Source organism: Streptomyces sp. NPDC053076 (assembly GCF_044546845.1).
In the GTDB taxonomy this organism is placed as follows: domain Bacteria; phylum Actinomycetota; class Actinomycetes; order Streptomycetales; family Streptomycetaceae; genus Streptomyces.
Window position 1 is genome coordinate 1 of the sequence record NZ_JBITZL010000011.1, and the last position, 55,860, is coordinate 55,860.

Genomic DNA, 55,860 nt, shown 5'->3' on the forward strand with positions numbered 1-55,860 from the left:
ACTCTTCCGGATAGGGCTTGGGCACAGCGACATCCTTCCCACCCGCCCCTCAGGGCAAGCCAGTTCAGATGTCACCCGATCGTGCAGCAGACCCGTCTGTGGTCGGTGATGGCTGGCTACGGTCGCGGCGGCTGCTGTACTTCGCTGCTGTACAGCCGAGCCGCCGCTTCATGCCAGTTCTCCGGGCTTAGGCATGGCTCTACCAGTGTCGCAGATCCAATTGGGTGACCTGGGGCTGTCGGCTGCTACGACTGTCGGTAGTGGTCATCACCGGTCGCCGTTGAGCGACCTCGGACGGCCCAGAGACGGCCGAGGACTCGGCCCATGCAGACGCAGCGACCAGGCGACAGCGCCGCTTCCCCTCATTCGAGCGGCATGGGAGCGACCGGGAGCTGTTCCCTGTAAGGCCACGTGAAAGTGCGGTCCGGTTCGAGGTGGGCCTCTCCCCAGTGGATGACGTGGATGCCGTTCTCGGCGTCCGCAGTAAAGAACACGCACACGAGTCTCGTGGAGGCCCCCAGCTCCTCGAAGGCTTCGTGCAGTCCGAGGTACTCGTCCGTCGCCAGGGCTCCGTCGATCTCGAACAGACCGTCCGTGGACTGCGGCCCGTGCGCTCGGAGCAACCGACGGCGGGTAGGCGACACGTTGGCGGGCAAACGGGCTTGGTCCAGAGGCCGGGGCCTGTCTGCGTACCGGAACGGGAACAGCGCGTGATCGTTGATCACCGCGTACTCGTACCCGCGTACGTCCCGTACGGACTCCCCCAGCTCTCGCGCTGTCTCCGCCAGGTTTTCCCGCACCAGCCCTGCCAAGGCGACGCCGTAGGGGCTCCGCTTCTTCAGACCTGCTGCCAGGTGCGCGGCGTGAGCCCTCGCGTGCGCCTTGGCCAATTGCAGCGGAACACCCGCGGCGACCTCGCCGGCATGCCGCCCGAACCGCTCGACGGCCCAGGCCGACGGCCCCCCTACATGATCACCTAACACAGCCATGAACCCCCCTGCCAACCGCCCGACTTCCAACTGTCTGACACGGACATGAAGGGGACACAAGGGGGCGATTCGGCCACGGGGTGGATTCGGCTCCTCGCTCCTCAGTACAGCCACAACTGATCACCGGCGGCCGTGACCTGCGGCTGCCGAATCGATCAACGACCTGACCTGCTGCTGAGCTGTCGGCACCTGTCGACGTTGGTCACCATTGAGCGCCCTTCCACGGCCCGAGGACGGCCCGGGAGGGCGCTCGTGCGTGAGTACCGCTTTACAAGTTCGATCTCCCTCGGCATGGTCGGGCCCCGCCTCCTGCACCGGTGCCGCACGTGGCTGCTGTGTGTCGCCGCCGTCCGGGGTCGTTGATGTCAGCGTTGGATGTCAACGGAACAGCTCCGGCGCCGGGCAGGCCTCCCAGGACTCGTCTTGCCGATCGGCCCACCTCCACCAGACATGCCCACCAGTGCACCTCCACAGCGACCGGCACGCCCGTTGGTCGTCGTCCCGTCGCGAGAGCACGAGGCCACCAGACTTCATGGGCTGGCTGCACTCGGGACAGGTCTCGACGGTTGTCGTCCACTCGTCGAGCCTGACCTTCACCTGGTGATTGTGCTCGGCATGCCAGACGACCTCCCCCTCGACGCGGGCCCCGAGGGCGGGCAGCTCCATTCCGTGCGGCATCGCCGTGATCTCGGCCAGCGCTACGCGTTCGGGACTCCGTTGAGGAGGATGAAGACCCCGAAGCGCTGGCGCCCGATGACCTCTCCGGCGACTCGGGCCCCGATGGGCAGAGCTGCGGCGGTTGCCGCCCAGCTCCGCAGAACGGCGTTCGCCGCCGGCACTCTGGGACCCGTGGGCCACGCGTACTCATCCATAGACAGATCATGACTGCACCGGAGAGCGCGATCACTGCCTTGTAGGTTCGATCGCAGCGCGTTGCCGCGTGCCGGAACGGGGCCCGCTGGCCGCTCGCTGATCCGGCTGTGGCCGCTTCGGTGCACCACCGTTCGCCGCCGTTGATGTCACTTGGTGATGTCAGCCCGACGGGCTATGCGCTGACAACAAACTCCCGTGCTCGCTGACGGGCTTCGGATCTCAGGCCCTTGAGGCGACCGTGGCACGGGTTGTGGCGGTTCTGGTCGAGACCGGGCTGGGACGCACCAAGACCTCGTGCGCTGACCACAGCCGATCCGGTCCGGCTCCGCACCACGGTCGCCCGAGGCGCCGGCAGTGTGGCCGCCGAACTCGCCATGGTCTTCAAGCTCGTCAAGTCCGCCCCTTGTCGCCAGAGCTACGCTTTTCGTGATGCGGCCCGTCAACGGGCGCACCATCGACGGCTCAGACGGGTACCGGATCCGGCCGATGGGGATCTGCGCCTGCGCGGCTCCCGTTCGCGGCTTAAAGACGCCATTTCAGTTGGCGTGATCTTGCGGCAGTCTGAGGTGATGACTGCTGCGCTTGTCGAACGGATGGCGCCGGAAGATCTGTGGGAGCTCTTCCCGGGATGCACCTGGAACCAGCTGCCACCGGGCTTCGGGCTGTCGGGAGTGACTGCCTTCCGCCGGTTCACCGAATGGACCGAGACCAAGCGGCTACGAAGATCGATTCACCCGTTCAGCCGTAGAACCAGAGCAATTGTTTCCGGTTTCAGGTGTACTGGATTACATGGGTGCCCTAATCGATCGATACCGAAAACGCATAAAGCGCAGCACGGGAGGCGATAAAGAAAAGTCATCCAGGCGCGATTGGCCAGCCGCAGTCACTGCAATGACTGCGATTTTTGCCGTGATTTTCACCGGCATATCAGTGCGGCAAGCAATTAGACAAACTTCCCTTTCTGAGCAAAAACAGATAACCGATCGGTACACTGCCGCTACCAGTCAACTCGGCTCCTCCGATGCGGATGCTCGCCTAGGCGCAATCTACGCACTAGAACGCCTCATGCGTGACTCTCCACCCGACCGGTCGACAATCATCCAAGTCTTGTCGGCTTACGTGCGAGATCACGCCGCTCCAGCACCAGCGACGTGCCCAACACCTCGCTCTCAATTCACCGAAAAAACTCCCCCGGCCCTTGACGTGCAGGCCGCCCTCTCGGTCCTGGGCCGCCGTTACAACGCATCTGAGGGAAAGGTCGATATCGGTCGGGTCAGCTTCGTGAATGTCGACCTGCGTGATGCAAAGCTTATCGGAGTAGACTTAAGTCGTTCCTGCATGACTGACGCCTGGCTGCTTGGCGCAGACATGCATGGATCTGTCATTAATCTCTCCTCCCTGGATGGGGCCAATTTGTCAGAGGCGAACCTCTCGGGGGATGAAATTACTGGATCCTCCATCAAAAATGCCGATCTTGCTTGCGTGAACCTGCAGGGTGCAGACTTGTCAGCATCCGACCTCAGTGGGTCACGGATGCTCGGGGCGGACCTACGGGGCGCAGATTTGAATTCGGCCAGCCTCGACGGCGTGGCCCTCTTTGATGTCAAGGTGGACTCGAAAACTCGCCTGCCGCGTGGGACTCGCCTACAGAAACACGGCTACAAATGCTAAGCGTGCACAGGGCAAGCGTGTCCCTTGGTCATGACCCCGCCCTTTCGCATCTGCATCCCGGCTCCAAGACGGCGGTTGGCAATCGACGCCGATCAAGAACATTGTGCCTTGCATCACACGGCGGTGTCCGCGTGGATCAGTGCTGGGATGGACCCTAGACCTCATTTCAGTCGGTGAGTTTGCGGTGACATATGAGTGTCGCGGCGATGGCAGTGAAGGCGAGGAAGTGTTCCGGCTTGCGCTCGTAGCGGCGGTGGAGGCGTCGGCAGCCGGACAACCAGGACACGGTTCGTTCCACGACCCAGCGGTGCCGGCCCAGCCGTTGGGAGGATTCGATGCCTTTGAGCTCGTAACACGATCATGGGTGGGCCTTCTTGAGGCGTCTCCAGCAGATGAGGCTGCAGGCCAACGCGACGAAGGCGTTGTGGAGTTCGGTTCGGCGTTCCCAACGGACGGCAAGGCGTTTGAACTGGTGGAGCAGGGCGAGGGTCTGCTCCACGACGTAACGGAGTTTGCCCAGGCCCTTGATGTTCGGGGCGCCCTTGCGGGAGATGACCGGCAGGATCCGCCGCTTGCGCAACTTTCGGCGGACGGGGTTGGAGTCGTAGCCCTTGTCACCGAGGAGCGAGTCGGGGCGGCGGCGTGGCCGCCCGGGCCGTCCGGCCACGGGCGGGATGCCATCGACCAGGGCGAGGGTCTGGGTGACGTCGTTGACGTTGGCCGCGGTGGTGATGACCTAGAGCGGGGTGCCGCGTCCGTCGCAGATCAGGTGGTGTTTGCTGCCCGTCTTGCGGCGGTCGACCGGCGACGGACCGGTGTCGGCGCCCCCTTTTTCGCGCGGATGTGGGAGCCGTCCACGCACGCGCGGGACCAGTCGAGTTCGCCGGCCGCGTTCAGCTCGGCGAGCAGGATGCGGTGCAGTTGGTCGAAGACTCCGGCCTGCTGCCAGCGGTCCAGGCGCCGCCAGCAGGTCTGTCCCGAGCCGAATCCCAGCTCCAGCGGGAGGAGTTGCCAGGCTATGTCGTTGTAGAGGACGTACAGGATGCCCTGCAGACACAGCCGGTCCGGTACCGGCCGTGGGCCCGGCGACTTCTCTGGCCAGGGCGGCAGCAGCGGCTCGATCAGCGCCCACAAGTCATCGTCCACGATCCATGGCCGGGTGCTCACATCCTCCCGAACGGCGGAATCGTCACATCGGTCACGCCGGACCAGGGCACTACAACAAGATCAAGTTACGAGCTCGTAGGACACGGTCTGATACCGCAACGGTCTTCGGCGTGACTGGTTGCCAGGCTGTTCGCCGGCCTGGGCATGGATGGGGGTCTTGGTGATGTCAGGGCGTAACGGGGAGGCTAGTGAGGTGCCGCGAGTACGTCCCGGAGTACGTTCGCGAGCGTGACGCGGGCCAGCTCGTGTCTCAGGGTCTTCTCGATGCCCTCGTAGATGCTCTGCATCGCCGGCTGGATGCCGTGACCCACCACGCATCCCTGATCCGGGGTGGTGCGGTGCATTGCGAACAGCGGGCCGGGTTCCACTGCCTCGTACACGTCGAGCAGGGTCATCGACTCCAGTTCGCGTGCCAGCGACCAGCCCGCGCCCACGCCCCGCCGGGACTCCACGAGCCCGGCCCTGCGTAGCTCGCCGAGCAGCCGTCTGATCACCACTGGGTTGGTGTTCGCGCTGGTCGCGATCTGCTCGGAGGTGGCGACCTCATGGCCCTGGCGCTGGTAGAGGCCGATCCAGGCCAGCGCGTGGGCGGCGATGGTCAGCCTGCTGTTGGCGCTCATGGACTCCTCCTCTCGGCCGCAACGCTTCATGTTACGGCAGTCGTAACAGTGAAGGTTGCAACAGCCTGTCGTAACAATTAACGTTGCGACTGCCGGGAAGGGTCAATCAACGAGGTGAGAAGAATGAGCAAGCCACTCACGGGCAAGATCGCCCTGGTCACCGGGGGGTCGCGCGGACTGGGAGCCGCGACCGTACGACTGCTGGCCGAGCAGGGCGCCGACGTCGCCTTCACCTACGTCAGCTCCGAGAAACAGGCGCAGGCCGTCGTCGACGAGGTGCACGGCAAGGGAGCCAAGGCCGTCGCCTTCCAGTCCGACCAGGCGGACACGAGCCGGGCGCCGGCGCTGATCGACGACGTGGTCGCGCACTTCGGCGGCCTGGACATCCTCGTCAACAACGCGGCGATCTCCGTGGCTGGCACGGTGGACGACCCGGATGCCGACACCGCCGCACTGGACCGGATGCACGCCACCAACTACCTCGGCGTGATCGCCGTCATCCGGGCCGCCTCCCGAGTGCTGCGCGCGGGCGGCCGCATCATCACAGTGAGTTCCGGACTAGGCTCCCGGGTCGGCGCCCCCGGCCTTGCCGACTACTCGGCGACCAAGTCCGGGATCGAGAGGTACACCATGGGCGTCGCACGCGACCTCGGGCCCCGGAACATCACGGCCAACGTCGTGGAGGCCGGACTGATGGAGGGCGGCATGCAACCGCCGGACCCCGAGACCCTCAAGGCCCTGGTCAGCTCGCTGTCCCTGCAACGCATGGGGCACCCCGACGAAATCGCCGCGGCGATCGCCTTCCTGGCGAGCCCCGCCGCGTCGTACGTCACGGGCGCAGTGCTGGACGCCCACGGCGGCTACAACGCCTGAACCCGAACCCCTGCCGCGCGCTCCGAAGGACATCGCGCCTTCGGGGCGCGCACCGCCAACGACCCGCGTGTGCGTGAACACACCTCAAGAAGCCCGGATCGTGATCGTGTTATGAGCTCTTTGCGGGCGATGCGGTGCCGAATGCCGCGGGAGGACAGTCACCGTCGTAGGTGCTGATAGTCGTAGCCCTTGTCTCCGTGCAGCTTGCCGGGCCGTCGGCGTCGGGGGCCACGATGTGAGCGGATGGGTGGGATGCCGCGGACGAGCGGGATGAGGGCCTGGCTGTCGTGGAGGTTCGCGGCGGAGATGCCGATCGAGAGGGGTATGCCGCGGCGGTCGACGATGAGGTGGATTTTCGATCCCTTCTTGCCGCGGTCGGTCGGATTCGGTCCCGTCAGCTGCCCCCTTTGAGGGCCCGGACGCTGACGGAGTCGATCGCGCATCGTGACCAGTCCAGCTCACCGCGGGAACCGAGTTCGTCCAGGACCAGGCGGTGAAGCTTGGCCCACACCCTAGCCTCGGTCCATTCGGTGAACCGGCGGAAGGCAGTCACTCCCGACAGCCCGAAGCCCGGTGGCAGCTGGTTCCAGGTGCATCCCGAGGTAGCCACGAACATGATCGCGGCCAGCACCTCACGGTTCCCTCTCCGACGGGCTCCTCCGCCCTGCGGGCGTTCCGGCGCCGGCGGAACCACCCGCTGGAAGAGCTCCCACAGATCTTCCGGCGCCATCCGTTCGACAAGCGCAGCAGTCATCACCTCAGACTGCCGCAAGATCACGCCAACTGAAATGGCGTCTAAGGACCTGTCTGGCCAATCACTCGGGGACATAATCCTCGATGGCCCACCGGGTCCCTGTGGGTTCGTCCGCCCTCAGCTGCACAGACCCTTGGTCCACCCAGCCATCGAGCCACGTCGGCGAACCAGCTGCCGCGCCCGCGCCAAGACACTTCACGGTGGTGTAATCGTCCGTCACCGATACATGCCATCTGGTTCCCGTGAATGGGGGATCGGTGGTATAGACGAGCTTTACCTCGCCGGTGGAGGTGTTTCCGTCGAGGAATCGCGGCTCGTTAGAGCCAAAGATTATGTCGTGAAAATCCTGGTCTGCTAGGCAGTAGATCGTGTAATTGCCACTTCCGAGCGGGGTGAGCAGCCACAGGCCGCCCTTACCTGTTTTGCCTCCCAGGAACACCTTTTCAGGGTTATCTGCTGGGTGTTCGTCAGATCCTGGATTGGCATTTAGGTAGCGATCACCGACGCCGTCACCGTTGCAGCGAAGGTACACAATCTGCTTTTCGGCCATGGCGCAATTCCATTCGACCAGTTGGGGTTCGGGAAGAAGTCGGCCGGTACGCACCCAGCTCAGCGTACTTTGCAGCCAGAGGATTCAGAGACCGCACGTACCAGTATTCAGGTTGGTCTATCACCTAGAAGCGCGCAACTCAGGTGACCGGGAAGGCGGTGGGGCGATCCGGCGGCGATCCTGCTGTCTGTCCCCGTGGATACCCGCAGTTCTCCGTCTGATCGGGCACGAGTGGGGCACGGCTGCAACGGTGCTGGACTAACGGTCGCGGCTACGTCGCCGGCGCACTCGCGACACAGTCCAGATCCCGGCCCCGATGATTGGGACCACGATCAACGACATTCTCACAATGGCGACGACCCCACGATGAGGAACGTGAACAGCAACTCCCAAATCGAGGGATCCGGTTCCATGCCCTGCCTTCTTGATGTAGTTGCGTGACGTTGTTCTGGCGAGGACGCATGTGCCGAACCTGGCGGTTCCTCAACGCGCCAGCATCATGCGCCTTTGCACCCACCACTCGCCCCAGAGGCGGCGCGCGCCCGCGCCCTGCGCGGGCTCTTGATGAAGTAGGGAAAGTTCTACCGCACCCCACCGATCGTCCCTTGTCTTGTCTCGGTTGATGCTTGACGTTGTGGCTTCACCTGATGCTTGACACCGCTTGCCTCCGCTTGGCTGTGCGCGTCGTATCCGCGTGCAGGGAGGGCCGGGGCCGTGCTGGTGCAGTTGAGCATGGTCGAGCCACTAGGCATGAGTGGGAACGAGCTGCGAGAGGATGCCCGGGCCCCGCGGCGGCTCACCAGCCGTGCTGAACGGGCTTTGCAGGATGGACCGTTTGTGAGAGGGCACACGAGGTCCGGAGGTGGCACTCCTGCCCCTGGGGTTCGAGGATGCTCGTATGAAGGTGCCGATCGGTCGTCCCAGTCTGCGGCCCTACCTGTCTTACCAGCAGCGCACTGCAGCGCACCGTGGGGGGCTGAGTGCTCATTTCTTGGGCACCAGTTCAGTGCTGCTGTCGGACGGGCAGACATCGGTGCTCAGCGACGGGTTCGTCACCCGGCCGGGGATGCTGCGAGTAGGCATGGGCAAGATCGCCCCGAACCGAGCGCTGGTCCGTGCCGCCATCGAGCGCCTGCGGGTGGACACCCTCGCCGCTGTGGTGTGCGCGCATTCCCACTACGACCACGCCCTCGACGCACCGGTGTGGGCGCTGGAGACCGGCGCCGAGCTGGTCGGGTCGGAGTCCACCGCCAACATCGGGCGCGGCCTCGGGGTCCCGAGTCGTCCTTGCGGGTGGTCGGCGACGGCGATACCGCGACCTACGGCAGCTTCACGCTGACCTTCCTGGACTCCGTGCACAGCCCGGGCGACCACTACCCCGGTACCGTCGATCAGCCCTTGATCCCGCCGGCCCGCGCCGGTGCCTGGAAGACCGGCACCGCCTACTCCGTGCTCGTCACCCACCCCGCCGGCCGCGTACTGCTGCAAGCCAGCGCCAACTACCGGCCCGGCGCGCTGCGCGGTCACCACGCCGACGTCATCTACCTAGGTGTCGGCATGCTGGGTAAACAGCCCGCCGAGTTCCTGCACACCTACTGGGACGAGGTCGTGACCGCGACCGGGGCCAAGCGGGTCATCCTGGTGCACTGGGACGACTTCTTCCTCGGCCTCGACCGGCCACTGCGCCCCATGCCCTACCTGCTCGACGACCTCGACACCACCATGAGCCGACTGCTGCCCCTGGGCCGCCGTGACGGCGTCGATGTTGTCCTGCCCGTCTCCTGGCAACCCAGCGCTCCCCTCGCCGGTCTTGCGTGAACTCGGCCGTATAAGCCCCTGGAATCGGCTCATGTACCTGAGCATGCCTGAGGCCCGGCTCCAGGTACGAGGCCTGGCCTTCGGCGTCAGCTGAGTGGGGACACCCTGGGTCTGGGCCTGAACTCATAGGCGCAGGGCGGGAGCTCTGCCCGGTGAGCAAGCGGTAGGTAGGTCACCGGTCGGACGGTCCAAGTGACGCGCGTGCCGGCGTGTGTGACTGACACCGTGCAAGGCTCCGAGCGCAGTAGGGCTCGTCTGGTCTCTGCGCGGCCGTCGTGCAGCCACTCCCACGCCTCGTCGGAAGCGTCCGGGTCCAAGGCCGGTGAGATCGTGCGGAGTGCGACCGCCACCCATCGGTCGGCCTGTGGTGCCGAGTAGGCATCGAAGGATGCCAGGAGTGCCGGCCCCCGCCGCTCGGTGAGGTCTTCTGTCCAGCACTCGCACCAGAAGCCGCGGCGGGTTTCCTGACTCAGCACGGGTGACCTCCCCGCAGTGCTTCTGCGTACAGCTCCGCGGTGACCATGTGGAGGATCGCGTTCGCGCTCAGCTCGCTCACGATCAGTTCGGCGTCTTCGGCTAAGGGGGAGCCGCGCAGGATGTCACGGGTCCATCGGCGGGCCCGGCTCCAAGCGCGCGGGCCTGACCCAACGGCGACTGCGCGACCACGCCCGCGTCTCCTTCGCCAAGGTCGCCGAGTACCAGAAGCGCGGCGCCGTCCACTTCCACGCGGTCATACGCCTCGACGGCCCCGGCGGCGGCGAGACTCCGCCCCCGGCCTGGGCCACCGCCGAACTGCTGACCGACACCATCAGCGCTGCCGCGTCCAAGGTCCGGGTCGACGGCCCGACCGTCGACGACCGGTCCCACACCTTCGCCTTCGGCCGCCAACTCGACGTCCGCACCATCCGATCCGCCGACTTCAACGACGGCCAGGAGCTCACCGAACGCGCCGTAGCCGCCTACATCGCCAAGTACGCCACCAAGGGAGCCGAGACCGCGACGGGCGCCCTCGACCGCCCACTCAAGTTCGCCGCCGAACTCGCCCAGCTCGACATCAGCGACCACGCCCGCCGCCTCATCCGAACCGCCTGGACCCTTGGCGCCCGCAAGGACCTCGAACACCTCCGCCTGCGCGCCTGGGCCCACATGCTCGGATTCCGCGGCCACTTCTCCACCAAGTCCCGCCGCTACTCCACCACCCTCGGCGCCCTCCGCGACGCCCGCGCCAAATGGCGCCGCGCGCAGGCAGGCGCGAACGGACCCACCACCGAGACGACCTACGTCCTCGCCCATTGGGTTTTCGCCGGCACCGGCCTCTCCGACGCCGAAGCCTGGCTCGCCGCATCCCTCGAACCCGCTCCCGGAACGGAAGGAGAACCCACACGTGCATGACGAGGAACTGCTGACGGTGCCGGACGTGATGAGGCGGCTCAAGCTCGGCCGCTCCACGGTCTACGACCTCATCCGCTCCCGTCGTCTGCCCTCGATCACCATCGGCCGGTGCCGCCGCATTCCCGCGCGGGCCGTCCGCGAATACATCACCAACGAACTGGAGGCGGCCGCCTGATGGCCCAGCAACGCAAGCGCAACCCCAACGGGGCAGGCACCATCACCAAGCGAAAGGACGGCCGCTTTCAGTGTGCGGTCTATGTGCTCCAACCGGACGGCACTCGCGCCCGTAAGTTCGCCTATGGCAAGACGTGGGCGGAGTGCGACGCCAAGCGCCGTGAGCTGCTCGACAAGGTCGATCAGGGAGTCCCCGTGCCCACCAAGTCCGCCAAGCTTTCCGAGTGGCTGCCGTACTGGCTGGACAATGTCATCAAGCCCCGCCGGAAGCTCAGCACCTTCGACAAGTACGAGGCACACGTCCGCCTCTACCTGATTCCGCTCCTGGGCACCAAGCGACTCGAATCCCTCAACGTCGCGGACGTCCGGCGCTTCCTTGTGCGCCTGGAGAAGGAGACGACCTCCGCAACCGCCAAGGAATCGCACCGTGTTCTGCGCTCGGCCCTGTCCTCGGCCTGCCGGGAGGAACTGATCACGCGGAACGTCGCCAAACTCGTCGAGCCGCCCCGAACGGACACGCCCGACCTGCATCCCTGGACCCTCAACGAGACGCTCGACTTCCTCGCTGCCTCCCGCAAGGACCCGCTCTACGCGGCCTTCGTCCTGGCCATCGCCATGGGCCTCCGCCGAGGGGAGATCGTCGGTCTTCGCTGGTCGGACGTCGACCTCGACAACCGGGTTCTCTACGTCCGCCACCAGGTCCAGCGGCGCCGCGGTTCTACGACGACGACCCCAAGAGCCGGCGCCGTCGAGCCGTCCCGCTGCCTGCTCTCTGCATCGCGCCCCTGCGGTGGCACCGTATGCGCCAGGAGGACACCCGCGCCAAGGCGGGGGAGAGGTGGCAGGAGTCGGACTACGTCTTCGCTACCCGGACCGGCCGGCCCGTCGAGCCGCGCAACCTCTACCGCTCCTTCACCCGCGTAGCCCAGGCCGCTGGCCTCCGCGTGATCCGGCTGCACGACGCCCGCCACGGCACGGCCACGCTCCTCACTGCGGCCGGCGTCGCGCCGCGCGTTGTGATGGAGATCCTGGGCCACTCGCAGATCAGCATCACCATGGACGTCTACACCCACGTCGTCCAGGACACGCAGCGCGAAGCCATGAGCCACATGGACCGGCTGCTGCGGAAGAGGCGACCAGAGCGCGGGTGACCGCCCGCGTTGATGTCAGAAGTGGATGTCAAAGGCCCCGGACCATGATCGGTCCGGGGCCTTTGCGCTGGTGCCCCCGGCAGGATTCGAACCTGCGACACCCGCTTTAGGAGAGCGGTGCTCTATCCCCTGAGCTACGAAGGCGTGGGTCGGCGTCCTGGTGGGCGCTCGGTCCACAGGGTACCGGATCAGGGCGTGGGTGGGGTGGGGGCCGGGGCGGAAGATCAGGACGGGGGGACGGGAGTGAAGCGGGACGTGGTGTGGAGGTCCTTCTGGATGCGGTCGGCCGTCGCGCGCAGAGCGGGGAGCAGGTCCCGCACGCAGTCCTCCAGGGTGCGGCGGGCCGCGTGCGTGGCCACGTTCAGTGCGGCGACCGTGCGGCCCGTCCGGTCCCGTACCGGTACGGCGATGGACCGCAGGCCCGACTCCAGTTCCTCGTCGGCCAAGGCATAGCCCTGGGACCGTACGGCGGCGAGACGGGGAGACGGAGGGGCGTCGGTGTCCGCCAGGAGGACGCGGCCCAGTGAGGTCGCGGTGGCCGGCAGCCGTGTGCCCACAGTGATGTGCACGGTCAGGACTCTGCTCGCGGCCGCGCCGGCCGTGTACTGGATCTCCGTACCGTCATCCGTCAGCACCGCCAGCGCCGTGGGTTCCTGCACCTGGTCCGCCAGGGCGCGCAGGTGTGGTTCGGCCAGGCGGGACAGTGACGTTCGGGACAGGGGAGGGAAACCGAGGTCCAGGACGCGGGGGGTGAGGGTGAAGGTGCGGTCGTCGTGCGCGGCCACCAGGCCCAGGTGCTGGTGGGTCAGCAGTGCCCGGCGGGCGGTGGCCCGGGACAGGCCGGTCGCCCGGGCCACGTCCGTCAGGGACAGCGCCGAGTGGCCCTCGCCGAACGCCGTCAGACGGTCAGGCCGCGGGCCAGTGACTCCACGAAATCCCGGCCCAGTTCCTGCTTGGACGCCGTCGTCCAGGTCGCGAGGCCGACGGGCGCGGGCCCGGGCTGGGGCGGGGGCGCGGTGCGCAGGTCGCCCTGCATCGTCTCCACCGCCGTACGCAGCCGGGGCAGCAGGCTGGTGCGCAGGTCCGCCGCCGAGTTCCGGCCGGTGTGGCTGACCACGCTCGCCACGCAGGCCACCCGGCCGGTGCCGGGATCCCGTACCGGGACGGACACCGCGACCAGGCCCGGCTCGATCAGCTGCTCGTCCAGGGCCCAGCCGTCCCGCCGGGCCCGCTCCACCCGCGTGTGGAAGGCGGTGTCGGCGATGGGTTCGGGGTGTGAGGGTACGGCGGGGGAGGCGGTGCCATCGTCGGTGGGTTCGGGGTGCGGGGGCGACGCGGCGGTGTCGGCGGCGGGATCGGGGCGCATGGGTACGGCCGGGAAGGTGGCGCCCTGGGGGTCCGCGGCCCGGCGCGTCCGCCAGTGGGACCAGTCGTCCTCCGTCCACTCGGCGGCGAACAGTGCGCCGGGCGCCGTCCGTTCGGCCGGCAGCAGGTCGCCGATGCGGAAGCCGACGGACAGCGCGCGGCGGCGGGTGGCCTGGTGGATGAAGCGGATGCCGTCTCGGTCGGCGACGGCGAGCGACACCGACTCGTCCAGTTCGTCGGCGAGGGCGTCGGCGCGGGCGCCCAGCAGTGCGGGCAGGCGCAGAGCGGCCAGGTAGGCGTTGCCCAGCTCCATCACGCTCGGGGTGAGGACGACGTCCCGGCCGTCGAGGCGGACGTAGCCCATGCGGGCCAGGGTCGCGGTGACGCGGTCCACGGTGGAGCGGGCGAGACCGGTGGTCCGCTCAAGCGCGCTCGGACTCAGCGTGCCGCCCGCCTCGGCCAGCCGCCGCAGCACACCGACTCCGCGCACCAGCGGCCCGACCGCCTCCGCCGGCGACCCGACCGCCTCCGCCGGCGACCCGACCGCCTTCACCGGCGTCCCGGTCCCGGCTGCACGCGTGCCGGCATCCACAGCGGTCATCGCGGGCATCGTCTCTCCGGTACGGCGTCGGGGCACGCCTACGGTAGCCGTCACCGGGGCCGTCACCGGGGCTGTCTGCCGGGACCGGCCGCCGCCGGGCGGTCACCGGGGCTGTCTGCTGGGGCCGGCCGTCACCGGGGCCGTCGGCCGGAGTCAGCCGCCGCCGCGGCCGTCACCGGGACTGTCTGTCGGGACCGGCCGCCTGCCGGGACCGGCCGCCGCCGGGGCCGTCTACCCGGACCGTCTACCCGGGCCGTCGCCGGGCCGTCTACCCGGGCCGGCACCGGGACCGTCTGCCGAGGCCCTCTGCTGGGCACCGCTGGAGCCCCGCGCCCCTCACCCCCGCGTGATCCGAACCCGGTAGTTCCCGTCCTCGTCCGTGCTCAGCACCTTGACCGTGAGGCCGTGGCGCGGGTCCTTGAACGTTTCTCCGGGGGTGAACGGGGCGTCGGAGAGTTCCGTGTGGACGTTGGGGCTGCGGGTGCAGCCACCGCTGGCGCGGCGGCTGTCGAAGACGGTGACCGGGCCGCGGCCGGTGTCGACCGTGGAGTCGATCCGGTAGATGAGGACGCCCGGGCGGCACACCGCCTCGTCGTTGCCGCCCTGCGCGCGGACCTCCAGCGCGTAGGTGGTGCGCGCCGTGACCGGCACCAGGACCAGCTTTCCGCCGCCGGGCTTGTACAGGGGCGACAGGGTGAACTCCACGCTGCCCCGTGCCGACGCGCAGCCGACCTGGCCGCCGTCCAGCCAGCCCAGCTTCCACTTGTGCCAGCCGAGCAGGTCGTTGTTGGCCCCCCAGTCCTCGCTCATGATGTCCCAGTGCCCGACCGCGCCCCCGCCGTCCTGCGTGTACAGGTCGGGCAGGCCGAAGGTGTGGCCGTTCTCGTGGGGCAGCACCCGGTAGCCGGTGCGGTCGTAGGAGCCGGAGCCGTCGTCCTGCCGGGAGTAGACGAAGGAGGCGTTGGATATGCGGATGCCGTCGGCGACCGGGGCGTCGTCGTTGCCGGCGAAGGTCACGGACAGCACGGTGTCCAGGGCGGAGGGACCGGCGTTCGGGGTGACGAGCACGTTGAGCAGGTCGTAGTCGCGGAAGTTCACCTTCGGGTCGGCGGCGGCCACGATGTCCTGCACGAGGTTCCGGTACCCGGGGTCGAACGGGGCGCCGCGCTCTATGCCGTAATCCCGGAAACGCTTCGGCATGCGCAGCCAACTGGTGACCGGGGTCTCGGGGCGGTAGTCGAGACGGCCGTACGACGCGGTGCGGAACCAGTCCTGGGTCTGGGGGAAGAACTCGTGGAAGCGGTCCATCGCGTCGCCCTGGCCGGGCGCGTCGGAGAAGTCGACCATCAGGGTCAGGGCACGGACCGTGCCCGTGGAGCGGGAGTACCCGGGCGGGGTGGGCAAACCCTCGGTCATCTGCACGTCCACGCCGCTGTGGATCATGCAGGGGACGAGTGCGGAGGAGCGGGCCAGGCCGATGGGGCCGGCGGTGGTGGGCGCCGTCAGGTGTCCGGTCCCGGCCGAGGTGCTGACCGCGAGGGTCAGTGCGGTCACCAGGGCGAGGGCGGCTACCCGGCGCGGGCGTATCCGGCGGGGCGGCGGCTGCGGCTGCATGCAGGGACCTTTCGCGCCACGGCAGCCGCCGTCTCCGGCTGCACCCTTGCGCTCACCCTGTGTCGACGGGGCGGCGGGCGCGCGCTGGAGGAGACCGATGGTGGGAACGCGGGTCCGCTAAGGGGTGAAAGCCGGCGGACGGCGATTGTGTCTCAGGTCACAAGGTTTCTTCCGGTGGCCGGGAAATAACCGGGGACGCCTTCCCCGTTTAGCCCTGTGTCCGAGTGAAACGGGGACCAGTTCCCCGGATCGCCCCCCTCACCTCAAGGAGCAGCCGTGCCCGCCACGACGGTCCCCGCAGTGCGCAAGGTGTCCCGGCCTCGCGCCGACGCCCTGCGCAACCGGGAGCGGATCGTCACCGCCGCCCGGGAGATGTTCGTCGAGCACGGCCCGGACGTGCCGCTCGACGAGATCGCCCGCCGGGCCGGCGTCGGCAACGCCACGGTGTACCGCAACTTCCCCGACCGTGACGCCCTCGTCCGTGAGGTCGTCTGCTCCGTCATGGACCGGACGGCCGAGGCGGCCGAGCTGGCCCTCGCGGAGACCGGGGACGCCTTCGCCGCCCTGGAGCACTTCGTGCACGCCGCCGCCGACGAGCGGATCAGCGCGTTGTGTCCCATGGTGTCCAGCACCTTCGATCAGAACCACCCCGACCTGGTGGCCTCTCGCGAGCGCATCGAGCGGCTCGTGGAAGAGATCATGGGCCGGGCCGAAGAGGCCGGGCAGCTCCGGCCGGACGTCGGCGTCGGCGATCTGCTGATCGTCGTGAGCCAGTTGAGCCGGCCCCCGGCCGGCACGGACTGCCTTCGCGGCGACCGCTTCGTCCACCGCCACCTGCAGCTGTTCCTCGACGGCCTGCGGGCCCCCGCCCGCTCCGCCCTGCCGGGCCGGGCCGTCAGCACCAAGGAGCTGCGCGCCTCCTGACCGATTGACCGATCGACCGATCAGTTCAGCTCCCGCGACCAGTCCACCCATGGCAGGGCGGCCCAGCAGCCCGTACGGCCGCTCCCTGCCTCTTCAGCTTTCCGCCGCACTCCGTTTTCTCGCCATTTTTCGTCATCGCCTTCCGCCACTGTTCTCCACCACGTCGTCCGTCACGTCGTCCGTCACGTCTTCCGTCGCGAAGCAACGAAGTCCCGAAGTGGGTACCTCCATGTCCGAAACAGCCCTCAAGGCTCCCGGCGCCGCCGCACCGAGCGGTGACGCCAACCGCTGGAAAGCGCTCGTCTTCATCGCGCTCGCCCAGCTGATGGTCGTCCTGGACGCCACCATCGTGAACATCGCCCTCCCCTCCGCCCAGACCGACCTCGGCATATCCGACGGCAACCGGCAGTGGGTCGTCACCGCGTACGCCCTCGCCTTCGGCGGTCTGCTGCTCTTCGGCGGCCGGATCGCCGACCTGTGGGGCCGCAAGCGCGCCTTCGTGCTGGGTCTGACCGGCTTCGCCGCCGCCTCGGCGCTCGGCGGTGCCGCCACCACCGGCGCGATGATGTTCGGCGCCCGCGCCCTCCAGGGCGTCTTCGGCGCACTCCTCGCCCCGGCCGCGCTGTCCCTGCTCGCCGTGATGTTCACCGACGGCAAGGAGCGCGCCAAGGCGTTCGGCATCTACGGTGCCATCGCGGGCGGCGGCGGTGCCGTCGGCCTGATCCTCGGCGGCTTCCTCACCGAGTACCTGGACTGGCGCTGGACCTTCTTCGTGAACATCCCGTTCGCCGTGGTCGCCGCGGCCGGTGCCTACTTCGTCATCCGGGAGCCGGAGGGCGGACGCAACCGCTCCCCGCTCGACATCCCCGGCGTGATCCTGTCCACCCTCGGCCTGGTCTCCCTCGTGTACGGCTTCACCCGCGCCGAGTCCGACGGCTGGGGCGACACGCTGACCGTGTCGATGTTCGTCGCCTCCGTGGTGCTGCTTGTCGCCTTCGTGCTGGTGGAGTCCAAGGTCAAGGCCCCGCTGCTGCCGCTGCGCGTGGTGACCGACCGCAACCGCGGCGGCATCTACCTCTCCCTCGGTCTCGCGATCATCGGCATGTTCGGCCTGTTCCTCTTCCTGACCTACTACCTCCAGGTCGTGAAGGGCTACTCGCCGGTCAAGACCGGTTTCGCCTTCCTGCCGATGGTGGCCGGCATGATCACCGGCTCCACCCAGATCGGTGCCCGGCTGATGACCCGGGTCCCGGCCCGGCTGCTGATGGGCCCCGGCTTCCTCCTCGCCTCGCTCGGCATGCTGCTGCTGACCCAGCTGGAGATCGACTCCTCGTACGCCATGCTGCTGCTGCCCGCGATGCTGCTGCTCGGCCTCGGCATGGGTACGGCGTTCATGCCCGCGATGTCCCTGGCCACCCAGGGTGTCGAGCCCCGGGACGCCGGTGTCGCCTCCGCGATGGTCAACACCTCGCAGCAGGTGGGCGGCGCGATCGGCACCGCCCTGCTGAACACCATCGCCGCCTCGGCGACCACGTCGTACATCAAGGACCACATCGCCGCTGCCGCCGCCAAGCCGCAGCAGCAGGTGGTCAAGCTGGAGGGCATGGTGCACGGCTACACGGCCGCGATCTGGGTCGCCGTCGGCATCCTGGCGCTCGCCTCGCTGATCGCGTTCACCTTCGTCAACGCCGGCCGGCCCGACACCACGGTCGTGATCTCCGGCGAGGGCGCCGAGGACGAGGTGCCGGTGCCGGTGGTGGCCCACTGAGGGCCCGTACGGTGATCCATCGCCGGTCCGCTCGGTGACCCGGCCGGTGGACCACCCGGTGGTCTAGCGGAGCCAGGGCAGGTCCGCACCCGCTTCACTGGGCTGGAGGCCCTCGGCGACGATCTCCATGATCTCGCCGAGGGCCTTCTGCTGTTCCGGGCTCAGCCGCTCGAACAGCGCCTGCCGTACGGCGGTCACATGGCCGGGTGCGGTGCGCCGCAGTACCTCGAAGCCCTCCTCGGTGAGCACCGCGAACTGGCCGCGCTTGTCGGAGGGGCAGTCCTCGCGGCGCACCCAGCCGTTCTTCTCCAGCCGGGCGATGGCGTGCGAGAGCCGGGAGCGGGTGATTTTCGCCTGCATCGCCAGCTCGGTCATCCGCAACCGGCGGCGCGGTGCCTCGGCGAGGCCGACGAGGAGGCCGTAGTAGATGTGCGGCATGCCCGCGTCACGCTGAAGCTGCCGGTCCAGGTGGTCCTCCAGGAGGGTGGTGGCCTGTAGATAGGAGCGCCAGATGCGCTGTTCCTCGTCGGTGAGCCAGCGGTGCCGTGCGGCGGAATCCGGTGCCGTGTCCATGTGTCCCACTGTACGAGGCATCTCCTTGAAACTTGAACAAGTGCGGAGTAGGGTTCTCGATAGAACTTGAGAGTTAAAGTACCTGAGTCGTCGGGAGTCGTAGACATGTCCGCCACCACCCAGGAGCGCATGCCCGCCCTGTACCTCAGTCATGGCGCCCCGCCCCTCGCCGACGACCCGGTGTGGCCCGGCCAGCTCGCCGCCTGGTCCGCCGGCCTGCCCCGCCCCGCGGCCATCCTCATGGTCTCCGCGCACTGGGAAGAAGCCCCGCTCGCCCTCGGCGCGGTCGAGACCGTCCCGCTCGTCCACGACTTCTGGGGCTTCCCCGAGCACTACTACCGGGTCCGGTACGCCGCCCCCGGCGCCCCCGGGCTCGCCGAATCCGTCCGCAAGCTGCTGCGAGCCCCCGGCGTCCCCGTCCAGGACATCCCCGACCGGGGTCTCGACCACGGCGCCTACGTCCCCCTCGTCGAGATGTACCCGGACGCCGACATCCCCGTGCTCCAGATCTCCCTGCCCACCCTGGACCCGGTCCGCCTCATGGACATCGGCCGCAAGCTCGCCCCGCTGCGCGACGAGGGCGTACTGATCGTCGGTTCCGGCTTCTTCACCCACAACCTCGCCGCGCTGCGGTACACCGGCGGCGGCGTCCCCGCCTGGTCGTCCGAGTTCGACGACTGGGGCCGGCGCGCCCTGGAGGCCCGTGACTGGGACGCGCTGCTCGACTTCCTGAACAAGGCCCCGGCCGGCCGCTACGCCCACCCGCGCACCGAACACTTCGCCCCGCTGTTCGTGACCATGGGCGCGGCGGAGGCGGGCGGCGAGCCGGACGCGCAGAAGTCGGTGATCGACGGGTTCTGGATGGGGATGGCGAAGCGGTCGGTGCAGTTCGGCTGAGCTTCGGTGGCCGCGCTCCGGTGTGATTCCGGACGATGTGGCGTACCCGGAATCTCCTGTGAGGTCGCGCCCGTGGCAACCATCAGCCGGTGCGGGCCGTCTTCCGGGTGGGAGAGCAGCCGACGGCGTCGCTCCTCCCGAGTGAAGATCGCGGTATCGAATGTGATGGCCGTCTCACGTACGTGCGGGTTGTAGATCGCCGTGAGGGCTTCGAGTTCCCCCTCGACTCCCTGCCTGACCTGCACCTCAGTACATTCCGACGGCATCTCGCCTCCCAGGGTGGCGGACAGGGTACTGCATGATCAGAAAAATTGGGGGACGGGTTGGGAATTCTGTCCGGATTCCAGTCGTTGTTTCCCACGGATGCCGGGCACTCGGAGAGAGTCCCAGAGACGATCCCAGTAGTGCCGAGCGTTCACCAGGACCACCCGCGAGCCCACTATCGCAAGGGAGCACGCATGGCAACCCGTGCCGTCGCCCGTCGTCAGTCCGCCACCGGCGAGACGGCCGACTCGGCAAGCAGTGTTCGCGCTCACGGCGGCGAGATCGCAGACCGCGACCTGGTCGGTATGTACCTCGACGAGATCGCGCGTACGCCGCTGCTCGACGCCGCAAAGGAGGTCGAGCTGTCCCAGACCATCGAGGCGGGTGTCTTCGCGCAGCAGGTCCTCGACGGCGAGGAGAAGTCGAAGTCGGACGCCTCCCGTGAGGAGCTGGAGGCCCTGGCAGCCGCCGGTGAGCGGGCCAAGGACGTCTTCATCCGCTCCAACCTGCGTCTGGTCGTCGCGGTCGCCCGCCGGTACCCGCGCAGCGGTCTGCCTCTGCTGGACCTGGTCCAGGAAGGCAACGCCGGCCTGGTGCGCGCCGTCGAGAAGTTCGACTACCGCAAGGGCTTCAAGTTCTCGACATACGCCACCTGGTGGATCCGTCAGGCCATCACCCGCTCGATCGCCGACCAGTCCCGCACGATCCGGCTCCCCGTCCACCTGGTGGAGGAACTGGGCCGCATCCGCCGTGTCCAGCGCGAGTTCAACCGCGAGCACGGCCGTGACCCGGAGCCTGCGGAGATCGCCGGCGAGCTGGGCTCCACGCCGGAGCGCGTCACCGACGTCCTCGACTGGGCCCGCGACCCGGTCTCCCTGAACATGCCGGTGGACGACGAGGGCGAGACCCAGTTCGGCGATCTGCTGGAGGACACCTCGGCGGTCTCCCCGGAGCAGTCGGTGCTGACGCTGCTCCGCAGTGAGGAACTGGACGACCTGATCGGCCGCCTGGACCAGCGCACGGCCTCCATCATCAAGATGCGGTACGGCATCGATGACGGCCGCGAGCGCACCCTGACCGAAGTCGGCAAGGAGCACGGCCTGACCCGCGAGCGCATCCGCCAGATCGAGAAGCACGCCCTTCTCGAACTGAAGAAGCTGGCGCGCGACACCGGGTTCGACGCGGCGGCGTAAGGGGGGCTCGGGCGCCGCCCGCCGCAGCGAAGGGGGCGCGGGTTGTGGAGGCCCTGAGGCTCCCGCCGTAGGGCGGCCCGGGCCGAGGACGGGGTCGGGCCGAGGACGGGGTCGGGCCGAGGACGTGGGTGCGGGGGTCGTGTGCGGTGGGCCGTGTCCGATGTCTGACGGCGCACCGCGCACGCCCGGTGGCGAAAGACGGCGCAAACATGGCGCTGTCCCGTCGCTTCAACCGCTGGGCCCGAGGGAACAACCCTTCCGGGCCCAGAAGAGGGCCCCGGAAATCGAACCGCACTCCCCATGCGCACGACCCCACCCCACACACCGCACCCCGGCCGACGGCCGGCACCGGCTGACCCCACGTGAGCCACGTCCCGACGCAATCCCCCCCCGGCGCCGGGACTTCCCGAGCCGGGCTTCGGCGCCCACCCCCCCCCGGGCGCCGGAGCCCGGCTTTCTCCTGCGGTGAGAGGTGGCCGGCCTTGCTCACGGGGAGGCAGGCCAGGCCCCGGTGCGGTCGCCCGACCTCGATGAGCGTGGCCACGGACCTGTTGGAGCGGCGGCCCACCCCGTACCTGAACCCCGGGGTGGACCGCCGGATGGCAGATTCTGCCACACGGGCATAGCCTGCCCGGATGAGCACCACCCCCAGCGCCGCCCACCAGCCGTTTTCCGCCTCCGCGCCGGTCTCCCTCACCGAGCGACGGAAGGCCGAGACCCGGATGGAGATCGCCCGGGCGGCGGCGGCCCTCTTCGTCCGGCAGGGCCTGCGGGCGACCCGAGCCGAGGACATCGCCCAGGCGGCGGGCATCGCACCGCGCACGTTCTACCGCTACTTCGCCACCAAGGAGGAGGCGGTGGCCCCCCTGTACGCGGCCGGCGCCCAGCGCTGGATCGAAGCGGTCCGTACGGCCCCGGCCGACCTGCCTGTCCCACAGGCTCTGGAACACGCCGTCAGCCAGACCCTCACCCCCGGCCTCGGCGTCTCGGCCGCGTCCTGGGAATGGCTGCGCACCCTGATCCGCCTGGCCGACACCAGCCCGGCCCTGCGCAAGGTCTGGGCGGAGGTGTGCCAGGCGTCGGAAGGCGCGCTGGCGGAGATCCTCGCGGCGAGAGAGGGGACCTCGGGACGGCCCACCTCCGAAGCGTCGGGTCCCACCCCGGACCCGGCACGGCCCAGTCCGGACCCGGCACGGCCCACTCCGGACCCGGCACGGATCACCGACCCGGCACGGCCCGGTCCGGACCTCCGTTTCGCCGCGGCCGTGGCCGGTGCCGCCGTGCGGGTGGCCGTGGAGTCCTGGGCCGCCACGACGACCTTGCCCACCGGCCCGGAAAGCCCCGCGGCCCTGGCCGTACGCAACCTGCGCGCCCTGCGGGACTTCGCATGGGGCGCACCCGGTGGGGAGCCCGGGCGCCAAGGCTGACGTGGAGGGAGGCGGACCCCACGCCCCGGCGCCCCTGAACCCCCCGCCCGGCATCTCCGCGCCCGGAACAGCCGGCCCGGTGCCGGTCGGCCCGGCGTCCGCCAGATCGGCGCCCGTCGGTCCAACCCCCGCGGCCCTGCTCAACCGGCTTCTGCGGCCCTGCTCAACCGGCCCCCCAACTCCCGTGCGACCGCCACCAGTTCCCCCGGCCCGTGGACTGTGAACTCGTACCCGGTCATCGCCAGCCGTACCGCCAGCCACTCCACGGGGTCGCCGGTGGTGCCCCGCAGGACGCAGCCACCCGCGCCGTCGTCCTCGGGTACTCCCGCCGTCCCCGGCACCCGTGCGGAGACCTGTTCGGCGGACGCGGCGAACCGCACCTCGAACGCGTACGTCTCCTGCCGCCGGTGGATCGACTGCCGTAGATACTCGGCGGCGCTCCCCGTCGGCAACTCCCGTGGCGCGAACCGGACTCCGGTGGCGAACGGCTCGCTCACCCGGTCGACCCGGAAGGTGCGCCAGTCCGCCCGGTCGAGGTCGTACGCGACCAGATACCAGCGCCGCCCCGTCGACACCAGCCGGTGCGGCTCGGTCAGCCGCCGGGACGCGCTGCCGTCCTTGTCGCGGTAGGCGAACCGCAGCCGCTCCCGCCCCGCCACCGTGGATGCCATCACGGTCAGCGTCTCCGGTGCGATACTCGGACCGTCCCCGCTGGTCAGCGGCGTGGTGGCGGCCTGGAGCGTGGACACCCGGTGGCGCAACCGGGAGGGCAGCACCTGCTCCAGCTTGGCCAGGGCCCGGACGGACGCCTCGTCCACCCCCGCCACCGCGTGCCCGGCACCGGCCCGCAGCCCGACCGCGATCGCGACCGCCTCCTCGTCGTCCAGCACCAGCGGCGGCATGGCCTTGCCCGCCACCAGCCGGTACCCACCGTCCGCGCCCTTCGTCGCCTGCACCGGATACCCCAGCTCCCGCAGCCGGTCGATGTCCCGCCGCACGGTACGGCGGGACACCCGGAGCCGGTCGGCCAGCTCACCGCCGGGCCACTCGCGGGGCGTCTGGAGAAGCGAGAGGAGCTGGAGCAGCCGGGCCGGAGTGTCGGTCGTCATGCGTACGAGGATGCCGTAGATCTAGGACATGATCTGACCTAATAGGGTCCTAGCCTCCCCTCATGACTCCGAACGACGCCACCCAGGAACGCGGGGAACTGCGCGACCAGCCACAGGGGACGGACGCCCGGCGCCCCGCGGCCGCCCCCGCGGCGCTCTCCGAACCGGTCCCCGACCGAGCCCGCTGGCTGGCCCTGGCCATCGTGATGACCGCCGCCTTCATGGACCTGGTGGACGTCACGATCGTCAACATCGCCATCCCGTCCATCGAGCGGTCCGCCCACGCCTCGGTCAGCCAGATCCAGTGGATAACCGCCGGCTACGCCCTCGCCTTCGCCGCCGGTCTGATCACCGGTGGCCGGCTCGGTGACATCCACGGCCGCAAACGGCTGTTCCTCCTCGGTGTCGGCGGCTTCACCCTCGCCTCCGCCCTGTGCGGTTTCGCCGCGAACCCGGAGATGCTGGTCGCCTCGCGCATTCTGCAGGGCGGCATGGCCGCGCTGATGGTGCCGCAGGTGCTGTCGATCGTGCACGCCACCTTCCCGGCGCACGAACGCGGCAAGGTCTTCGGCCTGTTCGGGGCGATCGTCGGTCTCGGCGCGGTCTCCGGTCCGCTGCTGGGCGCACTGCTGACGGAGTGGAACCTGTTCGGCCTCGAATGGCGCCCCATCTTCCTCATCAACCTCCCTGTCGGTGTCCTCGCCTGGATACTGGGCCGCCGCTTCATCACCGAGTCGAAGGCGCCCAAGGCGCTGAAGCTGGACCTCGTCGGCGTCACCCTGGTCTCGCTGGGCCTGCTGATGCTGCTCTATCCGCTCACCCGTGGACGCGAGCTGGGCTGGCCGCTGTGGGGCCACCTCTGCATGGCCGGCGCGCTCGTCGTCTTCGCGGCGCTGGTCTCGTACGAAAAACGGAAGGCGGCCAGGGACGGTTCCCCGCTCATCGAGCTGTCCCTCTTCCGGGTGAAGAGCTTCGCCGCCGGCATCGCCGTGCAGACCGTCTTCGGCGTCGGGCTCGGCATCTTCTTCCTGGTCTGGACGCTGTACATGCAGATCGGCCTGGGCTGGAGCCCGCTGCGGGCCGGACTGACCGGGGTGCCGTTCTCGATCGCGGTGTCCACGGCGGCCGGGCTGTCGGTGGAGCAACTGGTCCCGCGGTTCGGCCGGAAGGTGCTCCAGGCGGGCGCGCTGGTGATGGGTGCGGGCGTGCTGCTCTACCTGTGGGAGGCCCACCGCCATGGTCTCGCCATCACCTCCTGGCAGATGGCCCTGCCGCTGGTCGTGATGGGTCTCGGCATGGGACTGATCGTCGCCCCGCTGACCGACGCGGTGCTCTCGGAGGTGCCGCGCGAGCATGCCGGTTCGGCGTCCGGACTGATCAACACCGTGCAGCAGATGGGCAACGCGCTCGGTCTGGGGCTGGTGTCGGTGGTCTTCTTCGGCCAGATCGGTGACCGGCTGACCCTCGCCCAGGTCGGCCCGGCCTTCGTGCACGCCTTCCAGCACGCGCTGTGGTACGTCGCCGGGCTCATGGGTGCGATCTTCCTGCTGATGTCCGCCCTGCCGAAGCGTCCGGCACAGCACGTGGAGGGCGCCGAGCAGGAGGCGCCGGAGGCGGGGAAGGAGCCGGAGCTGGTCCACTGACAGGGCCGGAGCCGGTCCGCTGACCGGGCCGGGAGCCGGTCCACTGACGGCGGAGCCGGTCCACTGACGGCCGGAGCCGGTCCACTGACGGCCGGAGCCGGTCCGTCGATCGGGAGCGGCGGGGGGGGGGGGGGGGGCCGCCCCCCCCCCCCCGGGGGGGGGGCCCCCCCGCGGTCCGGGGGAACGCAAGCCCCGCCCCCCCAGAGGAGCCAGGAAGTCCGTTCATGCCCGGACTGCGCCCGAATCTGTTTACTTTCCGAGCATCCGGGCATAGTCTGCCGCTGAAACCACACATTCGGACGTACCCGGAAGCGATCGGGCGTCCGGGTGACGGGACCGACGGCACACGCGGAGGCGAGCGGACATGTACGCACCGGAACGGCAGCAGGAGATCCTCCGGCTCGCCCGTGACGGCGGCCGGGTGGACGTGCTGTCCCTGGCCGAGGAGTTCCAGGTCACCGCGGAGACGATCCGCCGCGATCTGAAGGCCCTCGACCGTGCCGGTCTCGTCCGCAGGGTGCACGGCGGTGCCATCCCGGCCGGCCGCCTCGACTTCGAGCCGGACCTCGCCGAGCGCGAGTCCACCGCCGCCGACGAGAAGGACCGCATCGCCAAGGCGGCCCTCACCGAACTGCCGGCCGAGGGCACGGTGATCCTCGACGCCGGTACGACGGTGGCCCGCCTGGCCGCCGCCATCCCGCTGGAGGCGTCCCTCACCGTCGTCACGCACAGCCTGCCCATCGCCGCCCGCCTCGCCGACCACCCGGGCATCCAGCTCCATCTGATCGGGGGGCGCGTACGGCATCGCACGCGCGCCGCCGTGGACGCCTGGGCGCTCCGCGCATACGGCGAGATCCGTGCCGACGTCCTGTTCGTCGCCGCCAACGGCTTCTCCGCCGAGCACGGCCTGACCACCCCCGACCTCGCCGAGGCGGCGGTCAAACGGGCCGCAGTCGCCGCCGCCCGCCGGGTGGTGCTGCTGGCCGACTCCGCCAAGCACGGCCAGGAGCACTTCGCCCGCTTCGGCGGCCTGAGCGATGTGGACCTGCTGATCACCGACAGCGAGCTGAGCCCGGACGAGGCCGCCGCCATCGAGCGCGGCGGCACGGAAGTGGTACGCGCATGATCCTCACCGTCACCCCCAACCCGTCCCTCGACCGCACCTACGAGGTCCCCGCCCTGGAACGCGGCGAGGTCATCCGCGCCACCGGCGAGCGCATGGACCCCGGCGGCAAGGGCGTGAACGTCTCACGCGCCGTCGCCGCCGCCGGCCGGCGCACGGTCGCCGTCCTGCCCCTGGGTGGTGCGCCGGGAGCGCTCGTCGCCGACCTGCTCGACGCGCAGGGCATCGAGGTCGCACCGGTCCCGGTCGCCGGTGCCACCCGCTCCAACATCGCGCTCGCGGAGTCCGACGGGGTACTCACGAAGATCAACGCGCCGGGGCCGGAACTGTCCGTGAAGGAACAGGAACTGCTCCTGGACACGGTCCGCGCGCAGTCGCATGACGCCGACTGGATCGCGTGCTGCGGCAGCCTGCCCCGAGGGCTCGCGCCCTCGTGGTACGCGGACGTCGTCACGCGGGCGCACGCCGGGGGCGCGCGGATCGCTCTGGACACCTCGGGGCGCGCACTCCTGGAGGCGCTGCGCGCGCGGCCCGATGTGGTGAAGCCGAACGCCGAGGAGCTGGCTGGAGCCGTCGCGCGTCCCCTGGTGACCGTGGGCGACGCGCTCAAGGCGGCCGAGGAGGTGCGCGCGATGGGTGCTCGCGCCGTGCTCGCGAGCCTGGGCGCCGACGGCCAGCTCCTGGTGGCGGACACCGGCGCGTGGTTCGGCAGCGCGCACGTCTCCGCCGTCCGCAGCAACGTCGGCGCCGGCGACGCCTCCCTGGCCGGTTTCCTCATCGCGGGCGGCAGCGGTCCCGAGGCACTCGCCTCCGCCGTCGCCCACGGCGCCGCCGCCGTCCAGCTCCCCGGCAGCGTGATGCCGACCCCCGCCGACCTGAACCCCGCGGCCGTGACCGTCACGACGGACGTCCCCCTCGATCGCGAACTGGCCGAGCCGACACCATGACGGCCCCCACGACGCCCCCCGTCCCCACCTCCGCCCTCCCCACCCCCCGGGCGATACCCGCGCAGAGGAGCCCGCGATGAGCGAAATGATCACCGCGGACCTGGTCGACCTCGACCTGTCCGCCGACACCAAGGAAGCGGCGGCCCGTGCCCTCGCCGAGCGCATGGTGGCCCAGGGCCGGGTGACCGACCTGGAGGGCTTCCTCGCCGACGTGGCCGCCCGCGAGGCACAGATGCCGACCGGCCTCGACGGCGGCATCGGCATCCCGCACTGCCGTAGCGCGCATGTCACCGAACCGACCCTCGCCTTCGGCCGCAGCGCCGCCGGCATCGACTTCGGCGCCGCCGACGGCCCCGCCGACCTGATCTTCCTGATCGCGGCACCCGCCGGCGCCGACGACGCCCACCTCACGATCCTCTCCTCCCTCGCCCGCCAGCTGATGAACGCCGAGTTCACCTCCGCGCTGCGGGCGGTGAGCGACACGGATGCGGCGGCGGCACTGATCCGGGGGGACGAGACGCCGGCGGACCAGAGGGCGCGGAGCGCAGGCGTGAGCGCCGCCGGCGAAACGGATGCGGCGAGCGCGAACGGCCCGGCGGGCGCGGGGAGTGGGGTCGCCGGCGCGGGCGCCGACAGTGCCCCGACCGCCGGGAGCGCGCAGGAAGGTGCCGACGCCGCCCAGGGTGCCGTGAGCACCGCGCGCGCCTTTGAAGACACCGCCGCGGCGCCGACGGCGGCCTCCGCCGGCGCCGCGGCGGGCAGCACGACACCCGCTGCCGGCACCGGCACCGGTGCCACTGCCGACGCCGCCGGCACCGGTGCCACTGCCGACGCCGGCGAGCGCCCCTTCCGTGTCGTCGCCGTCACGTCCTGCCCGACCGGTATCGCGCACACCTACATGGCGGCGGAGTCCCTGGAGAACGCCGGCCGCGAGGCGGGCGTCGAGCTGGTCGTCGAGACGCAGGGCTCGGCCGGTTTCACCCGGCTGGACCCGGCGGTGATCGCGGCGGCGGACGGCGTGATCCTCGCGCACGACGTCGCCGTACGCGACAAGGACCGCTTCGCGGGCAAGCCGACCGTCGACGTGGGCGTGAAGGCGGGCATCAACCGCCCCGCCGAACTCATCGCGGAGGTCCGTGAGAAGGCGGCGCGCGGCGAGCTGAGCGCCCCGGCGCACGGGGCGGGCGGCACGCCGGTGGAGCGCGCGGGCGACTCGGGCGAGGGTTATGGCACCAAGCTGCGCAAGTGGCTGATGTCCGGCGTCAGCTACATGGTTCCCTTCGTCGCCGCGGGCGGTCTCCTCATCGCCCTGGGCTTCGCGATCGGGGGCTGGCAGGTCAACAAGGCACCGTCGGTCATGGACCACTTCGTGTGGACGCAGACCGACAGCTGGGGCGCCCTGCTCTTCCAGATCGGCGGCGTCGCCTTCAAGTTCCTCGTTCCGGTCCTGGCCGGCTACATCGCGTATGGCATGGCCGACCGGCCCGGGCTCGTCCCCGGTTTCGTGGGCGGCGCCATCGCTCTGGACATCAACGCGGGCTTCCTCGGCGGCCTGGCGGCCGGTCTGATCGCCGGTGGTGTGGTGATGGCGATCCAGCGGGTGCGGATCCCCGCGGCGTTGCGCGGCATCATGCCGGTGGTGGTGATTCCGCTGATCTCCTCGGCGCTCGTGGGCTTCTTGATGTTCGTCGTGATCGGCAAGCCCATCGCCTCCGCCCAGAAGGGCCTCACGGACTGGCTGAGCGGCCTCACCGGTGCCAACGCCATCCTGCTGGGCGCCCTGCTCGGCCTGATGATGTGCTTCGACCTGGGCGGCCCGGTCAACAAGGTCGCCTACACCTTCGCCACCGCCGGTATCGCCGTCGCCGACCCCAGCGACTCCGCCATGAAGATCATGGCCGCGGTGATGGCGACCGGCATGGTCCCGCCGCTGGCGATGGCCCTGGCCACCACCGTCCGCGGCAAGCTGTTCACCCCGGCCGAGCGGGAGAACGGCAAGGCCGCCTGGGTCCTGGGCGCGTCCTTCATCTCCGAGGGCGCGATCCCGTTCGCGGCGGCCGATCCACTGCGGGTCATCCCGTCCTCCATGGTGGGCGGCGCGCTCACCGGTGCCCTCTCGATGGCCTTCGGCGCCACCTTGCGCGCCCCGCACGGCGGCATCTTCGTGGTCCCGCTGATCGGCAACCCGTTCCTCTACCTGGTGGCCATCGCGGCCGGCGTCTGTGTCACCACGGCCCTGGTGGTGCTCCTCAAGGGGATGCGCAAGCAGAGCCCCGAGCCCACGGCCACCGGTCCCACCGCGAATCCGGCCGGCCCGCCGAAGGGAACGAAGGAGCCGATAGCGGCCTGACCGCCGGACCGCCGTCCACGGCGCCTTGTCCCTTTGGGGCGCTGTGAGTTGTTCATGGCACCTGCGAGATACGTCACGGTCCGGGACCAAAGTCCCGGACTGTGGTGTGTACTGGGGCGTATGCCTGAGCACGCCCCGACTCTCCAGCTGATCGGCGTGGCCGTACTCGCCGTGGCGGCCGTCGCGTGGACCGGCGTCCTGCTGCGCCTGCTGCGCCGTACGCGTCTCCAGGCCGCCCCCCGGCGCCCCGCGGCGCCGCTCCCGGCCCTGCCGCGCCAGACCCGGGGCGGCCCCCCGCAGGAGTCCGTCGAACTGACGCCCGCGGAACAGGACGCGTTCGCGGGCCTGGTTCGGCAACTCGCAGGCGGCTGACACCGGAGAGGGGCGGCTGTCCCCGCCGCGCCTCCGCGGCTATCCCTGCCGCGCCGCGCGCCGCTCCATCGCGTCCCGGGCCGCGTCCTCCGACACGTACACCTCGCACATGTGCCGCCCGTCCGGCGTCGCCGTGTGCTCGACCTCCCACAGGGAGACCTCGGTGTCGTCCGGCAGCAGGAAGGCGTGCTCGTACAACGCGTAGCTCAGCCCCGCCCGTCCGGCCCGCCCGGGCCGGCCGAACGCCTGCGTGATTTCGTGCGCGGTGGCCGTCGCCAGCAGGGCCGCCGTCTCCGCGCCGGGCCGGTCGGGGTTCTCCGCCCGGCGCAGGAGCCGGCGCGCGTGATCCGCGGCGTCTTCGGAGGCGAACACGTGCCGGGGCTCGGGGATCGCCCACAGCCGCATCAGCGAGGGCAGTTCGAAGTCCTGCGTGTCCGGCGACAGCCCGAGCTGTGCCGTGGCGGTCTGCAGCTCCTCCTCGTCGGCGTACACCTCGTGCTCCGGGGCGCTGCCGGGCGCGGGGTTGTGCACGAGCTCCCACAGCGTGACCGCCGAGCCGTCGGCCAGCAGCCAGGTGTGCCGGTACGTCTCACGGTGCAGACCCGCGCTGTGGTAGGCGGAGTGCAGCGAACTGTCGTAGGCCAGTGCGCAGTCGAGCAGCCGTATCACTTCGTCGGGCAGCTCGAAGGAGTTCAGGGCACGGCCGAGGAGTCGCGCGAGATGCTCCTCCGGAGACTCGGGCGACTCGGCTGGTTCGTACGCTGCGGTCTCGTACGGAACGCTCAAGGCATCTCCCGGCGTTGCTGCATGTCACCTTGTGGGTGCATACCGTAGCCCCTCCGTCGGACATCATGTCCGGGAACCGGGAAAACGTACGCCGGGAAAACACGGGGGCCGCGCGAAAAGTTCCCGCGCGGCCCCTCGTCCTGTCAAAACCCGGCGGTCAGAGGGCGCTTCCGGCGGTCCAGGCGCTCCACGGCATGTTCCACCCGTTGAGGCCGTTGTCGGGAGCGACAGTCTTGTCAGGGGAGTTCTTCACGACCACGACGTCCCCGATGAGCGAGTTGTCGTAGAACCACTTGGCCGACGTGGCGCCCTGCGCCCCCTGCACGTCCGCGAGGCCGACGCAGCCGTGGCTGGTGCCCTCCCGCCCGAACGGCGGGTTGCCCTGGTTGTACCAGTAGTTGCCGTGGACGAACGTCCCCGACGACGTCAGTCGCATCGCGTGCGGCACGTCCGGGATGTCGTACTCCCCGCCGAATCCGACCGTCGAGCCGTTCATGCGGGTCTGCTCGAACTTCTCCGAGATCACCATCTGCCCGTTGTACGTGGTGTGCTGCGGGCTGCCCGCCGAGATCGGCACCGTCTTGACGGTCTTGCCGTCCCGCACGACCGTCATGGTCTGCGTGTTGACGTCGACCGTGGAGACCTGCGACCGCCCGATGGTGAAGGAGACGGACTTCTTCTGGACTCCGTAGATGCCCTTCGCGCCCTCGACCTTGTCCAGGTCGATGTTCACCGTGACCTTGGAGCCGGCCTTCCAGTAGTCCTGCGGGCGGAAGTCCAGCCGCTGGTCCCCGAACCAGTGCCCGACGACCTGCTGGCCGCTGCTGGAGTTGACCGTGAGGTGCGACTGCACGGCCTTCTTGTCGGTGATCGCCTTGTCGAAGGTGAACGACACCGGCATGCCCGCCCCGACGGTCGCACCGTCGTCGGGCGTGTAGGTGCCGATGAAGCTGCTCGCCGAGTTGACGGTGGTGAAGATGGCGTTGGCCGCCGCCGTACGCCCCTCGGAGTCCTTGGCGGTCGCGGCTATCTGGTACTTCGTCCCGCGCTCCAGCTGCTCCTTCGGCTTCCAGACGCTGCCGTCCGCCGATATCGAGCCGGGCACGGCCTGCCCCGACCCCGCCACGGTCATCTTCACATCGGTCAGCTTGCCGTCGCTGACCTTCACTCCGGTGGCGTTGATGGACGCTCCGGTCGAACCGTCCTCGGCCGAGATCGCGATCTTCGCCGTCGACGTCTTCGGGGTGTCCTTGCCGCCCTTGCCGCCTTCGCTGTCGGCGTTGGCGCTGCCGCCGCAGGCGGTCAGGGTGAGGGCGCCGACCATCAGGGCGGCACAGGCCCCGAGTACGCGCCGCGCTGCAATGTCCGGCGTTGTCACGGGCTGCTCCAGGTTCGTGTCAGGTGGGTGATCCGTTCGGCTGCGTGAAGAGAGAGGGCGCGGACGCCGGGGAAGGTTCCCTCCCGGTGCGATGAACGCCGTCACGTGACAGAACCGCGACAATCCACTCCCGCGAGCCCCCTGCCCGCCCATCTCTCACCGAACTTCACGCCGGCACCCCGTCTTTGACCGCCGTTCCCACCCATACGGCGTCACGTGCCGGGGCCGGCCGGCCCGCACCCCCCCGCACCGCCCGCACCCGCCCCCGGGCCGGTCCTACCGCTTCCCGTACAGCTCTTCGTACGACGGCCACGCTCCTCCCGGCCCGTCGACCGACTCCGCGGCGCGTACGGCTCGTACGATCGCGCGCGTCACCAGGTCCGCGCCGGCGGCGAGGATGTCGTTGAGCGCCAGCGGGTGCGCGTCGAGCGGGCGCGCGCCGGTCGCCAGCGCGAACACCGTGTCGCCGTCGTGCAGGAGGTGCACCGGCCGCACCGCGCGCGCGATCCCGTCGTGCGCCGTGCCCGCGAGCTTCTGCGCCTGCGCCTTGGAGAGGCCGGCGTCCGTCGCGACCACCGCCAGTGTCGTGTTGAGCGGTGGCGGCGTGTTCCCGGCGGCGGCCTCGTCGAGACGGCTGCGCGCGGCCTCGTGCACGCCGTCCTCCGGGTACTCCGTCCGCCCCTGGAACAACTCCCCGTACAGCACCCCCGTCCCGGGGTCCATCACCGCTCCCGCGGCGTTCGCGACCACCAGCGCGGCCACCGTGATACCCGAGTCGAGCACCGTACTCGCCGTGCCCACCCCGCCCTTGAGCCGCCCGACGACGGCACCCGTGCCGGCGCCCACGCACCCCTCGGTCACCCGTGCACCCGGCGTACCCGCCGCCGCGGCCTCCACCGCGGCACGTCCCGTCGCCGCGTCCGGACGCGCGCGGAAGTCCCCGCCGCGTCCCAGGTCGAAGACGCACGCGGCGGGCACCACCGGGACGACGTGCGCCGGATCCGTCCCCACCGGCACTCCCCGCCCGTGCTCCTCCAGCCAGGCCATCACCCCGGACGCCGCGTCGAGCCCGTACGCGCTGCCTCCGGTCAGTACGACCGCGTCGATCCTCTGTACGACGTTGCGCGGGTCGAGCGCGTCGGTCTCCTTGGTGCCGGGGCCGCCGCCTCGTACGTCCACGGCGGCCACGGCGCCGCCCTCAGGCGCGAGGACGACCGTGGTGCCGGTGAGCCGGCCGTCGCCGGTGAGGGTGGCGTGACCCACCCGCAGCCCGGCGACATCCGTCAATGCGTCAGCTGTCATGGACGTCAGTCTGCCCCGGCCCGACGCGTTCGGCGCAGGGCTCAGCCGGCCGGGGTGGTGGCGCTCGCCTCGCGGTCCCGGCCGGCCATGCGCGCCGTCAGCGCCACCCCGGTCACCACCGCCGCCGAGGACACGAGTCCCGCCGCGAGCACCGCCCAGTCGGCCAGGAAGGTGCAGCAGAGCACCAGCAGAGCCGTGACCGGCAGTACCAGCTGCTGGGCGAGGCCCACCTTGAAGTGGCGCGAGTGCAGGGTCCATACGGTCAGCAGGTACAGCGCCGTCGGCAGTGTGACGGCAGCCGAGGCGGACAGGGTGGAGATGTGCGCCGTGCCGACCGCCTGTTCCACGGCCACCTCCAGACCCGCTCCGATCGCTGCCGCCGAGGCGAAGACGAGGTAGTGGCCGTAACCCCAGATGAACGCCCTCTCCTTGGACCGCAGGTGACCGTGGATGGGGACCACGAAGTAGATCCACCACGCGGCGAAGACGATGAGCAGCCCACCCGCCGCGATGGGCAACAGCTCGGTCAGCGCGTCGTGGTCGTCCACGGCCGACTTCACCGCGACCGTGGCCGCGGCGATCGTCTCGCCGAGCACGATGATCGTGAACAGGCCGTAGCGTTCGGCGATGTGATGCGGGTGCCAGGAGGTCTGGTGGTGCCTCTCGGCGTAGAGCGGCACGCACAGTTCCACGAGCACCATCACGAGGAACACCCAGGGCCGGGCCGGCTCGGGCAGGAGCACCAGCCCGAGCCAGCCCACCTGGCACAGCAGCACGCCGTACGCGTACCGCAGCGCGGTGGTTCTCTCCGTACCGGAGGCCGATCTCGAGGCTCTCAGCCACTGCCCGGCCATCGCCAGTCGCATGATCACATAGCCGAGCCAGACCAGCAGGAAGTCGTGGTCCGTGAAGGCCCGGGAGATGCCGGCGGCCAGGACCAGAACGCCGGCGATCTGCACCAGGGTGACGATCCGGTAGAGCGCGTCGTCGTTGTCGTACGCCGAGGCGAACCAGGTGAAGTTCATCCAGGCCCACCAGATGGCGAAGAACGCCATCGCGTAGTTGAGGATCCCGTCGGCCGCGTGTCCCTCCGCGACGGCGTGCACCAGTTGCACGCCCGCCTGCGCGACCGCGACGACGAAGCACAGATCGAAGAAGAGCTCCAGCGGGGAGGCGACGCGGTGTGCCTCATGGCGCCCGCGCGCGGTGAGCCGTCGCAGGGGGCCGGAAGGCTGCGGTGTGTCAGAGGGGGTGTCCGCCTGACCGGAACTCGACGTCATGGCCCCCAGCACAGCAGAAAAACACCACAAAATCCCGTGGGAAGGTTCATGACTGCACGAAGGGTCGGAGCTGCTGCCTGAGCCCCGGCTCGGGCGGCTGTCCCCCTCGTGCCGGGCGCCGGCCGGCGCCGGGGGCGAGGACCCCGTCGGGCCGCCCCGGCGCGAGCCGTACCCTGGAGACATGAGCACCGCCCCCGAACCCGAGCCGCGCGCCCCGAAGCCCGCGCTGGTCTTCGACGACCCGCTGGACCAGCAGACCTCGGACGACACCGACCGCGGGTGGGGCGAACGCACGGAGGGCGACAGCGCCGCCGACCTCAAGCGCTTCCTCGACGAGAAGCCGCCCCACCACCTCTGAGCCGTCCGCGGGAGCGCCGCTAGCGCTCGTCGTGCCCGGAGCCGCGCTGCGCGACCAGCGCGTCGCGGATCTCCTTGAGCACCTCCAGTTCGCTCACCTCGATGATCTCCTTCGTGCCCTCGCGCGCCGCCTTCCGCGCCGCCTGCCGGGCCAGGTACTTCGACATCGGCAGGACCATCAGGAAGTACACCACCGCCGCGGTGATCAGGAAGGTGAGCGTGGCCCCCAGGACGGAGCCCCACAGGATCCGCACGCCGCTCGTGGGCGTGCCGTCCCTGCCGTTCGTGCAGTGCCCCTTCAGACAGGAGCTGTAGCTGTCGAGGTTCTGCGTGCCGATCGCTCCGACCAGCGGGTTGATGATCCCCTTCACGACCGAGTTGACGATGTTCGTGAAGGCCGCGCCGATGACGACCGCGACTGCCAGGTCGACGACGTTGCCGCGCATCAGGAAGGCCCTGAAGCCCTGCCAGACGCTCGCTTCCTTCTTCGTGCTCACCTGGGGGACTCTCCTCGCATGCACAGGGTGTGGAACGAATCGCTCCGCAACCTACGGCACGGTGCGGCCGTCCTGTCCAGTTCCGCGGCCCGGCCCAGTTCCGCAGCCCGGCCGAGACGCTTGACAGCAAGCGGCCGAGAGCTCGTACGAGTCGGTTCAGCACAACGTCACCGCCAGCCGTGCGGTGGTGCTCGCGCCGACCAGACGTGCCGCCGTGGGCCGCGGCACCGACAGCACGACCAGGGCGCCGCCGTCGGCCGCGCCGGCCGGTGGCTCCGGCACCCGCGTCACCCGCGCACCACGCGCGAGCACCCGGGCGCCGCCCCCGGTGGACGGGTCCTCGGCCGCGATGACGTCGACGCGGTCACCGGGCCGTAGCAACCCCACCGTGGCGGCGTCGGCGATCCGCACCGGAGCCGTCACCAGGTCCACCGCCGTGGGCCGTCGTACGGGTTCCGCGACCCGGTGCCCCGGGGTCCGCTCCGCGCCGTGCGGTTCCGCCCCGCTCCGGGGCCCCGCGGCCACGAGCGCCGCCGCGGTCACCGCGAGGCCGGCCGCGATGGCCCGCCTGCGCCGCCGTACGAGCCTGTGGAGCCGATACCGCCCGCCACGCACCCGCACCGGATCGAACGGGGGCACCTCGCAGGTCGCCGGGGCGTCCGTACCCAGCGGTCGCGGCAGGCGGAATGGAGGCGGAACCGGCGAGCGGGAGGGCGGGCGAGTGGGGGGAGAGAACGGGGACGGGTTCGGCTTCGGGTTCGGGGTCGACGAGGGTGAGGGCATGAGGATCACCGCCTGCGGCGAGGAATTCGGCTTGCGATGCCACGATGAGACCTCGCGCCGGATCCCGCCGGAGCCGGTGGATCACGAACGGACTGTGGACAACTCGCTCACCCGAACGGGAGGTTCCGCCCGGCTGCCTCGCCCGGTGCCCCTGACCGCCCTTCCCGTCGGCTCCCCTCGGCCTTCCGGTCGGCTCCGCCCGCCCTTCCCCGGTCGGCTCAGCTCGGCCCGGCGGTCGGCTCCGCCCGCCCTTCCCGTCGGCTCCGCCCGGCCCTTCCCGTCGGCTCGGGCCCCCGGATCCAGCCCCTCGCGGGCGCCCCGGACGCCCTACGGCAGCGGGAACCCCGGGTCCATCCCGCCCAGCGCGTTCGCGCACAGACAGTCCCGTGACCCGGTTCCGGGCAGCGCCGCCACCGCGTCGAACAGCACACCGCGCAACCGGTCCACGTTGGCCGCGAACACCCGCAGCACCTCCTCGTGCGAGACGCCCTCACCGGTCTCGGCGCCGGCGTCGAGGTCGGTCACCAGGGTCAGCGACGTGTAGCACAGCTCCAGCTCCCGGGCGAGCGCCGCCTCCGGGTGGCCCGTCATCCCCACGACGGACCAGCCCTGGGCCTGGTGCCACAACGATTCGGCGCGCGTGGAGAACCGCGGGCCCTCGACCACGACCAGCGTGCCGCCGTCCACCGGCTCCCAGTCCCGTCCGCGCGCCGCTTTCAGCGCGGCGGCCCGCCCGGTGGGGCAGTAGGGGTCGGCCACGGACACGTGCACGACGTTCGGCATGGTGCCGTCGGGCAGCGGCAGGCCGTCGAAGTACGTCTGCGCCCTGGACTTCGTACGGTCCACCAGCTGGTCCGGCACGAGCAGGGTGCCCGGGCCGTACTCGGGACGCAGGCCGCCCACGGCGCACGGGCCCAGCACCTGCCGGACCCCGACCGAGCGCAGGGCCCACAGGTTGGCGCGGTAGTTGATGCGGTGCGGCGGCAGGTGGTGGCCACGGCCGTGCCGGGGCAGGAAGGCGACCCGCCGGCCGGCGATCTCACCGAGGAAGAGGGAGTCGCTGGGCGCTCCGTAGGGGGTGTCCACCTGGACCTCGGTCACGTCGTCGAGGAAGGAGTAGAAACCCGAACCGCCGATTACGCCGATCTCTGCGTTCGCCATGACCAGCACACTAGCGGGCCGCGAAACCGCGAGGGAGCCGGTGCCGGGGAACGCCGAAGACCCCGCCGTCGTACGACGGCAGGGTCCGGGGTGAGAGGTCTCAGGCGGCGGAGCTGCTGGTGCTGGAGCTCGACGAGGACGTCGATGAGGACGTCGACGAGGACGAGGACGTCGACGGGGACGCCTTCGAGTCGCTCGACGAGCCGGCCGGCTTCGACGCCGGGGTGCTGCTCGAAGAGGAGCCGCGGGAGTCGTTGCGGTAGAACCCCGAGCCCTTGAAGACGATGCCGACCGCGGAGAACACCTTCTTCAGGCGGCCCTGGCAGTTGGGGCACTCGGTCAGGGCGTCGTCGGTGAACTTCTGCACCGCCTCGAGGCCCTCGCCGCACTCGGTGCACTGGTACTGGTAGGTCGGCACTGTCTTCCTCCTGGCACTCTCACTCAATGAGTGCTAACGACGGTCCATAGTGACGTATTCCCGGGGATCAGTCCACCGTGACGGGGACGCGGTGACCGACGCCACGCGCGACCGTACGGTTCCGGTGCTGCGCGGCGAGCCGCGACCGCAGGGCCACCAGGGTCACCAGCGCGAGCACGGTGCCGGCCATCGGCACCAGGAATCCGGCACCGTCCCACAGCCGGTCCTCCAGCTGTCCCGAGACCGTGACGGCGGCGGCCTGGCCGAGCGCGACCGCGCCGGTCAGCCAGGTGAATGCCTCGGTGCGGGCGCCGGCCGGGACCAGGCCCTCGACCAGCGTGTACCCCGTGATCAGCGACGGCGCGATGCACATGCCGACCAGCAGGCCGAGCGCGGCGAGCAGCGGCACCGAGTGCGCCGTCCACAGCGCGGACGCCGCCAGCGCGAGCGCCGCGTAACCGACGACCAGGCGCTTCTGCGGAGCCACCTTCCAGGCGATCGCGCCGCAGACGACGCCGGACAGCATGTTCCCCGCGGCGAAGACGCCGTACAGGACGCCGTTCAGGCCGGGCTCGCCGATCGACTCCGTGAAGGCCGCGAGCGAGACCTGCATGCCGCCGAAGACCGAACCGATGCCCAGGAAGGTCACCACCAGGACGCGCACGCCCGGGACGCTCAGGGCCGAAGCGTGCCGCACGCGCGCGTGCCCGCTCTCCCCGCTCACCGGCGGCTGCGTGCCCTTCTGCGCGGCGAACAGCAGACCGCCGACGAGGGTCAGCGCGGCCTCCGTGACCAGGCCCGCGGCCGGTGTCACGGCGGTGCACAGCGCGGTCGCCAGCAGCGGCCCGAAGACGAAGGTCAGCTCGTCCGTGACCGACTCGAACGCCGCGGCGGTGGTCATCAGGGGCGAGCCCTGCAACGTCACGCCCCAGCGCGCACGCACCATCGGGCCGACCTGCGGCACCGAGGCGCCGGTCGGGACGGCCACCAGGAACAGCGCCCACAGGGGTGCGTGCGCCAGGGCGAGCGCCGTCAGGGACAGAACGGAGACCGCGTGGACCAGCACCCCCGGGATCAGTACGGCGCGCTGGCCGTAGCGGTCGGCGAGACGGCCGCTGTAGGGCGCGAACAGCGCCATGGAGACGCCGGTGGCGGCTGCCGCGGCGCCTGCCGCGCCGTACGAGCCGGTGGTGTGCTGGACGAGCAGGACGATCGAGATGGTGAGCATCGCGAACGGCTGGCGTGCCGCGAAGCCGGGGAGCAGGAACGTCCAGGCGCCGCGGGTGCGCAGCAGCTGTCCGTATCCCGGGCGGGTCGAGGCCGACGGGTTCTCCGCCGACTCGGTGGTGACCGTGGATGCCACGGCCCGTGCCTTTCTTCCGCCTGGTAGCGCGCCCGTGCGGGGGCGCCGAGAGCTGTCCTCTTGCGCAGAACTGCGGTAGATACCGGTGCCACTGGGGAGGGCGCTCCGGCCGCCATACGGTCGCGCCAGCTCTGCATCAGACAGAGTTGGTTCGATCAGGGTGCCTTAATACTACAGGGATCAAGGTCTTGTGCACCTGTGAAACTGCGCACCGTCAAGGTCGTCCGCCTGTGATTGACACGGGCGTGAACCGTGCGAAAACCTCCCGTAACGCGCGCTTTCCCAGTTCGCGCGGGTCACGGCGAGTGCTCCCGCCGGTGCTCAACGCCCGGCGCCCGCCCCGTTCGTGCCCAGCCAGCCCGCCAGCTTGCCGCCGTGGGCGACCGCGCGCAGGCGCCGTTCCGCCGCGTCACGAACCGGATCGGTGGCGACGACCAGCAGTTCGTCGGCTCGCCGCAGCACCGTCGTGGGCAGCGGCACAAACGATTTTCCTTCGCGGACCACCAGAGTGACGGCCGCACCGGGCGGCAGCCGCAGCTCGCCGACCTCCACGCCGTGCATCCGTGAGCCCTCGGGGACGGAGACGGACAGCAGGTGCCCGCGCAGCCGCTCCAGGGGCGCCGACTCGATGCCGAGGTCCGACGCCTCGCCCTGCTCGCCCAGCCGCAGGGTGCGCGCCAGCCAGGGCAGCGTCGGCCCCTGGATGAGGGTGTAGACGACGACCAGGACGAAGACGATGTTGAAGATGCGCCGGCTGCCGTCGACACCGTTCACCATGGGGATGGTCGCCAGGATGATGGGGACCGCGCCGCGCAGCCCCGCCCACGACATGAGGGCCTGCTCCTGCCAGGGCACCCGGAACGGCGCCAGGCTGAACACCACGCTCAGCGGTCGGGCCACCATGGTCAGCACCAGCCCGATGACCAGGGCGGGCCAGACGTCGTCGCCCAGCTCGTGCGGGGTGACCAGCAGGCCGAGGACGACGAACATGCCGATCTGCGCGATCCAGCCGAGCCCCTCGGCGAAGCCGCGCGTGGCGGGCCAGTGGGGAAGCCGGGCGTTGCCGAGCACCATCGAGGCGAGATAGACGGCCAGGAAGCCGCTGCCGTGCGCCAGGGCGCCGGCGGCGTACGCCGTGACGGCGATCGCGAGCACGGCGATCGGGTAGAGGCCGGACGCGGGCAGCGCGACGTGCTTGAGCCCCCAGGAGCCGAACCAGCCCACGGCGATCCCCAGGGCCGCGCCGATGGCCAGCTCCAGGGCGATCTCGGCCAGCAGGACGTACCAGTGGTCGACCGGGCCGGCCGTGGAGAAGGCGACCACCAGGATGACCACGGGGGCGTCGTTGAAGCCGGACTCCGCCTCCAGGGTGCCCGTCACGCGCGCGGGCAGGGGGATCCTGCGGAGCACCGAGAAGACCGCCGCCGCGTCCGTCGAGGACACCACCGCGCCGATGATGAGCGCCTGCCGCCATTCCAGCCCGACCAGATAGTGCGCGCCCGCCGCGGTGATCCCCACGCTGATCGCGACCCCCGCCGTCGCGAGCACGGAGGCGGACGACAGGACCGGCCGGACCTCCTTCCACTTCGTGCCCAGGCCGCCCTCGGCGAGGATCACGACCAGGGCCGCGTAGCCCATGACCTGAGTCACTTCGGCGCTGTTGAAGTGGATGTCGCCGATGCCGTCCTGGCCCATGAGGACGCCGATCCCCAGGTAGACGAGCAGGCTGGGGAGCCCGCTGCGCGAGGAGATCCGGACGGCCGCGACGGCGACGAGCAGGACGACGGAGCAGACGAGCAGGAGCTGGTTGAGGTGGTGAACAGTCAGCGGGCGTTCCTCCTCCGAGATCTGCGGCTACTTCGTTACCTTACCTAACTCTTGACGCTTTCTTGACGTTCGCCGAGGCAAGATCGAACGCTCGTGCGCGCCGGTTCCCGACTCCGCGTCAAGCGGCACAGGGCCCTGCGCCTATGGTTGCTCCAGCGCTCATTCAAAGTCACAGCCCGACCTGCCGCTCGCGTTAGGACAGCAAGGACAGCGATGCCCCCCAACACCACCGCCACAACGGGTGACACCGCCACCACGGGTGCCACGTCCGTCAAGTCCGGCAGGAAGAAGGGGCGCAAAGCCCGACTGGTCGTGCTTGTACTGGTTCTGGCCATCATCGGAGGCGTCGCCTACGGGGCGTACTGGTCGATCAGCACGGTCCGCGCCTCCTTCCCGCAGACCACCGGTTCGATCAAGCTCGACGGCCTGTCGGGGCCGGTCGACGTCAAGCGGGACGGCTACGGCATCCCGCAGATCTACGCGTCCTCGGACGAGGACCTGTTCATGGCGCAGGGCTATGTCCAGGCGCAGGACCGGTTCTACGAGATGGACGTGCGCCGGCACATGACCTCCGGGCGCCTGTCGGAGATGTTCGGCAAGAGCCAGGTCACGAACGACGAGTTCCTGCGCACCCTCGGCTGGGACCGGGTGGCCCAGCAGGAGTACGACCACGAGCTGGCGCCCGCCACGAAGAAGTACCTCCAGGCGTACGCCAAGGGAGTCAACGCCTACCTTCACGGCAAGGCGGGCAAGGACATCTCCCTGGAGTACGCGGCCCTGGGCTTCACCAACGACTACAAGCCGGGCGAGTGGACCCCGGTCGACTCCGTGTCGTGGCTGAAGGCGATGGCCTGGGACCTGCGCGGCAACATGCAGGACGAGATCGACCGCGCCCTGATGGCGAGCCGGCTCGGCCCGCAGCAGATCCAGGACCTGTACCCGGCGTACCCGTACAGCCGCAACAAGCCGATCGTGCAGGAGGGCCGGTACGACGAGCTGACCCGGGCCTTCCAGCAGGGCGGCGGCACCGGCTCCACCCAGGGCACGGCCGGCGGCACCGGATCCGCCCAGGGCACGACGGGCAGCGCCACGGGCTCCGCGCAGGGCACGACGGGCACCACGGGCACGACGGGCACGACCGGCACGACGGGCACGACCGGCTCTTCGGCCGGGACCGGGACGGGTTCGGGCCTCACGAGCCAGCTGGGGGGTATCTCCCACACCCTGGACGACCTCCCCGCGGCCGTAGGAGTGAACGGCCAGGGCATCGGCTCCAACTCCTGGGTAGTGGCCGGGAAGCACACCATCACCGGCAAGCCGCTGCTCGCCAACGACCCGCACCTGTCGGCTTCCCTGCCGTCCGTCTGGTACCAGATGGGCCTGCACTGCCGGACCGTCTCGAGCAAGTGCCAGTACGACGTCACGGGCTACACGTTTGCCGGCATGCCCGGTGTGATCATCGGTCACAACGCGAAGATCGCCTGGGGCATGACCAACTCCGGCGTCGACGTCACCGACCTCTACCTGGAGAAGGTCAGCTCGAACGGCTACCTGTACGACGGCAAGGTGCGGCCCTTCAAGACCCGCGAGGAGACCATCAAGGTCGCCGGCGGCAAGTCCAAGACGATCGTCGTCCGGCAGACCCAGGACGGGATGCCGCTGCTGTCCGACCGTGACGACGAACTCGTCCAGGTCGGCAGGAAGGCATCCGTGAACGCGGCCGCGCCCGACCGCGGTGACGGCTACGGCATCGCCCTGAGGTGGACCGCGCTCGACCCGGGCACCTCCATGGACGCCGTGTTCGCCCTCGACAAGGCCGGTGACTGGAACGGCTTCCGCGCGGCCGCGGCCAAGTTCGACGTGCCGTCGCAGAACCTGATCTACGCCAGCACGGACAACCACATCGGCTACACGCTGCCCGGCAAGATCCCCACACGCTCCGCCAAGGACGCCGGCGCCGTCCCGGTGCCGGGCTGGGAGTCGAAGTACCGCTGGACGGGCTTCATCAAGCCGGACGAGCTGCCCTACGAGTACGACCCCGAGCGCGGATACATCGTCACCGCCAACCAGGCCGTGGTCGACCCGGGCAAGTACCCGTACACGCTCACCACCGACTGGGGCTACGGCGCCCGCAGCCAGCGGATCACCGACCTGATCGAGTCCAAGATCGAGGACGGCGGCAAGATCTCCACCGACGACATGCGGCAGATGCAGCTGGACAACAGCAGCGAGATCGCCAAGCTCCTGGTGCCCAAGCTGCTGAAGATCGACATCGACGATCCGGAGGTCCGCAAGGCGCAGGAGCTGCTGGAGGGCTGGGACTACACCCAGGACGCCGACTCCGCCGCCGCCGCGTACTTCAACGCCGTCTGGCGCAACATCCTCAAGCTCGCCTTCGGCAACAAGCTCCCCAAGGAGGTGCGCGTCAAGGGACAGTGCCTGTGGGTCGACAAGATCGACAGCACCGGCCCGGTGGACGACGACACCAAGGTGCGCGAGTGCGGTCAGCGCGACGCGGACCAGGCGCAGCCGGACGGCGGCGACCGCTGGTTCGAGGTCGTGCGCACCCTGATGGACAAGCCCGACAGCGACTGGTGGAAGACCCCGAGGTCGGGCACCCGTCCCGCCTCGAACAACCGTGACCAGCTCTTCGCCCGCGCCATGATCGACGCCCGCTGGGAGCTGACCGCCAAGCTCGGCAAGGACATCGACACCTGGAGCTGGGGCCGGCTGCACCGTCTGTTCCTGAAGAACCAGACGCTCGGCACCGAGGGCCCCAAGGTCCTGCAGTACATCCTCAATCGCGGCCCCTGGAAGCTCAGCGGCGGCGAGGCCACGGTGAACGCGAGCGGCTGGAACGCCGCCGGCGGCTACAACGTCGTCTGGGTGCCGTCCATGCGGATGGTCGCCAACCTCGCCGACCTCGACAAGTCCAAGTGGATCAACCTGTCCGGCGCCTCCGGACACGCGTTCAGTGCGCACTACACGGACCAGACGAGCAAGTGGGCCAAGGGTGAGCTGCTGCCCTGGTCGTTCTCGGCCCAGGCGGTGGACAAGAGCACGAGCGACACCCTCGTCCTCGAGCCGTGAGCCTTCCCCGGCGCCTTCGACGGCCCGGGGAACCCCGCTCGGCACATCACTGAGGACCTGGGAAACGGCCCTCCACGCGCGCGTGGAGAGCCGTTTCCCATGCGGGGCGCGAGCCGGCCGGGACGACGGGCGGGCGGGGGCTCCCGGTCAGGCGTTCGGGAAACGGCGCACCCCCGAGGGCGTCACCACCGCGTGGACCGGCTTGTCGTGTGCCTCCGCCGGTACGCGCGCGACGACCTCGGCGTCGTACAGCAGCACCACGAGCCGGGGGCAGGCGCCAGCGCGCTCCAGTCGGGCCAGCACACGGTCGTACGACCCGCCGCCGCGTCCCAGCCGCCTCCCGTGCGCGTCCACCGCGAGTCCGGGCAGCAGGACGACGTCCGCGGCCGTCACGGCGTCCGGGCCGAGTCGCGCGCCGGAGGGCTCGGAAAGCGCCATCTTGCCGGAGTGCTCGACCCGTGCGAGGGAGCCCGGACCGGCGTACTCGCCCCAGTCCAGATCGTTGTCGGGCAGGAGCGCGGGGAGCAGGACGCGCACGCCCCGCGCGCGCAGCGCGTCCAGCAGCGCGAGCGTGCCGGGCTCGCTCCCTACGGAGACGTACGCCGCCACCGTGCGCCCATGCGCCAGCTCGGGCAGCTCCAGGGCGCGCGCCGCCAACGCGCGGGCCGCCTCGTGGACGTCATCCGCCGTCAACCTGTTCCTCACCCTGAGGAGCTCTCGCCGCAACATCCGCTTGTCAGGCTCACCCGTAGGTCCGACGTGTTCCACTGGTCGTTCTCGCACCCTTCGTAATGCAGGTCATATGAAGACGAATCATCTGGAGCCGGGCAATCCCAGCAAAGGCACCGGATAAGGTTGCGGGCATGACTCAGTCCCACCCCAGGATCAGCAAGGCTGTCATTCCCGCAGCCGGCCTCGGCACCCGGTTCCTGCCGGCTACCAAAGCCACTCCCAAGGAGATGCTGCCCGTCGTCGACAAGCCGGCGATCCAGTACGTGGTCGAGGAGGCCGTGTCGGCGGGGCTCGATGACGTCCTCATGGTGACCGGACGCAACAAGCGCCCGCTCGAGGACCACTTCGACCGCAATTACGAGCTGGAGTCGGCGCTCGGGAAGAAGGGTGACGCCGAACGGCTCGCGAAAGTGCAGGAGTCCAGTGATCTGGCCACCATGCACTACGTGCGCCAGGGCGACCCCAGGGGGCTCGGTCACGCCGTGCTGTGCGCCGCTCCGCACGTCGGCCACGAGCCGTTCGCCGTTCTTCTCGGAGACGACCTGATCGACCCGCGGGACCCGCTGCTCAAGCGCATGATCGAGGTTCAGGAGCAGCGCGGCGGCAGCGTCGTCGCCCTCATGGAGGTCGCGCCCGAGCAGATCCACCTCTACGGCTGCGCGGCCGTGGAGGCCACCACCGACGGGGACGTCGTGAAGGTGACCGGACTGGTCGAGAAGCCGGACCCGGCGGACGCCCCGTCGAGTTACGCGATCATCGGCCGCTATGTCCTCGACCCGAACATCTTCGGTGTTCTGCGCAAGACCGAGCCGGGCCGCGGCGGCGAGATCCAGCTCACCGACGCCCTCCAGCAGCTCGCCCAGGACGAGAAGGTCGGCGGTCCCGTGCACGGCGTCGTCTTCAAGGGCCGCCGTTATGACACCGGCGACCGTGGCGACTATCTGCGTGCCATTGTCAGACTCGCGTGCGAACGTGAAGACCTGGGCCCGGACTTCCGGGCCTGGCTTCGCAGTTACGTAGCCGAGGAGATGCAGCGATCTTGAGCAGCGCCGTGACCCGCCCCGCCGGCCCGGACGACCTGTGGTCGGTGGACGAGCATCTGGAGGACATCCTCTCGACCGTCCGCCCCCTCGAACCCATCGAGCTGCAACTGCTCGACGCCCAGGGCTGCGTCCTGGTCGAGGACGTCACGGTGCCGGTGTCCCTGCCGCCGTTCGACAACAGCTCCATGGACGGGTATGCGGTGCGGGTCGCGGACGTCGCGGGCGCCGGTGAGGAGTTCCCGGCCGTCCTGGAGGTCGTCGGTGACGTCGCGGCCGGCGCGGCCGATCCGGTGCGGGTCGGCCCCGGGCAGGCCGCGCGCATCATGACCGGCGCGCCCCTGCCGCCCGGCGCCGAGACCGTCGTCCCCGTCGAGTGGACCGACGGCGGGATCGGCGAGGGCCCGGTGACCGGCATGCGGGCGCGCAGCCTGGCTCCCGAGGGCGCCGAGGGCCAGGTGCACGTGTACCGCCCGGCCGAGGCGCGCGCGCACGTGCGGGCCAAGGGCAGCGACGTGCGGGCCGGCGACCGGGCCCTCACGGCCGGGACGATCCTCGGGCCGCCGCAGATCGCGCTGCTCGCCGCGATCGGCCGCGGCACGGTACGGGTGCGCCCCCGCCCGCGCGTGGTCGTCCTGTCCACCGGCAGCGAACTCGTCCAGCCCGGCGAGCAGCTGGCCACCGGCCAGATCTACGACTCCAACAGCTTCGCCCTCACCGCCGCAGCGCGGGACGCGGGCGCCATCGCCTACCGGGTGGGCGCCGTCGCCGACGACGCCGAGACCCTGCGCTCCACCATCGAGGACCAGCTCATCCGCGCGGACCTGCTGGTGACCACGGGCGGGGTGAGCGTGGGGGCGTACGACGTCGTGAAAGAGGCGCTGTCGTACGTCGGCGACGAGGACGTGGCGGGCAGCGGCGTCGAGTTCCGCAAGCTCGCCATGCAGCCCGGCAAGCCCCAGGGTTTCGGCTCCATCGGTCCCGAGCACACGCCGCTGCTGGCCCTGCCGGGCAACCCGGTGTCGTCGTACGTCTCTTTCGAGCTGTTCGTCCGCCCCGCCATCCGCGCCCTGATGGGCCTCCCGGAGATCCACCGGCCGCGCGCGCGGGCCGCCCTGGAGGCGGGGGAGGCACTGCGCTCGCCCAAGGGGCGCCGCCAGTTCCTGCGCGGGGCGTACGCCGACGGGAAGGTGGCCCCCGTGGGCGGATCCGGTTCCCACCTGATCGCCGCGCTGGCACAGGCCGACGCGCTGATCGTGGTCCCCGAGGACGTCGAGTCCGTCGAGCCCGGCAGCGAGGTGGAGGTACTGCTGCTCGGCTGACGCACGCGCGCGCGGCCGTCCACAGGACGATCCTGGTCCGCTGTGCGCGCCGGCTTGGCGGTAGCGTGTCGCCCACAGCAGGCCCGCGCTCCGCACCGCGCCGGGCCCGGACCGGGAGCGCCACACACCATGACTGTGCCTTCCCGGGGGGAGACCCCCGGACGCCCTGTGCAGGACCGACTGACGCACATCGACGAGGCGGGCGCGGCCCGTATGGTCGACGTGTCCGGGAAGGACGTGACCGCGCGCACCGCCCGCGCCGCCGGACGTGTCCTCGTCTCACCGCGCGTGGTCGAGCTGCTGCGCGGTGAGGGGGTGCCCAAGGGGGACGCCCTCGCCACCGCGCGCATCGCCGGGATCATGGGAGCCAAGCGCACCCCGGATCTGATCCCGCTGTGCCACCCGTTGTCGGTGTCCGGTGTGAAACTGGATCTGTCGGTCGCGGACGACGCCGTGGAGATCCGGGCCACCGTCAGGACGACGGACCGCACGGGTGTCGAGATGGAGGCACTCACCGCGGTGACGGTCGCCGCGCTCACCGTGATCGACATGGTCAAGGCGGTCGACAAGGGAGCGGTCATCACGGACGTGCGGGTGGAGGAGAAGACGGGCGGCAAGTCGGGCGACTGGAGCCGGGCATGACCTACTACGACACCTTCGGCGGCGCGCTGTCGGCGCCGTACGCCGCGCTGGTCGTCACCGCCTCCAACCGGGCCGCCGCGGGTGTCTACGAGGACAAGGGCGGCCCGCTGATCGTGAAGGGCCTGAAGGGCATGGGGTTCGCCGTGGACGGGCCGCAGGTGGTGCCCGACGGGGATCCGGTGGAAGCGGTGCTGCGGGCGGCGGTGGAGGCCGGGTACGACGTCGTGGTCACCACCGGCGGCACCGGCATCTCGCCCACAGACCGCACCCCCGAGGCGACCCGCGCGGTGATCGACCGCGAGGTGCCGGGCATCGCGGAGGCCGTCCGGGCGTACGGGCGGGAGAAGGTACCGACCGCCGCGCTGTCGCGGGGCCTGGCGGGAGTGGCCGGGGGGACGCTGATCGTCAACCTGCCCGGGTCGAGCGGCGGGGTGCGGGACGGCCTGGCGGTGCTGGAGCCCCTGCTGATCCACGCCGTCGACCAGATCCGCGGCGGTGACCACCCCAGACCCGGCAGTGGGGGTGCGAGCTGAACAGCCCTTCCTGGCCCGTCGTGCTGGCGGACGGCGATGTCGTCCTCCGGCCGATAAAGCTGCGCGACCAGCGGGCCTGGCGCGAGGTGAACCGGCGCAACCGGGACTGGCTGCGCCCCTGGGAGGCGACCATACCGCCGCCCACGCCGAGCGGGCCGATCACTCACCGGCCGACCTTCCGGCAGATGGTCCGGCACTTGCGTTCCGAGGCCGGGGCGGGCCGGATGCTGCCGTTCGTCATCGAATACCGGGGTCTGCTCGTCGGACAGTTGACGGTGGCCGGGATCACCTGGGGATCGATGTGCTCGGGGCATGTCGGCTACTGGGTGGACGAGTCGGTGGCCGGACGCGGGGTGATGCCGACGGCCGTCGCGCTCGCGGTGGACCACTGTTTCCGCACCGTCGGCCTGCACCGCATCGAGGTCTGCATTCGCCCCGAGAACCGGCCGAGCCGACGGGTCGTGGAGAAACTCGGATTCCGCGAGGAGGGGCTCCGGCCGCGTTTTCTGCACATCGACGGCGCCTGGCGTGACCATCTCGTCTACGCGCTCACCGCGGAAGAGGTGCCCGACGGGCTGCTCGCGCGGTGGCGCCGGGCGCGCTCCCGGCGGACCGAGCGGTCGGACGGTCCCGGGGGCGCCGCGGGGACACCGGACCCGACGCGGAATCCCCGGAACGCGCCGGGGAATCCCGCCGAGCGCCCCTGAATTGAATATTTGTTCGAAATTGATCGGTTGCTGACCGTCCCGGGTCGGTTGAATTCGCGGATGCAGTGGCCCTCTGATCGCATCGGTCGCAAAAAAAGCTGGAAATATCAGCCGGATCGTGCGACACACCGGTCCAATTGGCGGATGGCCTCGCACAAACCCCTCTACCGTGTAAGGCGTGAGCAGCAGCGGCCTCATCTACGCAGTCATTGTCGGGGCCTGGGCCGCCTACTTGGTGCCGATGTGGCTCCGTAGGCAGGACGAGCTGAACGAGGCCCGTCCGACGGAACGCTTCAGCACCGCCATCCGGCTGCTTTCCGGACGGGCGGGCATGGAGCGCCGATACGCCAGGGACCTGCGAGCGCGCTCCGCCCAGGAGGGGGAGCCGGACGCCCGCGAACCGGACGTGGTCACCGACTCGGTGGACGTCCGGTCCTTCGCCGTGCCTCCGACCCGCCGTCAGGTCAGCACGGAGGCCGGGCCCGAGGCGCCCGGCGGCGGCGAACCAGCGCGTGACCAGAGCACCGCGCCGGCCCCCACGTCCCCCTCCGTACCCGCCCAGCAGCGTGAACCGGTGGTGCGGCGCGCGTCCTCGGCGCAGACGGCCGCGGCGCGCGCCCAGCGCTCGAAGGTGCTCGCGCGCCGTCGGCGCACCACCGTGATGCTCTTCCTCGCCTTCACGGTCGGCGCGATCGCCGCCGCCGTCGGCGGGCTCGCGTTCCTGTGGGTGCCCGGCGTGCCGGCCGTCACGCTCAGCGCGTACATCGCCTATCTGCGTACGCAGGAGCGTCGCCGCTTCGCCTACCAGATGGACCGCCGGCGTGCCGAGGTCGCCGCCCAGCGCCTGCGTGAGCGCCAGCCGCGCCGACGCGCGTCCGCCGAGGAGGGCACCGGCGCCGGCGATGCGGACGAGGTTCCGGGCGCCGACACCGACACCGGCCTCTCCGCGCTCGCCGCCGACCGGCGCGCCCTCGTCGAGCAGACCGACCACGCCGAATGGGTCGACCAGCAGCGGGAGCGGCAGCGGCGGCCCGCTCACGGGGACAGCTGGGATCCGGTGCCCGTGCCGTTGCCGACCTACGTCACCGCGCCCGTCGCTCCGCGCGCGACCTCCGACGTGGATCTGGGGGCGCCCGACACATGGAGTTCGGCGCGTTCCAGCGCGGTCGTGCCGGAGCAGGAGGCAGGACATGCGCCGCAGAGCGCGGCGGGTGAGCCGGAGCCGGCGTCCGGGGGCAAGCCGGCGGCCGGCCGTGGCGACGCGTTGCCGCACGCCCGGAGGCGCTCGCGCGGAGGGAACCCCGCCGCGGCCTCGGCCCGCCGGGCCCGTGAGCGCGGACGGACGCCCCTCTTCGATCAGTACGAGGACGGCGACCGCCCGCGCGCGGCCAACGAATAGCCCCGCCCCCACCCCGCCCTGACCGGCCGCGGAGCGGATTTCCGAGCACCCCGATCGGGATGCTAAAGTTTCACTCGTTGCAAGGGCCTGTGGCGCAGTCCGGTAGCGCACCTCGTTCGCATCGAGGGGGCCAGGGGTTCAAATCCCCTCAGGTCCACGCACGACTGTTCCTGAGTCAGCTCGGGAGCGGTGAGCGAAGATCCCGCCGATCATCACGATCGGTCGGGATCTTCGTCGTTTCCGGAGCCGTTTCCGGAGCCGTCGGTGCTCTGTCGTGACAGGGATCACATAGCGCGCCGCGCGGTGTCTCGTCGCGTGCCGCGACGGCGTCACGAGGAATCCGGTGCCCCCACCGAAGCTGTCGATGGGGGCCGCGGGGAAGCCGGTGCCACGCGCCTCAGAGCCGCTTGGCGAAGCAACGGCTCTCCTCGTACTCGCGGTAGTAGCCGAACTTCCCGCACGGCGCGTAGCCGCTGGAGGTGTACAGGGCGATGGCCTCCGGCTGTTTGGTCCCCGTCTCCAGGACCATGCGGACCCGGCCGGCCGCGCGGGCGTCCTCCTCCAGGGCCGTGAGCATGCGGCGCGCCAGCCCCCGGCCGCGCATCCCCTCGACGACGTACATGCGCTTGAGTTCGGCGTCGCCGTCCTCGTTGCCCTCGCCGTTGTCGTCCTGGCTGCGCCAGCCGCCGGTCGCCACCGGGCGGTCGTTCTCGTCGTACGCGATCAGGTACGCGCCCCGGGGCGGGGCGAAGTCGGTGGCATCGAGGGTCGTGGCGTCGCCCCCGTCGCCGTAGCGCAGGTGGTACTCGGCCTGGACCTCGTCGTTGAGCTTCACGGCGTCGGGGTGGTCGAAGCGAACGCGACGTATAATCATACTGAGTATCGTACTTCTATGCAGAGGGTGGGATGCCGGGTTGTGCGGACCCGGACCAGTGTGCCGGTATCGTGCCCTGGTGCTGACTGTGACCTCGGTGAACGTGAACGGGCTGCGGGCCGCCGCGAAGAAGGGCTTCGTGGAGTGGCTCGCCGGGACCGACGCGGACGTCGTCTGCCTCCAGGAGGTGCGTGCCGAGCCGCACCAGCTGCCCGCGGAGGTCCGGCAGCCCGAAGGGTGGCACGTCGTGCACGCCCCGGCCGCCGCCAAGGGCCGAGCGGGCGTCTCCCTCTACACCCGGCGCGAGCCCGACCGGGTCCGGATCGGCTTCGGCTCCGCCGAGTTCGACGGCAGTGGGCGCTACGTCGAGGCCGAGCTGCCCGGCGTCACCGTCGTCTCCCTCTATCTGCCCTCCGGTGAGGTCGGCACCGAACGGCAGGACGAGAAGATCCGTTTCATGGGCGAGTTCCTCGCCCACCTCAAGGAGCTGCGCGAGCGCGCCGCCGCCGACGGGCGCGAGGTCGTCGTCTGTGGCGACTGGAACATCGCCCACCGGCAGGCCGACCTCAAGAACTGGCGCGGCAACACCAAGAACTCCGGCTTCCTGCCGGAGGAGAGGGACTGGCTCGGCCGGGTGTTCGCCGCCGAGGACGGCGGCTACGTCGACGTCGTCCGCGCCCTGCACCCCGACGCCGAGGGGCCGTACACCTGGTGGTCGTACCGCGGGCGGGCCTTCGACAACGACTCCGGCTGGCGCATCGACTACCAGGTCGCCACGCCCGGGCTCGCCGGCCGGGCGGTCAAGGGCTTCGTGGAGCGCGCGGCCACGCACGCCGAACGGTGGTCGGACCACGCGCCGGTGACCGTCGTCTACGACGTCTAGCAACCGGGAGCGGCTGCGCGGGCGCTCAGTCGCTTTTGCTCAGGCGGCGGTCCAGCGCCAGGGAGAGTTCCGCCTCCACGACGCTGCGGGCCAGCGGACGCAGACGCTGGAGATCCTCCTCGGGCGCGTGGCGCAGGATCACGTCCGAGAAGAGTTCGGCCAGGGCCTCGGCGTGCTCACGGACGCGAGTGGCGGCCGTCAGGACCTCGGCGAGCGGGATGCCCTCGCGGACCAGTGCGGAGGAGACGTCCAGCAGGCGCCGGCTGATGTGGACGATCTCGTCGCCGTCGGTGCCGAGATAGCCCAGGTCCATGGCGGTGGCGAGGTTCTCGGGTGTGACCTCGCCCTCGAAGCGGGCGGCGAGTTCCTCGGGTGTGAGGCGGACCGGTTCCTCCTCGGTGGGGGTGCCGACCCCGAGCAGGTCGGCGACGTCCCGGCCGTGGTCGAACGCCTCGGCCAGCTCCGCGATGCCGTTCAGGGTGTGGCCGCGCTCCAGCAGGGCGGCGATGGTGCGCAGCCGGGCGAGGTGATGGTCGTCGTACCAGGCTATGCGGCCCTCGCGGCGGGGAGGCGGGAGCAGTTTGCGCTCGCGGTAGAAGCGCAGGGTGCGCACGGTGATGCCGGCCGACCGGGCCAGTTCCTCCATGCGGTACTCGCGCGGGGCGCCGGGGTGCGCCGGCTCCGGGTGCGTCCGCGGGCCGGCCGGCTCCGGGCGGGTGTCCGGGTGTTCTGCGTCCTCTGCCACTCCCGCAGCCTATGGCGTACCGGCGGTAACTTTCCTTCCCCCGCCCCCTACCGCTCGGTACGGAGCTGCCCTACAGTCCCATTGCGCCAGTGTTCACTGGCAGGGTTTCTAGGTGATGCGTGGAGGCTTCGGGATGGCCGAGCACGAGCATGTACGGGTGGCGGTGATCGGGTCCGGGTTCGGCGGGCTGGGGGCCGCCGTGCGGCTGCGCCGGGAGGGAATCACCGACTTCGCCGTCCTGGAGCGGGCCGACAGCGTCGGCGGTACCTGGCGGGACAACAGTTACCCCGGGTGCGCCTGTGACGTGCCCTCACACCTCTACTCCTTCTCCTTCGCGCCCAACCCGGACTGGCCGCGCACCTTCTCGGGGCAGCGCCACATCCGCGCCTATATGGAGCACGTCACCGACCTCTTCGGACTGCGCCCGCACATCCGCCTCGACTCCGAGGTCAAGCTGATGACCTGGGACAGCGACAACCTGCGGTGGAACATCGAGACCACGCGCGGCTCGCTCAGCGCCGACGTCGTCGTCTCCGCCACCGGGCCGCTGTCCGACCCGAAGATCCCCGAGATCCCGGGGCTGGAGTCGTTCCCGGGCAAGGTGTTCCACTCCGCTCGCTGGGACCAAGACTACGACCTGCGCGGCAAGCGGGTCGCCATGGTCGGCACCGGGGCTTCCGCGATCCAGATCGTGCCCGCCATCCAGCCGCAGGTCGGCCGGCTCACCCTCTTCCAGCGCACCCCGCCGTGGGTGATGCCCCGCATCGACCGCGCCGTCAGCGGCGCCGAGCGCTGGCTGCACCGGCGGCTGCCCGTCACCGCCCAGGCCCGGCGCGGACTGCTGTGGGGCATCCGGGAACTGCAGGTGCAGGCGTTCACCAAGCGCCCGGACGAACTCGGCCTCGTCGAACGACTCGCCAAGCGCAACATGGCCCGCGCCGTCAAGGACCCCGCCCTGCGTGCCAAGCTCACCCCGGACTACCGCATCGGCTGCAAGCGGATCCTGCTGTCCAGCGCCTACTATCCGGCGCTGGCCCGGCCCAACGTGGACGTCGTCGCGAGCGGGCTGAGCGAGATCCGCGGGTCGACCGTCGTCGCGGCGGACGGCACGGAGGCCGAGGTCGACGCGATCGTCTTCGGAACGGGCTTCCACGTCACGGACATGCCCATCGCCGAGCGCGTGGTCGGCGCGGAGGGCATCACCCTCGCGGAGTCCTGGAAGAACGGCATGCGGGCGCTGCGCGGCGCCTCGGCGGCCGGGTTCCCGAACTGGATGACGATCATCGGGCCCAACACCGGCCTGGGGAACTCCTCCATGATCCTCATGATCGAGTCCCAGCTGAACTACATGGCCGACTACCTGCGCCAGCTCGACGTCCTGGGGGTCCCGTCAGGCCCTCACGGCACGGGGGGAGGCCGTACCGCCCTCGACGCCCGGCCCGCCGCCGTCGATGCCTGGAACGACAAGGTCCAGGAACGCATGAAGCGGACCGTGTGGAACACCGGCGGCTGCACCAGCTGGTACCTGGACGCCAGCGGTCGCAACACCACCGTCTGGCCCGGTACGACGACCGAGTTCCGCAGCGCCACCCGCCGGGTGGACCTGGCGGAGTACGACGTCATCCGCAGGCCGTCGACGCAGAAGCGCGCGCAGGCCCCGAAGGGCGCGGCGGCCGTCGCGGCGGCCAAGCGGAGCGAGGCCACCGCATGAGCCGGCGTGCCTCCGCCAGCTCCGGCGCCCCGGGTGCCCGTGCCGCCTCCGTCACCTTTGGCCCGTACGCCCCGCCCGTCCCCACCCGCACGCTCACCGTTACCTCCGCCGACGGCGCCCGGCTGCACGTGGAGGTGCACGGCCCGCAGGACGCGCCCCCCGTCGTCCTCTCCCACGGCTGGACCTGCTCGACGGCGTTCTGGGCGGCCCAGATACGGGACCTGGCGGCCGATCACCGGGTGATCGCCTACGACCAGAGGGGACACGGGCGTAGCCCCGCGAGCCCCGCGTGCACGACCGAGGCGCTGGCGGACGATCTCGAAGCGGTGCTCGCGACGACACTGACGCGCGGGGAGAAGGCGCTGATCGTCGGCCACTCCATGGGCGGCATGACGGCCATGGCCGCGGCCGAGCGCCCCCGCTTCCGTGAACACGCCGCCGCCGTCCTGCTGTGCAGCACGGGCAGTTCGCGGCTGATCGCGGAGGCGCGCGTGCTGCCGTTGCGCGCCGGACGCACCCGCACCTGGATCACCGGGCGGGCCCTCGGTTCGCGTGCTCCCCTCGGGCCGGTCACGCCGGTCGCGAAGAGCATCCTCAAGTACGCCACGATGGGCGCCGGTTCCGCCGCGCACCGGGTGGAGGCGTGCGCGCGTATCGTGCACGCTTGTCCGCGCGCCGTGCGCCACGCGTGGGGGGCCGTACTCGCGGCGCTCGATCTGGACCACGGCGTACGGGAGTTGCGTGTGCCCACCGCGGTGCTGCACGGCGCCTCCGACCGGCTCACGCCTCCCGTGCACGCCCGTGCGCTGGTCGCCGCGCTGCCGCACT

At 70.5% G+C, this 55,860-nt stretch carries 46 protein-coding genes, 2 tRNA genes and 9 pseudogenes (1 of these 57 only partly in view); 30 read left to right on the top strand and 27 right to left on the bottom strand.

Going from position 1 to position 55,860, the window contains the following annotated elements:
* Positions 1-362: 362 nt before the first annotated feature.
* Entirely contained in the window at positions 363-890 is a 528-nt protein-coding gene (locus ACIGYR_RS33520; protein ID WP_399607549.1) for a hypothetical protein, read from the bottom strand.
* A gap of 1,541 nt (positions 891-2,431) precedes the next feature.
* Here ACIGYR_RS33520 and ACIGYR_RS33525 point away from each other — a divergent pair.
* Positions 2,432-2,575, top strand: a pseudogene (locus ACIGYR_RS33525) (IS5/IS1182 family transposase); the annotation flags it as partial.
* Between the two features lie 178 nt (positions 2,576-2,753).
* Positions 2,754-3,533 (top strand): pentapeptide repeat-containing protein, encoded by a 780-nt coding sequence (locus ACIGYR_RS33530; protein WP_399607547.1) that lies wholly within the window; start codon positions 2,754-2,756, stop codon positions 3,531-3,533.
* Positions 3,534-3,699: 166 nt separating this feature from the next.
* On the opposite strand, the pseudogene ACIGYR_RS33535 reads toward ACIGYR_RS33530, so the two are convergent.
* From ACIGYR_RS33535 to ACIGYR_RS33545, 3 genes and pseudogenes are all read right to left on the bottom strand, one after another.
* Positions 3,700-3,876 (bottom strand): annotated as a pseudogene (locus ACIGYR_RS33535) (transposase); the annotation flags it as partial.
* A 15-nt stretch (positions 3,877-3,891) separates the two neighbouring features.
* Positions 3,892-4,700 (bottom strand): annotated as a pseudogene (locus ACIGYR_RS33540) (IS5 family transposase).
* A gap of 185 nt (positions 4,701-4,885) precedes the next feature.
* Positions 4,886-5,320, bottom strand: a complete 435-nt coding sequence (locus ACIGYR_RS33545; RefSeq protein ID WP_399607545.1) for an Rrf2 family transcriptional regulator — start codon at positions 5,318-5,320, stop codon at positions 4,886-4,888.
* A gap of 123 nt (positions 5,321-5,443) precedes the next feature.
* On the opposite strand from ACIGYR_RS33545, the gene ACIGYR_RS33550 reads away from it, so the two are divergent.
* The gene (locus ACIGYR_RS33550) at positions 5,444-6,193 is read left to right on the top strand and encodes an SDR family NAD(P)-dependent oxidoreductase (protein ID WP_399607542.1); all 750 of its coding nucleotides are present in this window, start codon (positions 5,444-5,446) and stop codon (positions 6,191-6,193) included.
* 161 nt (positions 6,194-6,354) lie between these two features.
* Here ACIGYR_RS33550 and ACIGYR_RS33555 read toward each other — a convergent pair.
* A pseudogene (locus tag ACIGYR_RS33555) lies at positions 6,355-6,947 on the bottom strand (IS5 family transposase); the annotation flags it as partial.
* Positions 6,948-7,008: 61 nt separating this feature from the next.
* Complete coding sequence (locus ACIGYR_RS33560; protein ID WP_399607540.1) at positions 7,009-7,497, bottom strand: hypothetical protein; 489 nt, start codon at positions 7,495-7,497, stop codon at positions 7,009-7,011.
* Between the two features lie 991 nt (positions 7,498-8,488).
* Between ACIGYR_RS33560 and ACIGYR_RS33565 the strand changes: the two genes are divergently transcribed.
* A complete protein-coding gene (locus ACIGYR_RS33565) occupies positions 8,489-8,836 on the top strand; it encodes a hypothetical protein (protein WP_399607538.1) in 348 nt (115 codons plus the stop codon).
* Positions 8,785-9,315, top strand: coding sequence for a hypothetical protein (locus ACIGYR_RS33570; RefSeq protein WP_399607535.1), 531 nt, complete (start codon positions 8,785-8,787; stop codon positions 9,313-9,315). Before ACIGYR_RS33565 ends, ACIGYR_RS33570 begins: the two co-directional genes overlap by 52 nt.
* A gap of 86 nt (positions 9,316-9,401) precedes the next feature.
* On the opposite strand, the gene ACIGYR_RS33575 is transcribed toward ACIGYR_RS33570, so the two are convergent.
* Positions 9,402-9,791, bottom strand: a complete 390-nt coding sequence (locus tag ACIGYR_RS33575; RefSeq protein ID WP_399607533.1) for a hypothetical protein — start codon at positions 9,789-9,791, stop codon at positions 9,402-9,404.
* Between the two features lie 47 nt (positions 9,792-9,838).
* Positions 9,839-9,913: pseudogene (locus ACIGYR_RS33580) on the bottom strand (ATP-binding protein); the annotation flags it as partial.
* Between the two features lie 26 nt (positions 9,914-9,939).
* Here ACIGYR_RS33580 and ACIGYR_RS33585 point away from each other — a divergent pair.
* The 3 genes and pseudogenes from ACIGYR_RS33585 to ACIGYR_RS33595 form a co-directional block, all read left to right on the top strand.
* A pseudogene (locus ACIGYR_RS33585) lies at positions 9,940-10,707 on the top strand (replication initiator); the annotation flags it as partial.
* Positions 10,700-10,882, top strand: coding sequence for a helix-turn-helix domain-containing protein (locus tag ACIGYR_RS33590; protein ID WP_399607532.1), 183 nt, complete (start codon positions 10,700-10,702; stop codon positions 10,880-10,882). The pseudogene ACIGYR_RS33585 and the gene ACIGYR_RS33590, both read left to right, overlap by 8 nt.
* Positions 10,882-12,032: pseudogene (locus tag ACIGYR_RS33595) on the top strand (tyrosine-type recombinase/integrase). Before ACIGYR_RS33590 ends, ACIGYR_RS33595 begins: the two are co-directional and overlap by 1 nt.
* A gap of 68 nt (positions 12,033-12,100) precedes the next feature.
* On the opposite strand, the gene ACIGYR_RS33600 reads toward ACIGYR_RS33595, so the two are convergent.
* From ACIGYR_RS33600 to ACIGYR_RS33610, 3 genes and pseudogenes are all read right to left on the bottom strand, one after another.
* Positions 12,101-12,176: transfer RNA gene (locus tag ACIGYR_RS33600), tRNA-Arg, on the bottom strand.
* A gap of 80 nt (positions 12,177-12,256) precedes the next feature.
* Positions 12,257-14,007 (bottom strand): annotated as a pseudogene (locus ACIGYR_RS33605) (IclR family transcriptional regulator C-terminal domain-containing protein).
* A 327-nt stretch (positions 14,008-14,334) separates the two neighbouring features.
* Positions 14,335-15,612: a M6 family metalloprotease domain-containing protein gene (locus ACIGYR_RS33610; RefSeq protein WP_391846839.1), complete on the bottom strand. Its 1,278-nt coding sequence runs from the start codon at positions 15,610-15,612 to the stop codon at positions 14,335-14,337.
* Positions 15,613-15,888: 276 nt separating this feature from the next.
* On the opposite strand from ACIGYR_RS33610, the gene ACIGYR_RS33615 reads away from it, so the two are divergent.
* Both ACIGYR_RS33615 and ACIGYR_RS33620 read left to right on the top strand, forming a co-directional pair.
* On the top strand, positions 15,889-16,536 hold the full coding sequence (locus tag ACIGYR_RS33615; protein ID WP_391846841.1) for a TetR/AcrR family transcriptional regulator: 648 nt from the start codon (positions 15,889-15,891) through the stop codon (positions 16,534-16,536).
* Between the two features lie 229 nt (positions 16,537-16,765).
* Positions 16,766-18,304: an MFS transporter gene (locus ACIGYR_RS33620; protein WP_391846843.1), complete on the top strand. Its 1,539-nt coding sequence runs from the start codon at positions 16,766-16,768 to the stop codon at positions 18,302-18,304.
* Between the two features lie 63 nt (positions 18,305-18,367).
* Here ACIGYR_RS33620 and ACIGYR_RS33625 read toward each other — a convergent pair whose 3' ends face one another.
* Positions 18,368-18,877: a MarR family winged helix-turn-helix transcriptional regulator gene (locus ACIGYR_RS33625; protein ID WP_391846845.1), complete on the bottom strand. Its 510-nt coding sequence runs from the start codon at positions 18,875-18,877 to the stop codon at positions 18,368-18,370.
* A gap of 105 nt (positions 18,878-18,982) precedes the next feature.
* Here ACIGYR_RS33625 and ACIGYR_RS33630 point away from each other — a divergent pair, with 105 nt between their 5' ends.
* The gene (locus tag ACIGYR_RS33630; protein ID WP_391846846.1) at positions 18,983-19,774 is read left to right on the top strand and encodes a dioxygenase; all 792 of its coding nucleotides are present in this window, start codon (positions 18,983-18,985) and stop codon (positions 19,772-19,774) included.
* Here ACIGYR_RS33630 and ACIGYR_RS33635 read toward each other — a convergent pair.
* Positions 19,763-20,040: pseudogene (locus ACIGYR_RS33635) on the bottom strand (GNAT family N-acetyltransferase); the annotation flags it as partial. The gene ACIGYR_RS33630 and the pseudogene ACIGYR_RS33635 overlap by 12 nt on opposite strands.
* Before the next feature lie 192 nt (positions 20,041-20,232).
* Between ACIGYR_RS33635 and ACIGYR_RS33640 the strand changes: the two are divergent.
* Positions 20,233-21,231: an RNA polymerase sigma factor RpoD/SigA gene (locus tag ACIGYR_RS33640; protein WP_391846848.1), complete on the top strand. Its 999-nt coding sequence runs from the start codon at positions 20,233-20,235 to the stop codon at positions 21,229-21,231.
* 722 nt (positions 21,232-21,953) lie between these two features.
* Positions 21,954-22,658 carry a TetR family transcriptional regulator gene (locus ACIGYR_RS33645; RefSeq protein WP_399607580.1) on the top strand — a complete coding sequence of 235 codons (705 nt, stop codon included), beginning with the start codon at positions 21,954-21,956 and terminating at the stop codon, positions 22,656-22,658.
* A gap of 140 nt (positions 22,659-22,798) precedes the next feature.
* On the opposite strand, the gene ACIGYR_RS33650 is transcribed toward ACIGYR_RS33645, so the two are convergent.
* Positions 22,799-23,767, bottom strand: a complete 969-nt coding sequence (locus ACIGYR_RS33650; protein WP_399607527.1) for a helix-turn-helix transcriptional regulator — start codon at positions 23,765-23,767, stop codon at positions 22,799-22,801.
* Positions 23,768-23,973: 206 nt separating this feature from the next.
* On the opposite strand from ACIGYR_RS33650, the gene ACIGYR_RS33655 reads away from it, so the two are divergent.
* From ACIGYR_RS33655 to ACIGYR_RS33675, 5 genes are all read left to right on the top strand, one after another.
* The gene (locus tag ACIGYR_RS33655) at positions 23,974-25,410 is read left to right on the top strand and encodes an MFS transporter (RefSeq protein ID WP_399607577.1); all 1,437 of its coding nucleotides are present in this window, start codon (positions 23,974-23,976) and stop codon (positions 25,408-25,410) included.
* 364 nt (positions 25,411-25,774) lie between these two features.
* On the top strand, positions 25,775-26,536 hold the full coding sequence (locus ACIGYR_RS33660; protein WP_399607524.1) for a DeoR/GlpR family DNA-binding transcription regulator: 762 nt from the start codon (positions 25,775-25,777) through the stop codon (positions 26,534-26,536).
* Positions 26,533-27,480: a 1-phosphofructokinase gene (gene pfkB, locus ACIGYR_RS33665; protein ID WP_399607521.1), complete on the top strand. Its 948-nt coding sequence runs from the start codon at positions 26,533-26,535 to the stop codon at positions 27,478-27,480. The genes ACIGYR_RS33660 and pfkB overlap by 4 nt, the downstream gene beginning before the upstream one ends.
* Positions 27,481-27,556: 76 nt before the next feature.
* Entirely contained in the window at positions 27,557-29,830 is a 2,274-nt protein-coding gene (locus ACIGYR_RS33670) for a fructose-specific PTS transporter subunit EIIC (protein ID WP_399607518.1), read from the top strand.
* Positions 29,831-29,950: 120 nt separating this feature from the next.
* A complete protein-coding gene (locus ACIGYR_RS33675) occupies positions 29,951-30,202 on the top strand; it encodes a hypothetical protein (protein ID WP_399607516.1) in 252 nt (83 codons plus the stop codon).
* Positions 30,203-30,241: 39 nt separating this feature from the next.
* On the opposite strand, the gene ACIGYR_RS33680 is transcribed toward ACIGYR_RS33675, so the two are convergent.
* The 4 genes from ACIGYR_RS33680 to ACIGYR_RS33695 form a co-directional block, all read right to left on the bottom strand.
* Positions 30,242-30,988: a DUF6227 family protein gene (locus tag ACIGYR_RS33680; protein ID WP_391846860.1), complete on the bottom strand. Its 747-nt coding sequence runs from the start codon at positions 30,986-30,988 to the stop codon at positions 30,242-30,244.
* Between the two features lie 157 nt (positions 30,989-31,145).
* Complete coding sequence (locus ACIGYR_RS33685) at positions 31,146-32,366, bottom strand: Ig-like domain-containing protein (protein WP_399607514.1); 1,221 nt, start codon at positions 32,364-32,366, stop codon at positions 31,146-31,148.
* Between the two features lie 276 nt (positions 32,367-32,642).
* Positions 32,643-33,668 carry a P1 family peptidase gene (locus ACIGYR_RS33690; RefSeq protein WP_399607511.1) on the bottom strand — a complete coding sequence of 342 codons (1,026 nt, stop codon included), beginning with the start codon at positions 33,666-33,668 and terminating at the stop codon, positions 32,643-32,645.
* Positions 33,669-33,709: 41 nt separating this feature from the next.
* A complete protein-coding gene (locus tag ACIGYR_RS33695) occupies positions 33,710-34,948 on the bottom strand; it encodes a low temperature requirement protein A (protein WP_391846865.1) in 1,239 nt (412 codons plus the stop codon).
* Positions 34,949-35,129: 181 nt separating this feature from the next.
* Between ACIGYR_RS33695 and ACIGYR_RS33700 the strand changes: the two genes are divergently transcribed.
* Positions 35,130-35,306, top strand: coding sequence for a hypothetical protein (locus ACIGYR_RS33700; RefSeq protein WP_202515082.1), 177 nt, complete (start codon positions 35,130-35,132; stop codon positions 35,304-35,306).
* Positions 35,307-35,325: 19 nt separating this feature from the next.
* On the opposite strand, the gene mscL is transcribed toward ACIGYR_RS33700, so the two are convergent.
* The 6 genes from mscL to ACIGYR_RS33730 form a co-directional block, all read right to left on the bottom strand.
* Positions 35,326-35,802 carry a large conductance mechanosensitive channel protein MscL gene (mscL, locus tag ACIGYR_RS33705; RefSeq protein ID WP_399607507.1) on the bottom strand — a complete coding sequence of 159 codons (477 nt, stop codon included), beginning with the start codon at positions 35,800-35,802 and terminating at the stop codon, positions 35,326-35,328.
* Between the two features lie 156 nt (positions 35,803-35,958).
* Complete coding sequence (locus ACIGYR_RS33710) at positions 35,959-36,585, bottom strand: hypothetical protein (RefSeq protein WP_399607504.1); 627 nt, start codon at positions 36,583-36,585, stop codon at positions 35,959-35,961.
* A gap of 327 nt (positions 36,586-36,912) precedes the next feature.
* A complete protein-coding gene (locus tag ACIGYR_RS33715) occupies positions 36,913-37,746 on the bottom strand; it encodes an S-methyl-5'-thioadenosine phosphorylase (protein WP_391846870.1) in 834 nt (277 codons plus the stop codon).
* A gap of 100 nt (positions 37,747-37,846) precedes the next feature.
* Positions 37,847-38,164 carry an FmdB family zinc ribbon protein gene (locus ACIGYR_RS33720; protein ID WP_399607501.1) on the bottom strand — a complete coding sequence of 106 codons (318 nt, stop codon included), beginning with the start codon at positions 38,162-38,164 and terminating at the stop codon, positions 37,847-37,849.
* A gap of 67 nt (positions 38,165-38,231) precedes the next feature.
* The gene (locus ACIGYR_RS33725) at positions 38,232-39,527 is read right to left on the bottom strand and encodes an MFS transporter (protein ID WP_399607499.1); all 1,296 of its coding nucleotides are present in this window, start codon (positions 39,525-39,527) and stop codon (positions 38,232-38,234) included.
* 321 nt (positions 39,528-39,848) lie between these two features.
* A complete protein-coding gene (locus ACIGYR_RS33730; protein WP_399607575.1) occupies positions 39,849-41,375 on the bottom strand; it encodes a potassium/proton antiporter in 1,527 nt (508 codons plus the stop codon).
* 192 nt (positions 41,376-41,567) lie between these two features.
* Between ACIGYR_RS33730 and ACIGYR_RS33735 the strand changes: the two genes are divergently transcribed.
* Positions 41,568-44,444, top strand: a complete 2,877-nt coding sequence (locus ACIGYR_RS33735) for a penicillin acylase family protein (RefSeq protein WP_399607496.1) — start codon at positions 41,568-41,570, stop codon at positions 44,442-44,444.
* 147 nt (positions 44,445-44,591) lie between these two features.
* Here ACIGYR_RS33735 and ACIGYR_RS33740 read toward each other — a convergent pair whose 3' ends face one another.
* Positions 44,592-45,173 (bottom strand): 5-formyltetrahydrofolate cyclo-ligase, encoded by a 582-nt coding sequence (locus ACIGYR_RS33740; RefSeq protein ID WP_399607493.1) that lies wholly within the window; start codon positions 45,171-45,173, stop codon positions 44,592-44,594.
* A 134-nt stretch (positions 45,174-45,307) separates the two neighbouring features.
* On the opposite strand from ACIGYR_RS33740, the gene galU reads away from it, so the two are divergent.
* The 7 genes from galU to ACIGYR_RS33775 all read left to right on the top strand — a co-directional run bounded on the left by galU (position 45,308) and on the right by ACIGYR_RS33775 (position 50,976).
* Positions 45,308-46,219 carry a UTP--glucose-1-phosphate uridylyltransferase GalU gene (gene galU / locus ACIGYR_RS33745; protein ID WP_399607490.1) on the top strand — a complete coding sequence of 304 codons (912 nt, stop codon included), beginning with the start codon at positions 45,308-45,310 and terminating at the stop codon, positions 46,217-46,219.
* Entirely contained in the window at positions 46,216-47,538 is a 1,323-nt protein-coding gene (glp, locus tag ACIGYR_RS33750) for a gephyrin-like molybdotransferase Glp (protein ID WP_399607488.1), read from the top strand. Before galU ends, glp begins: the two co-directional genes overlap by 4 nt.
* Before the next feature lie 129 nt (positions 47,539-47,667).
* Complete coding sequence (gene moaC, locus ACIGYR_RS33755) at positions 47,668-48,180, top strand: cyclic pyranopterin monophosphate synthase MoaC (protein WP_399607485.1); 513 nt, start codon at positions 47,668-47,670, stop codon at positions 48,178-48,180.
* Positions 48,177-48,713, top strand: a complete 537-nt coding sequence (locus tag ACIGYR_RS33760; RefSeq protein WP_391846882.1) for a molybdenum cofactor biosynthesis protein B — start codon at positions 48,177-48,179, stop codon at positions 48,711-48,713. The genes moaC and ACIGYR_RS33760 overlap by 4 nt, the downstream gene beginning before the upstream one ends.
* Positions 48,714-48,733: 20 nt before the next feature.
* Positions 48,734-49,420, top strand: a complete 687-nt coding sequence (locus ACIGYR_RS33765) for a GNAT family N-acetyltransferase (protein WP_399607482.1) — start codon at positions 48,734-48,736, stop codon at positions 49,418-49,420.
* Between the two features lie 178 nt (positions 49,421-49,598).
* Positions 49,599-50,819 (top strand): gephyrin-like molybdotransferase receptor GlpR, encoded by a 1,221-nt coding sequence (glpR, locus tag ACIGYR_RS33770; RefSeq protein WP_399607481.1) that lies wholly within the window; start codon positions 49,599-49,601, stop codon positions 50,817-50,819.
* A gap of 83 nt (positions 50,820-50,902) precedes the next feature.
* Positions 50,903-50,976: transfer RNA gene (locus ACIGYR_RS33775), tRNA-Ala, on the top strand.
* A gap of 240 nt (positions 50,977-51,216) precedes the next feature.
* Here ACIGYR_RS33775 and ACIGYR_RS33780 read toward each other — a convergent pair.
* On the bottom strand, positions 51,217-51,693 hold the full coding sequence (locus ACIGYR_RS33780; RefSeq protein WP_399607479.1) for a GNAT family N-acetyltransferase: 477 nt from the start codon (positions 51,691-51,693) through the stop codon (positions 51,217-51,219).
* 79 nt (positions 51,694-51,772) lie between these two features.
* On the opposite strand from ACIGYR_RS33780, the gene ACIGYR_RS33785 reads away from it, so the two are divergent.
* Entirely contained in the window at positions 51,773-52,576 is an 804-nt protein-coding gene (locus tag ACIGYR_RS33785) for an exodeoxyribonuclease III (protein ID WP_399607476.1), read from the top strand.
* Positions 52,577-52,601: 25 nt separating this feature from the next.
* On the opposite strand, the gene ACIGYR_RS33790 is transcribed toward ACIGYR_RS33785, so the two are convergent.
* Positions 52,602-53,222: a MerR family transcriptional regulator gene (locus tag ACIGYR_RS33790; protein ID WP_399607572.1), complete on the bottom strand. Its 621-nt coding sequence runs from the start codon at positions 53,220-53,222 to the stop codon at positions 52,602-52,604.
* 232 nt (positions 53,223-53,454) lie between these two features.
* Between ACIGYR_RS33790 and ACIGYR_RS33795 the strand changes: the two genes are divergently transcribed.
* Positions 53,455-55,032, top strand: a complete 1,578-nt coding sequence (locus tag ACIGYR_RS33795) for a flavin-containing monooxygenase (RefSeq protein ID WP_399607474.1) — start codon at positions 53,455-53,457, stop codon at positions 55,030-55,032.
* Positions 55,029-55,860 carry the 5' portion of an alpha/beta fold hydrolase gene (locus ACIGYR_RS33800; protein WP_399607471.1) on the top strand. 164 nt of this gene lie beyond the right edge of the window, so 832 of the gene's 996 nt are visible here — the first part of the coding sequence; the start codon lies at positions 55,029-55,031; the stop codon falls past the right edge of the window. The genes ACIGYR_RS33795 and ACIGYR_RS33800 overlap by 4 nt, the downstream gene beginning before the upstream one ends.

Excerpts from the sequence above, each read along its gene's own strand:
- ACIGYR_RS33530 (WP_399607547.1), top strand. The coding sequence starts at position 2,754 with ATGACTGCGATTTTTGCCGTGATTTTCACCGGCATATCAGTGCGGCAA.
- ACIGYR_RS33790 (WP_399607572.1), bottom strand. The coding sequence starts at position 53,222 with ATGGAGGAACTGGCCCGGTCGGCCGGCATCACCGTGCGCACCCTGCGC.
- ACIGYR_RS33760 (WP_391846882.1), top strand. The coding sequence starts at position 48,177 with ATGACCTACTACGACACCTTCGGCGGCGCGCTGTCGGCGCCGTACGCC.
- ACIGYR_RS33610 (WP_391846839.1), bottom strand. The coding sequence starts at position 15,612 with ATGCAGCCGCAGCCGCCGCCCCGCCGGATACGCCCGCGCCGGGTAGCC.
- ACIGYR_RS33620 (WP_391846843.1), top strand. The coding sequence starts at position 16,766 with ATGTCCGAAACAGCCCTCAAGGCTCCCGGCGCCGCCGCACCGAGCGGT.
- ACIGYR_RS33795 (WP_399607474.1), top strand. The coding sequence starts at position 53,455 with ATGGCCGAGCACGAGCATGTACGGGTGGCGGTGATCGGGTCCGGGTTC.
- ACIGYR_RS33640 (WP_391846848.1), top strand. The coding sequence starts at position 20,233 with ATGGCAACCCGTGCCGTCGCCCGTCGTCAGTCCGCCACCGGCGAGACG.
- ACIGYR_RS33700 (WP_202515082.1), top strand. The coding sequence starts at position 35,130 with ATGAGCACCGCCCCCGAACCCGAGCCGCGCGCCCCGAAGCCCGCGCTG.
- ACIGYR_RS33735 (WP_399607496.1), top strand. The coding sequence starts at position 41,568 with ATGCCCCCCAACACCACCGCCACAACGGGTGACACCGCCACCACGGGT.
- pfkB (WP_399607521.1), top strand. The coding sequence starts at position 26,533 with ATGATCCTCACCGTCACCCCCAACCCGTCCCTCGACCGCACCTACGAG.
- ACIGYR_RS33655 (WP_399607577.1), top strand. The coding sequence starts at position 23,974 with ATGACCGCCGCCTTCATGGACCTGGTGGACGTCACGATCGTCAACATC.
- ACIGYR_RS33630 (WP_391846846.1), top strand. The coding sequence starts at position 18,983 with ATGTCCGCCACCACCCAGGAGCGCATGCCCGCCCTGTACCTCAGTCAT.
- ACIGYR_RS33675 (WP_399607516.1), top strand. The coding sequence starts at position 29,951 with ATGCCTGAGCACGCCCCGACTCTCCAGCTGATCGGCGTGGCCGTACTC.
- ACIGYR_RS33780 (WP_399607479.1), bottom strand. The coding sequence starts at position 51,693 with ATGATTATACGTCGCGTTCGCTTCGACCACCCCGACGCCGTGAAGCTC.
- ACIGYR_RS33690 (WP_399607511.1), bottom strand. The coding sequence starts at position 33,668 with ATGACAGCTGACGCATTGACGGATGTCGCCGGGCTGCGGGTGGGTCAC.
- galU (WP_399607490.1), top strand. The coding sequence starts at position 45,308 with ATGACTCAGTCCCACCCCAGGATCAGCAAGGCTGTCATTCCCGCAGCC.
- ACIGYR_RS33670 (WP_399607518.1), top strand. The coding sequence starts at position 27,557 with ATGAGCGAAATGATCACCGCGGACCTGGTCGACCTCGACCTGTCCGCC.
- ACIGYR_RS33715 (WP_391846870.1), bottom strand. The coding sequence starts at position 37,746 with ATGGCGAACGCAGAGATCGGCGTAATCGGCGGTTCGGGTTTCTACTCC.
- ACIGYR_RS33625 (WP_391846845.1), bottom strand. The coding sequence starts at position 18,877 with ATGGACACGGCACCGGATTCCGCCGCACGGCACCGCTGGCTCACCGAC.
- ACIGYR_RS33545 (WP_399607545.1), bottom strand. The coding sequence starts at position 5,320 with ATGAGCGCCAACAGCAGGCTGACCATCGCCGCCCACGCGCTGGCCTGG.
- moaC (WP_399607485.1), top strand. The coding sequence starts at position 47,668 with ATGACTGTGCCTTCCCGGGGGGAGACCCCCGGACGCCCTGTGCAGGAC.
- ACIGYR_RS33660 (WP_399607524.1), top strand. The coding sequence starts at position 25,775 with ATGTACGCACCGGAACGGCAGCAGGAGATCCTCCGGCTCGCCCGTGAC.
- ACIGYR_RS33650 (WP_399607527.1), bottom strand. The coding sequence starts at position 23,767 with ATGACGACCGACACTCCGGCCCGGCTGCTCCAGCTCCTCTCGCTTCTC.
- ACIGYR_RS33695 (WP_391846865.1), bottom strand. The coding sequence starts at position 34,948 with ATGACGTCGAGTTCCGGTCAGGCGGACACCCCCTCTGACACACCGCAG.
- ACIGYR_RS33710 (WP_399607504.1), bottom strand. The coding sequence starts at position 36,585 with ATGCCCTCACCCTCGTCGACCCCGAACCCGAAGCCGAACCCGTCCCCG.
- ACIGYR_RS33645 (WP_399607580.1), top strand. The coding sequence starts at position 21,954 with ATGGAGATCGCCCGGGCGGCGGCGGCCCTCTTCGTCCGGCAGGGCCTG.
- ACIGYR_RS33550 (WP_399607542.1), top strand. The coding sequence starts at position 5,444 with ATGAGCAAGCCACTCACGGGCAAGATCGCCCTGGTCACCGGGGGGTCG.
- ACIGYR_RS33740 (WP_399607493.1), bottom strand. The coding sequence starts at position 45,173 with ATGTTGCGGCGAGAGCTCCTCAGGGTGAGGAACAGGTTGACGGCGGAT.
- ACIGYR_RS33560 (WP_399607540.1), bottom strand. The coding sequence starts at position 7,497 with ATGGCCGAAAAGCAGATTGTGTACCTTCGCTGCAACGGTGACGGCGTC.